Origin of the sequence: Polaromonas sp., from assembly GCF_029945895.1 — a bacterium.
GTDB lineage: Bacteria > Pseudomonadota > Gammaproteobacteria > Burkholderiales > Burkholderiaceae_C > Polaromonas.
This window is the reverse complement of record NZ_JAQSDL010000120.1, coordinates 1-57671: the sequence shown is the minus strand read 5'-3', so window position 1 is coordinate 57671 and position 57671 is coordinate 1. Positions and strand designations below refer to the sequence as shown.

General features: G+C 63.6%; 53 protein-coding genes (1 of these 53 running past the window's edge). 18 read left to right on the top strand and 35 right to left on the bottom strand.

What is annotated here, in order from left to right; translation table 11 throughout:
* The 9 genes from ltrA to PSV33_RS19110 all read left to right on the top strand — a co-directional run.
* Positions 1-901, top strand: partial view of a group II intron reverse transcriptase/maturase gene (gene ltrA, locus PSV33_RS19150; protein WP_300564248.1) — the 3' portion only. Its footprint begins 821 nt before the window's first position; only the last 901 of its 1722 coding nucleotides appear in the window; the start codon falls outside the window, past its left edge; it ends in the stop codon at positions 899-901.
* Between the two features lie 105 nt (positions 902-1006).
* Positions 1007-1822, top strand: a complete 816-nt coding sequence (gene ccsA, locus PSV33_RS19145; RefSeq protein ID WP_300564246.1) for a cytochrome c biogenesis protein CcsA — start codon at positions 1007-1009, stop codon at positions 1820-1822.
* Positions 1819-2055: a PP0621 family protein gene (locus PSV33_RS19140; protein ID WP_300564244.1), complete on the top strand. Its 237-nt coding sequence runs from the start codon at positions 1819-1821 to the stop codon at positions 2053-2055. Before ccsA ends, PSV33_RS19140 begins: the two co-directional genes overlap by 4 nt.
* Positions 2055-3800: an ATP-binding protein gene (locus PSV33_RS19135; protein WP_300564243.1), complete on the top strand. Its 1746-nt coding sequence runs from the start codon at positions 2055-2057 to the stop codon at positions 3798-3800. Before PSV33_RS19140 ends, PSV33_RS19135 begins: the two co-directional genes overlap by 1 nt.
* A complete protein-coding gene (locus tag PSV33_RS19130; protein WP_300564241.1) occupies positions 3797-5218 on the top strand; it encodes a sigma-54 dependent transcriptional regulator in 1422 nt (473 codons plus the stop codon). Before PSV33_RS19135 ends, PSV33_RS19130 begins: the two co-directional genes overlap by 4 nt.
* Complete coding sequence (gene ampD / locus PSV33_RS19125) at positions 5205-5792, top strand: 1,6-anhydro-N-acetylmuramyl-L-alanine amidase AmpD (RefSeq protein WP_300564239.1); 588 nt, start codon at positions 5205-5207, stop codon at positions 5790-5792. Before PSV33_RS19130 ends, ampD begins: the two co-directional genes overlap by 14 nt.
* 408 nt (positions 5793-6200) lie before the next feature.
* Positions 6201-9107, top strand: a complete 2907-nt coding sequence (locus tag PSV33_RS19120; RefSeq protein WP_300564237.1) for a ribonucleoside-diphosphate reductase subunit alpha — start codon at positions 6201-6203, stop codon at positions 9105-9107.
* 133 nt (positions 9108-9240) lie between these two features.
* Positions 9241-10446 carry a ribonucleotide-diphosphate reductase subunit beta gene (locus tag PSV33_RS19115; RefSeq protein WP_300564235.1) on the top strand — a complete coding sequence of 402 codons (1206 nt, stop codon included), beginning with the start codon at positions 9241-9243 and terminating at the stop codon, positions 10444-10446.
* A gap of 190 nt (positions 10447-10636) precedes the next feature.
* Positions 10637-11104, top strand: a complete 468-nt coding sequence (locus PSV33_RS19110) for a histone H1-like DNA-binding protein (RefSeq protein ID WP_096664495.1) — start codon at positions 10637-10639, stop codon at positions 11102-11104.
* Between the two features lie 198 nt (positions 11105-11302).
* On the opposite strand, the gene PSV33_RS19105 is transcribed toward PSV33_RS19110, so the two are convergent.
* The 8 genes from PSV33_RS19105 to PSV33_RS19070 form a co-directional block, all read right to left on the bottom strand.
* Positions 11303-12205 carry a carbohydrate kinase family protein gene (locus tag PSV33_RS19105; protein ID WP_300564233.1) on the bottom strand — a complete coding sequence of 301 codons (903 nt, stop codon included), beginning with the start codon at positions 12203-12205 and terminating at the stop codon, positions 11303-11305.
* A 16-nt stretch (positions 12206-12221) separates the two neighbouring features.
* Positions 12222-13289 (bottom strand): DUF3426 domain-containing protein, encoded by a 1068-nt coding sequence (locus tag PSV33_RS19100; RefSeq protein WP_300564231.1) that lies wholly within the window; start codon positions 13287-13289, stop codon positions 12222-12224.
* 53 nt (positions 13290-13342) lie between these two features.
* Positions 13343-14326 carry a 50S ribosomal protein L11 methyltransferase gene (locus PSV33_RS19095; RefSeq protein ID WP_300564321.1) on the bottom strand — a complete coding sequence of 328 codons (984 nt, stop codon included), beginning with the start codon at positions 14324-14326 and terminating at the stop codon, positions 13343-13345.
* 151 nt (positions 14327-14477) lie between these two features.
* Positions 14478-15827: an acetyl-CoA carboxylase biotin carboxylase subunit gene (accC, locus tag PSV33_RS19090; protein ID WP_293593761.1), complete on the bottom strand. Its 1350-nt coding sequence runs from the start codon at positions 15825-15827 to the stop codon at positions 14478-14480.
* Between the two features lie 7 nt (positions 15828-15834).
* Positions 15835-16287, bottom strand: a complete 453-nt coding sequence (gene accB / locus PSV33_RS19085; RefSeq protein ID WP_300564229.1) for an acetyl-CoA carboxylase biotin carboxyl carrier protein — start codon at positions 16285-16287, stop codon at positions 15835-15837.
* 148 nt (positions 16288-16435) lie between these two features.
* Positions 16436-16882, bottom strand: a complete 447-nt coding sequence (aroQ, locus tag PSV33_RS19080; protein ID WP_300564319.1) for a type II 3-dehydroquinate dehydratase — start codon at positions 16880-16882, stop codon at positions 16436-16438.
* Positions 16883-16977: 95 nt separating this feature from the next.
* Positions 16978-17514: a TlpA disulfide reductase family protein gene (locus PSV33_RS19075; protein WP_300564227.1), complete on the bottom strand. Its 537-nt coding sequence runs from the start codon at positions 17512-17514 to the stop codon at positions 16978-16980.
* Entirely contained in the window at positions 17511-18122 is a 612-nt protein-coding gene (locus PSV33_RS19070) for a hypothetical protein (RefSeq protein ID WP_300564225.1), read from the bottom strand. The genes PSV33_RS19075 and PSV33_RS19070 overlap by 4 nt, the downstream gene beginning before the upstream one ends.
* 283 nt (positions 18123-18405) lie before the next feature.
* Here PSV33_RS19070 and mpl point away from each other — a divergent pair, with 283 nt between their 5' ends.
* A complete protein-coding gene (gene mpl, locus PSV33_RS19065; protein WP_300564223.1) occupies positions 18406-19827 on the top strand; it encodes a UDP-N-acetylmuramate:L-alanyl-gamma-D-glutamyl-meso-diaminopimelate ligase in 1422 nt (473 codons plus the stop codon).
* A gap of 68 nt (positions 19828-19895) precedes the next feature.
* Here mpl and PSV33_RS19060 read toward each other — a convergent pair whose 3' ends face one another.
* The 8 genes from PSV33_RS19060 to rodA form a co-directional block, all read right to left on the bottom strand.
* Complete coding sequence (locus tag PSV33_RS19060; RefSeq protein ID WP_300564221.1) at positions 19896-20207, bottom strand: hypothetical protein; 312 nt, start codon at positions 20205-20207, stop codon at positions 19896-19898.
* Positions 20208-20313: 106 nt separating this feature from the next.
* Positions 20314-21339: a hypothetical protein gene (locus tag PSV33_RS19055; protein ID WP_300564219.1), complete on the bottom strand. Its 1026-nt coding sequence runs from the start codon at positions 21337-21339 to the stop codon at positions 20314-20316.
* A gap of 126 nt (positions 21340-21465) precedes the next feature.
* The gene (locus PSV33_RS19050) at positions 21466-22590 is read right to left on the bottom strand and encodes a 3-deoxy-7-phosphoheptulonate synthase (protein WP_300564217.1); all 1125 of its coding nucleotides are present in this window, start codon (positions 22588-22590) and stop codon (positions 21466-21468) included.
* Positions 22591-22973: 383 nt separating this feature from the next.
* A complete protein-coding gene (locus tag PSV33_RS19045; protein WP_300564215.1) occupies positions 22974-23549 on the bottom strand; it encodes a hypothetical protein in 576 nt (191 codons plus the stop codon).
* A gap of 18 nt (positions 23550-23567) precedes the next feature.
* The gene (gene tldD, locus PSV33_RS19040) at positions 23568-25106 is read right to left on the bottom strand and encodes a metalloprotease TldD (protein ID WP_300564213.1); all 1539 of its coding nucleotides are present in this window, start codon (positions 25104-25106) and stop codon (positions 23568-23570) included.
* A 98-nt stretch (positions 25107-25204) separates the two neighbouring features.
* Positions 25205-25540, bottom strand: coding sequence for a YegP family protein (locus PSV33_RS19035; protein ID WP_300564211.1), 336 nt, complete (start codon positions 25538-25540; stop codon positions 25205-25207).
* 138 nt (positions 25541-25678) lie between these two features.
* Positions 25679-26557: an NAD(P)-dependent oxidoreductase gene (locus tag PSV33_RS19030; RefSeq protein ID WP_300564208.1), complete on the bottom strand. Its 879-nt coding sequence runs from the start codon at positions 26555-26557 to the stop codon at positions 25679-25681.
* 11 nt (positions 26558-26568) lie between these two features.
* Positions 26569-27723, bottom strand: coding sequence for a rod shape-determining protein RodA (gene rodA, locus PSV33_RS19025; protein WP_300564206.1), 1155 nt, complete (start codon positions 27721-27723; stop codon positions 26569-26571).
* A 785-nt stretch (positions 27724-28508) separates the two neighbouring features.
* Between rodA and PSV33_RS19020 the strand changes: the two genes are divergently transcribed.
* From PSV33_RS19020 to ruvC, 8 genes are all read left to right on the top strand, one after another.
* Complete coding sequence (locus PSV33_RS19020) at positions 28509-29093, top strand: YqiA/YcfP family alpha/beta fold hydrolase (RefSeq protein WP_300564205.1); 585 nt, start codon at positions 28509-28511, stop codon at positions 29091-29093.
* 98 nt (positions 29094-29191) lie between these two features.
* Positions 29192-31267: an RNB domain-containing ribonuclease gene (locus tag PSV33_RS19015; protein ID WP_300564203.1), complete on the top strand. Its 2076-nt coding sequence runs from the start codon at positions 29192-29194 to the stop codon at positions 31265-31267.
* An 18-nt stretch (positions 31268-31285) separates the two neighbouring features.
* Positions 31286-32134: a TonB C-terminal domain-containing protein gene (locus PSV33_RS19010; protein WP_300564201.1), complete on the top strand. Its 849-nt coding sequence runs from the start codon at positions 31286-31288 to the stop codon at positions 32132-32134.
* Positions 32131-33000 (top strand): shikimate dehydrogenase, encoded by an 870-nt coding sequence (aroE, locus tag PSV33_RS19005; RefSeq protein WP_300564199.1) that lies wholly within the window; start codon positions 32131-32133, stop codon positions 32998-33000. The genes PSV33_RS19010 and aroE overlap by 4 nt, the downstream gene beginning before the upstream one ends.
* Positions 32997-33755 carry a transglycosylase domain-containing protein gene (locus PSV33_RS19000; protein WP_300564197.1) on the top strand — a complete coding sequence of 253 codons (759 nt, stop codon included), beginning with the start codon at positions 32997-32999 and terminating at the stop codon, positions 33753-33755. Before aroE ends, PSV33_RS19000 begins: the two co-directional genes overlap by 4 nt.
* 1 nt (position 33756) lies before the next feature.
* Positions 33757-34368: a 1-acyl-sn-glycerol-3-phosphate acyltransferase gene (locus tag PSV33_RS18995; RefSeq protein WP_300564195.1), complete on the top strand. Its 612-nt coding sequence runs from the start codon at positions 33757-33759 to the stop codon at positions 34366-34368.
* Positions 34368-35348, top strand: coding sequence for a phosphatidate cytidylyltransferase (locus tag PSV33_RS18990; RefSeq protein ID WP_300564194.1), 981 nt, complete (start codon positions 34368-34370; stop codon positions 35346-35348). Before PSV33_RS18995 ends, PSV33_RS18990 begins: the two co-directional genes overlap by 1 nt.
* A 42-nt stretch (positions 35349-35390) precedes the next feature.
* Positions 35391-35939 carry a crossover junction endodeoxyribonuclease RuvC gene (gene ruvC / locus PSV33_RS18985; protein ID WP_300518014.1) on the top strand — a complete coding sequence of 183 codons (549 nt, stop codon included), beginning with the start codon at positions 35391-35393 and terminating at the stop codon, positions 35937-35939.
* A gap of 10 nt (positions 35940-35949) precedes the next feature.
* Here ruvC and PSV33_RS18980 read toward each other — a convergent pair whose 3' ends face one another.
* From PSV33_RS18980 to PSV33_RS18890, 19 genes are all read right to left on the bottom strand, one after another.
* On the bottom strand, positions 35950-36126 hold the full coding sequence (locus PSV33_RS18980; RefSeq protein WP_300564193.1) for a hypothetical protein: 177 nt from the start codon (positions 36124-36126) through the stop codon (positions 35950-35952).
* Positions 36127-36147: 21 nt separating this feature from the next.
* Positions 36148-37071: a UDP-3-O-acyl-N-acetylglucosamine deacetylase gene (lpxC, locus tag PSV33_RS18975; RefSeq protein ID WP_300564191.1), complete on the bottom strand. Its 924-nt coding sequence runs from the start codon at positions 37069-37071 to the stop codon at positions 36148-36150.
* A 212-nt stretch (positions 37072-37283) separates the two neighbouring features.
* A complete protein-coding gene (gene ftsZ, locus PSV33_RS18970; protein WP_300564190.1) occupies positions 37284-38516 on the bottom strand; it encodes a cell division protein FtsZ in 1233 nt (410 codons plus the stop codon).
* A gap of 144 nt (positions 38517-38660) precedes the next feature.
* Positions 38661-39890, bottom strand: a complete 1230-nt coding sequence (ftsA, locus tag PSV33_RS18965; protein WP_300564189.1) for a cell division protein FtsA — start codon at positions 39888-39890, stop codon at positions 38661-38663.
* Positions 39891-39894: 4 nt separating this feature from the next.
* The gene (locus PSV33_RS18960) at positions 39895-40686 is read right to left on the bottom strand and encodes a cell division protein FtsQ/DivIB (protein ID WP_300564188.1); all 792 of its coding nucleotides are present in this window, start codon (positions 40684-40686) and stop codon (positions 39895-39897) included.
* A complete protein-coding gene (locus PSV33_RS18955) occupies positions 40683-41660 on the bottom strand; it encodes a D-alanine--D-alanine ligase (protein WP_300564187.1) in 978 nt (325 codons plus the stop codon). The genes PSV33_RS18960 and PSV33_RS18955 overlap by 4 nt, the downstream gene beginning before the upstream one ends.
* Positions 41657-43090: a UDP-N-acetylmuramate--L-alanine ligase gene (murC, locus tag PSV33_RS18950; RefSeq protein WP_300564185.1), complete on the bottom strand. Its 1434-nt coding sequence runs from the start codon at positions 43088-43090 to the stop codon at positions 41657-41659. Before murC ends, PSV33_RS18955 begins: the two co-directional genes overlap by 4 nt.
* Positions 43087-44163 (bottom strand): undecaprenyldiphospho-muramoylpentapeptide beta-N-acetylglucosaminyltransferase, encoded by a 1077-nt coding sequence (murG, locus tag PSV33_RS18945; protein ID WP_300564183.1) that lies wholly within the window; start codon positions 44161-44163, stop codon positions 43087-43089. Before murG ends, murC begins: the two co-directional genes overlap by 4 nt.
* Positions 44164-44272: 109 nt before the next feature.
* The gene (gene ftsW, locus PSV33_RS18940) at positions 44273-45526 is read right to left on the bottom strand and encodes a putative lipid II flippase FtsW (RefSeq protein WP_300564181.1); all 1254 of its coding nucleotides are present in this window, start codon (positions 45524-45526) and stop codon (positions 44273-44275) included.
* Positions 45523-47436, bottom strand: coding sequence for a UDP-N-acetylmuramoyl-L-alanine--D-glutamate ligase (gene murD, locus PSV33_RS18935; protein WP_300564180.1), 1914 nt, complete (start codon positions 47434-47436; stop codon positions 45523-45525). The genes ftsW and murD overlap by 4 nt, the downstream gene beginning before the upstream one ends.
* Positions 47433-48611: a phospho-N-acetylmuramoyl-pentapeptide-transferase gene (gene mraY, locus PSV33_RS18930; protein WP_300564178.1), complete on the bottom strand. Its 1179-nt coding sequence runs from the start codon at positions 48609-48611 to the stop codon at positions 47433-47435. Before mraY ends, murD begins: the two co-directional genes overlap by 4 nt.
* Before the next feature lie 117 nt (positions 48612-48728).
* Entirely contained in the window at positions 48729-50111 is a 1383-nt protein-coding gene (gene murF / locus PSV33_RS18925) for a UDP-N-acetylmuramoyl-tripeptide--D-alanyl-D-alanine ligase (RefSeq protein ID WP_300564176.1), read from the bottom strand.
* Entirely contained in the window at positions 50108-51604 is a 1497-nt protein-coding gene (locus tag PSV33_RS18920) for a UDP-N-acetylmuramoyl-L-alanyl-D-glutamate--2,6-diaminopimelate ligase (RefSeq protein WP_300564175.1), read from the bottom strand. The genes murF and PSV33_RS18920 overlap by 4 nt, the downstream gene beginning before the upstream one ends.
* Entirely contained in the window at positions 51604-53337 is a 1734-nt protein-coding gene (locus PSV33_RS18915) for a penicillin-binding protein 2 (RefSeq protein ID WP_300564174.1), read from the bottom strand. Before PSV33_RS18915 ends, PSV33_RS18920 begins: the two co-directional genes overlap by 1 nt.
* Positions 53330-53623 (bottom strand): cell division protein FtsL, encoded by a 294-nt coding sequence (gene ftsL / locus PSV33_RS18910; protein WP_300564172.1) that lies wholly within the window; start codon positions 53621-53623, stop codon positions 53330-53332. Before ftsL ends, PSV33_RS18915 begins: the two co-directional genes overlap by 8 nt.
* Positions 53624-53801: 178 nt before the next feature.
* Complete coding sequence (rsmH, locus tag PSV33_RS18905) at positions 53802-54755, bottom strand: 16S rRNA (cytosine(1402)-N(4))-methyltransferase RsmH (RefSeq protein WP_300564170.1); 954 nt, start codon at positions 54753-54755, stop codon at positions 53802-53804.
* Between the two features lie 9 nt (positions 54756-54764).
* The gene (gene mraZ / locus PSV33_RS18900; RefSeq protein ID WP_300564168.1) at positions 54765-55193 is read right to left on the bottom strand and encodes a division/cell wall cluster transcriptional repressor MraZ; all 429 of its coding nucleotides are present in this window, start codon (positions 55191-55193) and stop codon (positions 54765-54767) included.
* Positions 55194-55637: 444 nt separating this feature from the next.
* Positions 55638-57461: an STAS domain-containing protein gene (locus tag PSV33_RS18895; RefSeq protein WP_300564166.1), complete on the bottom strand. Its 1824-nt coding sequence runs from the start codon at positions 57459-57461 to the stop codon at positions 55638-55640.
* Positions 57462-57498: 37 nt separating this feature from the next.
* Positions 57499-57671, bottom strand: a 173-nt coding sequence (locus tag PSV33_RS18890) for a TraR/DksA C4-type zinc finger protein (protein WP_300564317.1), incomplete at its 5' end; no start/stop codon positions are given.

The following is a 57671-nucleotide window of genomic DNA, read 5'->3' as shown; positions in this document are numbered from 1 at the left end:
GCGATATGCAGACGATTTTGTAGTGACAGGTAGCTCGAAAGAGCTGCTTCAAACTGTGATCCAACCGTGGATAGTGAAGTTCCTGCGCGAGCGGGGACTGACGCTGTCCGAGGAAAAGACACGCATTGTGCATATTGACCAAGGTTTTGATTTTCTGGGGTGGAACTTCCGAAAATACGGAGGCAAGCTACTCATCAAACCGAGCCAGAAGAACGTGAAAACGTTTTATGGCAAGGTAAAGGAGATCATCGCCACGTCGCTATCGGTTCCAACGGAAACGCTCATACAGCGCTTGAATCCAGTCCTGAAAGGCTGGGCTCAGTATCACAAAGGGACGGTCGCAAAGCAGACCTTCAACGACGTTGACCACCTGATTTACTGGAGGTTAACGCGCTGGGGTTTGCGCAGACATCCCCGCAAATCCGGGAGTTGGGTGTATGCCCATTACTGGAAGCAGTGCGGCTCACGCCGTCGGTTCGCGGGGTTGCAAGATGACTTGGCCGGGAATAACGAACGAATACCGCTCCCGCTGTATTCCTTGGCGGACATGAAAATTGTTCGTCACGTCAAAGTGAAGGGGGATTACAACCCTTTCCACCCGGATTGGGTTGCCTATGGGGAGAAGCTACGGGTGCAAAGGATGGGTGACGCCATCTGGAGCATTCAACGGGCCTCCCTGTGGTTCGACCAAGGTGGTATTTGCGCTCTCTGTGGGCAGGAAATAGACATGGCTGATGAAAACATGCACGACCACCATATCGTGTATCGGCAGCTAGGAGGAAGTGATGCTCTCTCCAATCGGATGCTGTTACATCCGATCTGTCACAGGCGTGTCCACGCCCTAGGTTTGAAGGTTATCAAGCCGGTCTCCAGCACGGGAGACTTTAATCTGGCGAAGTAGTCGAAGGTTATGCAACCTGATGACGCTGTGTAGCCAGTGGTCGTGCGTGAGCCGTGTGCGGTGAAAGTCGCAAGCACGGTTCTTTGGGGGGGATATCATCGCAAGATGGTATCCCTACCCTCCATTTTAACTTTGAGTGCCGGGTGGGGTCTGGCCGCGGCCATAGGCGCAGCGCTGGCCTATGCCATCCTGGCGCTGGCCAGCGCGCGTTTGAGCGAAACCACCACGCGTGGCGTGCTGCTGCTGGCGTGGCTGCTGCACGCGCTCGCCCTGGCCGAGGGACTGCTTGGCGAACCGCCACGTTTCGGGTTTGCGCCCGCCCTGTCCATGACCGTCTGGCTGGTCCTGAGCGTGTACGCAGTGGAAAGCCGGCTGTTTCCGCAGCTCAAGGCACGCTGGACGCTGGCTGGCCTGGGCAGCGCCGCTGTCCTGCTGGCGCTGGTGTTTCCCGGCACCAGCTACCACGTGATTGCATCGCCCTGGCTGCCCTTGCACTGGGCACTGGGCATTGCCTCCTACGGCCTGTTTGCCGCCGCTGTGATCCATGGCTGGCTGATGAACCGCTCCGAACGCTCGATCCGCTCTGCCACCCAACCCGACACCGGCGTGCCCCTGCTGACGCTGGAAAGGCTGACCTTTCGTTTTGTGCAGGCCGGTTTTGTGCTGTTGACGGCCACGCTGCTGGTCGGCTGGCTGTTTGCCGAAACCCTGTACGGCCCGGGCCTGGCCGGACAATGGAACCACAAGACCATTTTTTCGGTGCTGGCCTGGATCACTTTTGCCGGTCTGCTGGTCGGCCGGGCACGCCTGGGCTGGCGCGGGCGGCAGGCGGTGCGGGTGCTGTATCTGGGCTCAGGCCTGCTGCTGCTCGGATATGTGGGCTCGCGTTTTGTCCTTGAAGTCATTTTGAAGCGCGTATGAAATACCTGTTGGTGATCGTCCTGGTGCTGGTGGTCCTCTGGCTCTGGCGCAGCAACCGGCGCGCCGAACGGCAGGACAAGCCACCCGCGCAGCCAGCCGGCCGGACCGGCCAGCCGCCTACGGAAGTGGTTGCCTGCGCCGTCTGCGCCGTGCATCTGCCCCGTTCCGACGCCCTGCCCGGTGGAAACGGGTTTTACTGCAGCGACGCGCATCGTCGCCAAGCCGAGGGCTGATGGCCAGGGCGGCTCCGGACTCCGGGAATTCCTGGTTTGGCCCGGTAGAGAAATCCGGCGCCTGGGAATCGGACGCCGGCAGCGAGTCCTTCGGCCGGCTGTGGCGGGCATTCATGGCGGCCCGCGTGACGCTGGCCACCGTGCTGCTTGCCCTGCAGGCCTCTATTTATGCCCTGGGCCAGCCCGTCGGCAAGGCCATGATCGCGCTGTGTGTGGCCTACTTTATTGCGGCGCTCGCCATCCGTGTCTGGGCCCATCCGAAACCACCAGGCAGCACCTTCGATGCCCAGTGGCTTTCGACGGTTGGTCTGGACGTGCTGGCGTTTTCGGCCCTCAATTTCCTGCAGTCAGGGGCGATCAACTACACCGCGCTGTTCGCGTTACCTGTGCTGCTGGCTTCCGTGCTGGGCCCCATCCTGCTGGCCCTGGGGACCGCCGCCAGCGTGGCGTTGCTGCTGCTGGCCGATGCCTGGTGGGCTTCCCTGCAATTGCCGGGCGATGCTGCAGCGCGCTTTCTGCAGGCGGGTCTGAGCGGGTCCGGTTTTTTCATCATTGCCCTGCTCGCCAACCAGCTGGCCCTGCGCCTGTCGAGGGAACAACAGCGCGCCGAACGCAGCCAGTCAGCCGCACGCATGCAGACCCAGGTCAATGAACTGGTGATCGACACGCTGGTCGACGGCGTGCTGGTGATCGACACCCACGGCGTCGCGCGGGCGGCCAACCCGGCCTCATTGCGTTTGCTGGCCACCCAGGACGCGGCCCGCGCGGCCCCCTTTGTGCTGGCTGCCGAGACGGCCTGGCAACCACTGGCGGCGCTGGCGCAACTGACGTTTGAGCAGCGCAGGCCGCAGCAGGCCGACGTGAGCCTGGAACATGCCTCACGCCATGCCCGTCGGCTGCAGGTGCGCACCCGGCTGGCCGCCTCGCGCGACGGCTCGCACGAGAGCCTGTGCGTGATGTTCCTGGAAGACCTGCGGGAAATGGAAGCCCGGGTGCGCACCGAAAAAATGGCCGCCATGGGACGCATGTCAGCCGCAGTTGCCCACGAAATCAGGAACCCGCTGGCAGCCATCACGCAGGCCAATGCCCTGCTGGAAGAAGACCTGCAGGATCCCGGGCAGCGACAGCTCACAGGCATGGTCCGGCAAAACGCTCAGCGGCTTGCCAGGATCGTCGAGGAAATTCTCAACATCTCCCGCGTTCAGGAGCAGGGTCCCCAAGTGCAGACCAGCGCCCTGCCGCTCGATGACATGCTGCAGCACATCTGCTCGGACTGGACACAGCAAACGGCCTCGGGCCAGCGCTTGCGCCTGCGTGCAGGTGCCGACCGGACTGCCGTGCTGTTCGAGGGCGAGCACCTGCGGCGCCTGATGGTCAACCTGCTGGACAACGCCCTGCGTTATGCCAGCACAGGCGGCGATGCGATACAGGTCACCACTGGAATCACCCCCACCGGGCAGCCCCGGCTGTCGGTCTGGAGCGACGGGAAACCGCTGGAAAAAACGGTGCAGTCGCATCTGTTTGAGCCGTTTTTTTCCTCGGAGAGCCGCTCCAGCGGGCTGGGGCTGTATATATGCAGGGAGCTCTGCGAACGTCATGGTGCACTCATAGGCTACCAGCGGAACGTCCGCAACACCGTGGAAGGTAACGAGTTTTTTGTCCTCTTCCGGCCCGTCGGGGCCGAGCAAGCTTTGTCCAGGGCGGGTTTTGACACAATGTGGTCTGACATCCAGGGAACACCATGACTCTCCCGACGCAAGCGCACATACTGGTGATTGACGATGAGCCCGACCTGCGCACCCTCTACGAGCTGACCCTGCTGCGCGAAGGCTACCGGGTCGAGGCGGCCGCCGACCTGGCGCAGGCGCGTGCCCAGCTGCAGCAAAGACGCTTTGATGCCGTGATCACCGACATGCGCCTGCCCGACGGGCTGGGCCTGGAACTGCTGCGGGAGATGGTCGCCCAGCAGCGCCCCGAACGCTGCGTGGTCATCACTGCCCACGGTTCCGCCGAAAATGCCGTGGAAGCGCTGAAGGCCGGCGCATTTGACTACCTGACCAAGCCGGTGGACCTCAAGCAGTTTCGCGGCGTGGTGGCGTCGGCCATCCAGGGTCCGCCAAGCACCACGGCCGTCCAGGAGCGCAGCAGGTCCGGCAGCGAGGACGGACCAGCGGCATCCAGAGCCGCACCACGGCCCGCGGATGCATCACTGACACTGCAGCGCCTGGTCGGCGAATCGGCCGTGATGCAGGCGGTCAAGGCCCGCATCGTCAAGGTCGCCAGCAGCATGGCACCGGTGCTGATTCAGGGTGAGTCCGGCACCGGCAAGGAACTGGTGGCGCGGGCCGTGCATGACTGCAGCCATCGCGCGGCAGGCCCCTTTGTCGCCGTCAACTGCGGCGCCATCCCGGAAAACCTGCTGGAAGCCGAATTTTTCGGGGCCCGCAAAGGCGCCTACACCGGCTCGGCTCAGGACCGGCTCGGTTATTTCCAGTCGGCCAAAGGGGGCACACTTTTTCTCGACGAGATTGGCGACCTGCCGCTGGCCATGCAGTCCAAGCTGCTGCGAGCCATCCAGGAGCGGGTCGTCCGCCCGCTGGGCTCCACCCAGGAGGACACGGTGGATGTGCGTGTCGTGAGCGCCACCCACAAGGATCTGGCCGCTGCAGTGGCGGCCGGCACGTTCCGCCAGGATTTGTACTACCGCCTCAACGTCATTGAAATCAGCGTTCCGCCGCTGCGTGAACGCCGCGAGGACCTGCCCGCCCTGTGTCGGGACCTGCTCGGAAGGATTTGCCGGGAGTCGGGTTTTCACATGCCGGACCTCTCGGGTCAGGTCCTGGCCACCTTGCAGCAGCACCCCTTCCACGGCAACGTCAGGGAACTCGAAAATATATTGCACCGGGCCATGGCTCTCGGCGAAGGCGGTGACCTGCATCTCGAGTCGCCACCGGCCGAATATGTCGCCGTTCCGGAAAACCTGCAGGATTTTCTTGACGCACAGGAGCGCAACATCCTGTGCAAGGTCCTGCATGAAACAGGTTTCAACCGCACGGCGGCGGCCGCCAAACTGGGCATCAGCCTGCGCCAGATCCGCTACCGGATCACCCGCCTGAACATCGTGACGCCTCAGGGCGATGAAGCAGCTGATGAGCCCTCCTGAGGCGGTGTCCGCGCTGTGGCAGGAAGGCTGGTACCGCTATGCCCGGGCGCAGGCCTCGCCGAACTTCGGTCAGCGCCCTGCGTCGGCCTGCATTGACCTGATCGTCATCCACTCCATCAGTCTGCCCCCGGGCGAATTTGGCAATGGCCAGGTGCAACGCCTGTTCACCAACCAGCTGGACTGGGACGCCCATCCCTATTTTCAGTCGATACGCGGCTTGCAGGTGTCTTCCCATTTTTTCATCAACCGGTCCGGGCAACTCTGGCAATTTGTCAGCTGCGATGCGCGCGCCTGGCATGCAGGCGAATCTGGCTACCGCGGCAAAAGCAACTGCAATGACGACTCGGTGGGCATCGAACTCGAAGGCGTGGAAGGCGGACTGTTCGAATCCGCCCAGTACGAAACCCTGGCCAGCGTCTGCGCGGCGCTGATGCGCCATTACCCGATCACGCACCTGGCCGGCCACGAACACATTGCACCCGGCCGCAAGCAGGACCCGGGGCCCGGCTTCGACTGGCCCCGATTGCAGGATTCCCTGGGCTTGCCGTCTAAGTGTTTTCCCGCAAGCGCCTGATGAGGCTGGCGCGGGCCTTGCGCGCCGCCCGCGAACATCCTGCCCATCGGAACACTGATCGCCTCGCAAGGCGCATGAACACCTGATCGGCGCGGATTCGGCCAGCGGATGCCCAGCTTCGGGGCACCCATGAGGACCCAGGCTTGTGCATTTTTTCCTGCAAAAAAAAGCCACAAAAAGTAAGCGGGACGTGACGCAGCGATTCAAGGCCGATACACTACCTGTAGTGCTTGAAATCACTCCAGACCCTAGGTATAGTGTCTTAGCCCTCTATCCGACGGATGAATTCAGGTACCCGACAGCCCCGAGGAACGCCCGCCACCCAGCCAGCCCACGGGCAACCGTCAGCCCTTCTTCCTGTCCTGAATCACATCGAACTCACCAACAACAACACACAACGAGGAAAACATGCAAACAGCCCAACACGCAGCCCCCAGCCCCGCCGGCATGCCTGCCGCACACCAGCCTGCAGCCAGCAGCGCCCACGCCAGTTCCCTGGCCCACTACCAGATCATCCGCCGCAACGGCGGAGTCGTTCCTTTCGAGCCGAACAAGATCGCCGTGGCGATGATGAAGGCATTCCTTGCGGTGCACGGCACCCAGGGCGCGGCTTCGGCCAGCGTGCGTGAAACCGTGGATGGCCTGACCCAGGCCGTGATGCGTGCCCTGATGCGTTCACGCCCGGGCGGCGGCACCTTCCATATAGAAGACGTGCAGGACCAGGTTGAGCTCGGCCTGATGCGCGGCGGCCACCATGAGATCGCCCGTGCCTATGTGCTGTACCGCGAAAAGCGCACCCAGGAACGCGCGCGCCAGCCGCAGGCGCCGGTGTCCCAGGCACCGCAGCTGCACGTACTCGACGGCGGAAAGAAAGTCACGCTGGACATCGCCAAGCTGCAAGCCCTGATTGAAGCGTCCTGCGCCGGTCTGGGCGCCGAGATCAAGCCCGACCCCATCGTTCTTGAGACCATGCGCAACCTCTACGACGGCGTGCCCATCGACGAGGTCTACAAGGCGTCCATCCTGGCGGCCCGCACCCTGATCGAAAAAGACCCTGATTACACCTACGCCACCGCCCGGTTGCTGCTGCATACCATCCGCCGCGAAGTGCTGGGCGAGGAAGTCACCCAGGAAGACATGGGCACCCGGTACGCCGAGTACTTTCCGCAGTTCATCGCCAAGGGTGTGCAAAACGAACTGCTCGACGAAAGACTTCAGCAGTTTGATCTGGAGCGCCTGGGCGCTGCACTCAAGCCCGAGCGCGACCTGAAATTCGACTATCTCGGCCTGCAGACCCTGTTTGACCGCTACTTTCTGCACGTGCGCAAGCAGCGCATCGAGCTGCCACAGGCATTCTTCATGCGTGTGGCCATGGGACTGTCGCTCGACGAGATCGACCGCGAAGCCCGCGCCATCGAGTTCTACGAAATCATGTCCTCCTTCGACTTCATGTCGAGCACACCCACGCTGTTCAATGCTGGCACGCTGCGCTCGCAGCTGTCGTCGTGCTACCTGACCACGGTGGCCGACGACCTCGGCGGCATTTACGATGCCATCAAGGAAAACGCGCTGCTGTCGAAGTTCGCCGGCGGCCTGGGCAACGACTGGACGCCGGTGCGCGCACTCGGCGCCCACATCAAGGGCACCAACGGCGAGTCGCAAGGCGTCGTGCCTTTCCTGAAGGTGGTCAATGACACCGCTGTGGCTGTCAACCAGGGCGGCAAGCGCAAGGGCGCGGTCTGCGCGTACCTGGAAACCTGGCACCTGGACATCGAGGAGTTCCTGGAGCTGCGCAAGAACACCGGCGACGACCGCCGCCGCACGCATGACATGAACACCGCCAACTGGATTCCCGACCTGTTCATGCGCCGCGTGATGGAAAAAGGCAGCTGGACGCTGTTCTCGCCCTCAGACACGCCGGACCTGCACGACAAGTTCGGCATCGAGTTCGAAAAAGCCTACACCGCTTACGAAGCCAAGGCGGAACGCGGCGAGATCAAACCGGCCCGCAAGCTGCAGGCCATCGACATGTGGCGCAAGATGCTGTCGATGCTGTTCGAGACCGGCCATCCCTGGATCACCTTCAAGGATGCCTGCAATGTGCGTTCGCCCCAGCAGCACGCTGGTGTCGTCCATTCGTCCAACCTGTGCACCGAAATCACGCTCAACACCAGCGACACCGAAACTGCGGTCTGCAACCTGGGCTCGGTCAACTTGGTCCAGCACCTGAAAGACGGCGCGGTTGACCATGAGAAGCTCAAGAAGACCATCACCACGGCCATGCGCATGCTGGACAACGTGATCGACATCAATTACTACGCCGTCAAGAAAGCCCGCGACTCCAACATGCGCCACCGCCCTGTCGGCCTGGGCATCATGGGTTTCCAGGACTGCCTGTACGAACTGCGCATTCCCTATGCTTCGGACGCCGCTGTCGAGTTTGCTGACAAGTCCATGGAAGCGGTCTGCTACCACGCCTACTGGGCTTCCACCGAACTGGCCAAAGAGCGCGGCAAATACACCAGCTACAAGGGCTCGCTCTGGGATCAGGGCATCCTGCCGCTGGACACGCTGGACCTGCTGGCCAAGCAGCGCGGCGGTTATCTGGAAGTCGACCGTTCGGCCACGCTGGACTGGGATGCGCTGCGCGAGAAAATCGCAACCGACGGCATGCGCAACTCCAACTGCGTGGCCATCGCACCGACCGCCACCATTTCCAACATCATCGGCGTGGATGCCTGCATCGAGCCCTGCTTCGGCAACCTCTCGGTCAAGTCCAACCTGTCGGGCGAGTTCACGGTCATCAACCACTACCTGGTGCGCGACCTCAAGCGCCTGGGGTTGTGGGACGACGTGATGGTGGTGGACCTCAAACACTTTGACGGCTCGTTGCGCCCCATCGACCGCGTGCCGCAGGACATCAAGGCCCTGTACGCCACGGCGTTCGAGGTCGATGCGACCTGGCTGGTCGAAGCCGCGTCACGCCGCCAGAAATGGATTGACCAGGCGCAGTCGCTCAACATCTACATGGCCGGCGCCTCGGGCAAGAAGCTTGACGACACCTATAAGCTTGCATGGCTGCGCGGCCTGAAGACCACCTACTACCTGCGCACCATGAGCGCGACCCATGCAGAAAAGTCCACGGTGAAAGCCGGCAAGATGAATGCCGTGGCTTCGGGCAACACCGATGACACTGGCAGCATGAACGCACTCGATGCGGCAGCGGCCACAGCGCAGGCGCAGATGAGCGCATCCCCTGCGACGGACATCAAGTTTTGCGCGATCGATGATCCAGGATGTGAGGCCTGCCAATAAAAAACGGAACACGGCGCCGGGAAAATCCGGCGCCTGATTCGATGTAATTGAGCAACACTAATTCAGAGCGATGTGAATGAACACTTTTCATTTTGTATCGCTGCTTTCATAATCCAACTTATTGGAAACATCTATGTTGACCTGGGACGAAGAAGCTAAACCATCGTTGCAAAAACCTCTTGTCAGCGCCCTTCCCGAAGGCCGCTCGATGGAACTTCCGCCTCTTTCTTTGCAGCCCCACGCTGCAGCCCGCATGCTCGACGACAGCGCCCTGACTTCTTCAGGCGTGCGCGCAGCACCGGCCACCGTCGCACCCACGGCCCATCGCGTCAAGGCCGCTGACAAACGCATCATCAACGGCCAGACCGATGTCAACCAGCTGGTCCCGTTCAAGTACAAATGGGCTTGGGAAAAATACCTGGCCAGCTGCGCCAATCACTGGATGCCGCAGGAAGTGAACATGACGCGCGACATCGCGCTCTGGAAAGATCCGAACGGCCTGACCGAAGACGAACGCCGTCTGGTCAAACGCAACCTCGGTTTTTTTGTGACAGCCGATTCGCTGGCCGCCAACAACATCGTGCTGGGTACCTACCGCCACATCACGGCACCCGAGTGCCGCCAGTTTTTGTTGCGCCAGGCCTTTGAAGAAGCCATTCACACCCACGCCTACCAGTACATCACCGAGTCGCTGGGTCTGGACGAAAGCGAGATCTTCAACGCCTACAACGAAGTGCAATCGATCCGGGACAAGGACCAGTTCCTGATCCCCTTCATCGACGCGATCTCGGACCCCAACTTCAAAACCGGCACCCAGGAAGCGGACCAGACCCTGTTGAAATCCCTGATCGTGTTTGCCTGCCTGATGGAAGGCCTGTTCTTCTACGTCGGCTTCACGCAAATCCTGGCGTTGGGCCGCCAGAACAAGATGACCGGTGCCGCCGAGCAATACCAGTACATCCTGCGCGACGAGTCCATGCACTGCAATTTCGGCATCGACCTGATCAACCAGCTCAAGCTCGAGAACCCGCTGCTGTGGACCGCCGAGTTCAAGGCCGAGATCAAGGCGTTGTTCATGAAGGCGGTCGAGCTCGAATACCGCTATGCCGAGGACACCATGCCGCGTGGCGTGCTGGGCCTGAATGCCTCCATGTTCAAGGGCTACCTGCGTTACATCGCCAACCGCCGCGCCACGCAGATCGGCCTGGAGACGCTGTTCCCGAACGAGGAAAACCCGTTCCCCTGGATGAGCGAGATGATTGACCTGAAAAAGGAACGCAACTTTTTCGAAACCCGTGTGATCGAGTACCAGTCCGGTGGCGCTCTCTCCTGGGACTGACAGACAAGCCGACACAACAATGATTTCCAGACTTGCATTGACCACTGACCGCACCCCAGAAGTGCGCGAGTTGGGCTTTGCTCCCGTGTTCGCGGCGCTGGGCCCGGTTCGCCGACAGCCCAACGCCGTGAATCGCTTCGCGTACTCCTAGACGTGAAGTGATCTTTGCAATGTGATCAAGGAGAAAACTATGGCAACTGCGAAAAAAACTGCGGCTAAAAAAGCTGCTCCAAAGAAAGCCCCTGCGAAAAAAGTAGCGGCTAAAAAAGCGCCCGCTAAAAAAGTAGCAGCGAAAAAAGCCCCGGCCAAAAAAGCGCCTGCGAAAAAAGTAGCAGCTAAAAAAGCTCCTGCGAAAAAAGCGCCAGCGAAAAAAGCCCCGGCCAAGAAAGTAGCGGCCAAAAAGCCAGCTGCAAAAAAAGCAGCAGCTAAAAAGCCTGCGGCGAAAAAAGTAGCGAAAAAAGCGCCAGCGAAGAAAGCTGCTGCGAAGAAACCCGCTGCCAAAAAGCCAGCAGCCAAGAAAGCAGCGAAAAAACCCGCTGCGAAGAAAGCCGCGAAAAAACCCGCTGCCAAAGCTCCTGCTGCTCCGGCTGCCCCTGCGGCTCAGACAACTCTGAACCCGCAAGCTGCCTGGCCGTTTCCTACAGCCAGCAAGCCGTAAGCAGTAAGGCACTTGGCCTGAAGCCCGACATCGCAAGATGCCGGGCTTTTTTACTTTCAGGGTGGTCGTGCAGCGCATCTGCCGCGCCTTTTCAGGGCAGCGGGTCACGCGAGAGCAATCTGTCTGCTACAAATTCAGTAGCTGATTGCGCACGCGTAGAAAGGGCTGGAAGCCTTTTTTTGCTTCCAACACCTGCGTTTAGAGGCCGGTCTGGGCGGTGGTGAGGGTGTAGTTCTGGCCGCCGCGGAAAGCAATCTTGTGGGCACCGACGCGGTTGCCCAGTTCGGCGCAGCGCAACAGCGACCAGCCCTTTTCAAGCCCGAACAGCAAGGCCCCACGAAAAGCGTCGCCGCAACCGGTGGGGTCCACCACTTCCCTGGCCGCCACCGGCGCGACGAGTGTCTTGTCGCCGTCCACCCAGACCTCGCAACCCTGCGCACCCAGCGTGACCACCAGGCCCTGCACCCGCTTCGAGATCTCGGCGCAGGACAGGCCGGTCCGGTCACACAGCAGTTTGGCTTCGTAGTCATTGACCGTGACCCAGCTCGCCAGCTCGACAAAATGCGCCAGGTCCTTGCCGTCAAACATGGGCAGACCCTGGCCGGGATCAAACACAAAAGGAATGCCGGCGGCCTGAAACTGCTCGGCATGCTGCAGCATGGCGTCGCGTCCGTCCGGCGAGATGATGCCGATGTTGATATCGGCGCGCGGTGCAATTTTTGTCGTGTGTGCCTGGCCCATCGCCCCTGGATGGAAAGCTGTGATCTGGTTGTTGTCGCGATCCGTCATGATCATGGCCTGGGCGGTGTAGGTGTCACCCACCTCCCTGACAAACTCGGTGCTGATACCCAGCGTGTTCAGACGCGCCACATATTCGGCGCCGTCGGTACCCACGGTGGCCATGGGCAATGGCGTTCCACCCAGCTGCTGCAGGCTGTAGGCGATGTTGCCGGCGCAGCCGCCAAACTCCCGGCGCAGGGCGGGCACCAGAAAGGACACATTGAGGATATGCAGCTGGTCGGGCAGGATCTGCTCGGCAAAGCGGCCCTCAAACGTCATGATGGTGTCAAAGGCCAGGGAACCACAAATTACAGCAGGCATGGAGATCTCGATTCAGTCAGGGATAAAAAGCAAGGACCCGGTAGCCGGCAATCCGCAAGGGAGCGAAAGGCCGCGCGGCAGACGCCGGGGAGGCGCTGGTGTCGGTCGGGGAATTCAGGATTCTGATGGCAAGAGCGCCTGAAAATTCGGCGCCTGCCGCCAGCGTGGGACTGGTGGCGCCCAGTTCGGCCGGGGTCAGCACACGCCGCAGCTGCGCCTGGTCCTGGGTGTCGGTCAGGGTCAGCTCCAGCGACGGCAGGGCCAACGGTATCGCACCTGCGTTCCGGATCACCACCTGGAGCCGGTAGGCGTCGGCGGCCAGCTTGTTGAAGGTCGAACTTTCGATCACCACCGATTCAATCTGCTGGGGCGGCTTGATCTCGCAACGCAGCGAGGCGCACAGGGTGGAAAGCGCCGGGCTCAACCAGGGCTGGGACACGGCCAGCGTGTTCCTCTGGAACAGGGCGACCTGCAGCACCAGGCCAGCCAGCAACACCACTGCCGTCAGTCCCAGCGCCACACGCAGTGCAGGCCGGCGCCAGAAGGCATCGCGCCTGGCATCGCGCACAAACGACACCTCTTGAACGTGCCCGGAGACAGGTGCTTCCGATTCACCGAAGGCACTTTCCGTGTAGCCCGCACGCGCGACGGGTTCCGCCGCCGCAGAAAAATCCGAGGGTTCCGGGCTCACCGAAAAGGCAAACACGTCGGCGGCGAGGTCTGGCGACGGCGACACCTGGACTTCGGGCATCGAGTAAGACTCGGCAACCAGTGCGGCTTCTTGCGCCGGCTCGGGATCAGACCACGCGGCTTCAGGCTCCGCTGAAGGCGCCACCAGCATGGGGGCCACGGATGCCGCATGGCCAGTGTTCTCCTGCATGTCAGGCCGCGCATCCCCCGGGGTGGAAACCGGCTCGTCGTTGGGGGACGCCGGGGACTGGGGCGCGTAGGGCTGCAGATTGGCTGCCGCGTCAAAAACTTCGGAGCAATGCCCGCAACGCACCCAGCCCTGGGAAATCTTGAGTTGGTCGGCCACGACTTTGAACATCGTGCCGCAGGCAGAACAGCGCGTAATCAGGCTCATTTAGCACCTTATTGTACGGGGCGTCTACGAGGCGTGATAAGGCGCGCGCCCGCTCAGAGCCGGGCGGTCATCAGTATCCAGCCGTCTTCCTGGTCTGCCACCTGCAGCTGACAGTAGGGCGCATAGGCGGCCTGGAGCTCGTCGGCCTGCCGATCGAGAATGCCGGCCAGCACCAATGCACCACCGGGAGCAACACGCGCGCACAGCAGCGGCGCCAGCACCTTGAGCGGCGTGGCCAGGATGTTGGCCAGCACGGTCTGGTACGTGCCTTCGGCCTTGTCGGGCAGGCCGGCGGAAAGGCTGACATGGTTCGCCTCGGCATTGGCCAGGGTGGACTGCACGGCTGCTTCATCAATATCAACCGCGTCAATGCTGGAGGCACCAAACTTGGCCGCACCAATGGCGAGAATGCCGGAGCCGCAGCCATAGTCGAGCACACGACCCAGAGGCATGCGCCGGGGAGCCACATCTGGCGCAGCAGAATTTCCCGACGGGCCGCCCCCAGGGAAATTAGCCCCCTCGGGGGGCAGCGAGGACACGCCAGTGCCGAGCGTGGGGGCACCAGCAATCCAGCGCAAACACATGCGCGTGGTCGGGTGTGTGCCCGTGCCAAAAGCCAGCCCCGGGTCCAGCCGGATCACCTGCCGGGCCTGCGCGGGCGGCTCGTGCCAGGTCGGGACAATCCAGAATTCGGGGGTGATCTCTACGGGTGTGAATTGCGATTGGGTAAGCCGCACCCAGTCCTGCTCGGGCACCGCCTGAATGGCCACCAGCTGGCAGCCAGCAAAAAAGTCCTGCACCGACAACACACGGGCCGCGTCGCGCGCGCCGGCTTCATCCGGAAAAAGCGACACCACGCGCGAACGCTCCCAGCCGGCCTTGGGCGGCGGCATGCCGGGCTCGCCAAACAGGGCCTGCTCGGCAGGCGTTTGTGCATCGGCATCTTCGACCGACACACTGAGTGCGTCGAGCGCATCCAGCGCCTCACTCAGCGTTTCGACTTGGGCGACGGGCGCCAGAAGAATCAGTTCAAACATCATTCGTTAGCCAGCAGAAAGTCTCGAGCGCGTCGTTACCAGCATCTCTTTCAAGCTGGGGCCGCGGATCTGGCTTTGCCAGTCCGCAGGCGCAGCGGCCCCCTCGAGGGGCAGCGCAGTACGCGAAGTGCCAAGCGTGGGGGCCATATGTTCACCTGTCACGTTGTGACAACCACTCTTCCAGGTAGTGGATGTTGGTGCCGCCGTCCATGAACTTGGCATCCACCATCAGTTCGCGGTGCAGCGCAATGTTGGTGTTGATGCCCTCGACCACGGTTTCGGCCAGCGCGGTGCGCATGCGGGCCAGGGCCTGCTCGCGGGTGTCGCCGTGGACGATGATCTTGCCGACCATCGAGTCGTAATTCGGCGGCACAAAGTAGTTCGTATAGATGTGCGAGTCCACCCGCACGCCCGGCCCGCCGGGCATGTGCCAGGTGGTGATGCGTCCCGGCGACGGAACAAACTTGTAGGGATCTTCGGCGTTGATGCGGCATTCGATCGCATGGCCCTTGATTTCGATCTGACGCTGCGTGAATGGCAGCTTTTCACCCGCCGCGATCTGGATCTGCGATCGGACGATGTCCACGCCGGTGACCCACTCGGTCACCGGGTGCTCGACCTGGACCCGGGTGTTCATCTCGATGAAGTAGAACTCGCCGTTTTCGTACAGGAACTCGAACGTCCCCGCACCGCGGTAGCCGATCTTCTTGACGGCCGCGACGCAGCGCTCGCCGATGCGCTCGATGATCTTGCGCGGAATGCCCGGGGCCGGCGCCTCTTCAATCACCTTCTGGTGGCGGCGCTGCATGGAGCAGTCACGCTCACCAAGCCAGACCGCATTTTTGTGTTGGTCGGCCAGGATCTGGATTTCGATATGGCGCGGGTTCTGCAGGAATTTTTCCATGTAGACCTCGGGGTTGCCAAAGGCCGCCCCCGCTTCGGCCTTGGTGGTCTGCACCGCATGCAGCAGCGCCGCCTCGGTGTGCACCACCCGCATGCCGCGCCCGCCGCCGCCACCGGCCGCCTTGATGATGACGGGGTAGCCGACCTGTTTGGCCGTGCGCTTGATGATCGCCGCATCGTCCGGCAAGGCGCCTTCGGAGCCCGGCACACAGGGCACACCGGCCTTGATCATGGTCTGCTTGGCCGAGACCTTGTCGCCCATGATGCGTATGGATTCGGGCGTCGGGCCAATGAACTTGAAGCCGCTTTTTTCAACCCGTTCGGCAAAGTCGGCGTTTTCGCTCAGAAAACCGTAGCCGGGGTGAATCGCCTCGGCGTCCGTCACCTCGGCGGCCGAGATGATGGCCGGCATGTTGAGGTAGCTCAGCGCCGAAGGGGCCGGGCCGATGCAGACCGACTCGTCGGCGAGCTTGATGTACTTGGCCTCGCGGTCGGCCTCGGAATACACCATCACGGCCTTGACGCCGAGTTCCCGGCAGGCGCGCTGGATGCGGAGCGCAATTTCGCCGCGGTTGGCGATCAGTATCTTTTTGAACATGCGGCGGTCACTCGATCATGAAGAGCGGCTGTCCGTACTCCACCGCCTGACCGTTCTCGCACAGGATGCGGGTGATGGTGCCGGATTTGTCCGCTTCAATCTCATTGAGGATTTTCATCGCCTCGATGATGCAGATGGTCTCGCCTTCCTTGACCTGGTTGCCCACTTCCACGTACGCCTTGGCGCCGGGGCTGGACGAGCGGTAAAAGGTGCCGACCATCGGGGACTTGACCGCATGGCCAGCCGGTGCGGCAGGCGCAGCCTCGACAGGCGCTGCCGGGACACCGGCCGCCGGAGCAGCCACCGGCGCCGGCATCATGGCCACGGGGGCCTGCATCACCATGGGCGCGCCGCCCGACTTCACAATACGGACCTTGCCTTCGGCCTCGGTGATTTCCAGTTCCGACACATTGGACTCGGAAACGAGGTCAATCAGTGTCTTGAGTTTTCTTAAATCCATGGTTTCTCCAACAACGGTGGGGGCCTGGCAACGGCAGCTCTGACATTCATGGAGCCGACGGCGTGACTGGCGGTCTTCCGGCGCCGCTTGCGCCTAAATTCCGCTTTCTACACCTTTCGGCGCCTAAAAATCAGCTAATTTTATTAATTCAGGCTATTTTAGCCAGACGCGAAAGAGCGAAGTCTACCGCATAGCGGTAACCGGCCGGCCCAAACCCCGCCATGACGGCTTCAGCCACATCCGAGAAATAGGAGTGGTGGCGAAAAGCTTCTCGCCGGTGGACATTGGAAAGATGCACCTCCACAAACGGAATGGCCACGCCCGCCAGGGCATCGCGCAGGGCCACGCTGGTGTGCGTGAAGGCTGCCGGGTTGATGACGATGAACTGCGTGCCGTCGGTACGCGCCTGCTGGATGCGGTCGACCAGGGCTCCCTCATGGTTGCTTTGGAAAGTTTGCAGCGATGTGCCGCGATCCGCGGCGAATTTAACCAAATCTTCGTTAATTTGATCCAACGTGGTCACGCCGTAAACCTGCGGCTCGCGGGTACCCAGCAGATTCAGGTTGGGGCCATGCAATACCAGGACGCTCATCAACTGTCTCCTTCCCGGCCAGTTGCCGGGCAAGACCGAACTTTACCCCATATCTGCCCTGTCTCCAGCCGCCGGCAAGGACTCCGCCCGGCCCGCCCTCAGCCCAGTTGCACCCATTGGGCCAGATCTTCGGGCGTCACCTTGCCGCTTTTGCGATGCAGCAGCTGACCCGACGCGCCAAACACCACCGTGAATGGCAATGCGCCCGACAGGTTGCCCAGCGACTTGCTCAGTTCGGTACCGGAAAAACCAGCCATGACCACCGGGAAAGCCAGGGGCTTGCGCTGCAGCCAGGTCCGCACGGCACTGGGTTGATCTACAGCCAATCCCAGTACTTGCCAGCTTTTAGCCTTGTTTTCCTGATAAAAGCGATCAAGAAGAGGTAATTCCTCGATGCATGGCGGGCACCAGGTGGCCCAGAAATTGACCAGCAGGGGTTTGCCGGCAAAACTGGCCAGCGCCAGGCTGGCACCGTCGGGCGTGTCAAAGGCCTGCGACCAGAACGGGTCCAGCGCGGCGCCCGGCCCGGCGGCAGCGGGTGCGCCATGGGGCTGAAACTGCCACCAGGCCACGCCTGCACCTGCGAGTGCGGCGGCGGCGGCGGCGCCGCCGAGCATCAGTTGGCGGCGTTTCATGATTGGGGCTCCTGGCTGGTCATCATCAGCAATTTTTGCACGTCGGCCAGGTCCCCACGCGGCTTGCGGCCTTTGGCGTCAGGCCGCAGCGCGCCGCGCAGGTGGTCATGGTCGTACACCATCAGGTGCACGCCCACCGTTTCCTGCAGGGGCTTGCACAGGCTGCGCACGCTCAGGGCCTCGACACTGTCGCCGGTGAACCCGGTCACGGTACGCGGTTCGTAATCCACGTTGTGGTCAATCAGCGCAATTTCGGCCGATTTCGGGTCGTCGCAGAAAAGCTGGATATAGATGTCGGACAGCCGCGTGGCCGTGCCGTGCCAGACAGCCCCGCCCAGGTAGGGGCGAAACTGCGCCATGCGTTGCATCCAGGTCAGGGCCAGCGCGCGCAGGGCGGCCAGTTCGGCCGGCTGGGTGTCCGCGCAGAACAGCGCGATGTATTCGCGCACCGCGTCCTCGACCTCGTCGTTGCCCGGCAGCTCGCTGCGGGTGGGCAGGTCCATCTGCTTGACGGCACGGCGTTTGGCCGGGCCGTACTCCAGGCCTTCTTCCACCACCAGCGCGGCGGCGGTGGCGGCAATTTCCAGTTTCAGGGGGTTGGGATTCACGGTGGGGTTCTCGGCGATGGGCCGCCAGCAAATCGGCGGCCATGGGTGCAGTGTTGCACTGGATTTTGCATGGGGTTGACCCGCCGGTCGGCGGTAAAGTTGCATGCGCGGGGGCAAGCAGCCCGCCGCCCGCCGCACGCACGCCTGCGAACGCTATGAAATAAATAGCTGCTTGCGCACGGCCTGTTTGGGCTGCAGGCATATTTCATCACAAGATCCGGCCAAAACGGCTGCCTGCGTGCCCGCCCGTCCCGACCAGCCGCCGGGCTCCTAGAATACCTGCATGCACATACATATTCTGGGAATCTGCGGCACCTTCATGGGGGGTCTGGCGGCGCTGGCCCGCGAGGCCGGGCACAAGGTCACGGGTTGCGACACGGGCGTCTATCCGCCCATGAGCGACCAGCTGCGCGGTCTGGGGATCGAACTGATCGAAGGTTACGGCGCCGACCAGATGGCCTTTGCGCCGGATGTGTTTGTGGTCGGCAATGTGGTGTCCCGCGCCCATGAGGCCAGCGGAAAACCCAAATTCCCCCTGATGGAAGCCATTCTGGACGCCGGCGTGCCCTACACCAGCGGCCCGCAGTGGCTGTCCGGCCATGTGCTGCACCACCCGACGCACCACCCCACCGGCCCACGCCATGTGCTGGCCGTGGCCGGCACCCACGGCAAAACCACGACGACCGCCATGCTGGCCTGGATTCTGGAGTGCGCCGGCCTGCAGCCGGGCTTTCTGGTCGGCGGCGTGCCGCTGAACTTCGGCGTGTCCGCCCGGCTGGGCACCGGCAACACCTTTGTGATCGAGGCCGACGAATACGACACGGCGTTTTTTGACAAACGCAGCAAGTTTGTTCATTACCGGCCGCGCACCGCCATCCTGAACAACCTCGAGTTCGACCACGCCGACATCTTCGACAACCTGGCGGCCATCGAGCGCCAGTTCCACCACCTGATGCGCACCGTGCCCGGCACCGGCCGGGTGGTCGTCAACGCCCGCGAAGAGAGCCTGGCCCGCGTGCTGGCCCAGGGCTGCTGGAGTGAGCGGGTACTTTTCGGCGGCTCCGCAGCAGAAGGCTTCTCGGCCCAGGGTGAACCAGCCGCTTTCGACGTGTGTCGGGACGGCCGCAAGGTCGCGCGCGTTGAATGGGCCATCAGCGGCGTGCACAACCAGCTTAACGCGCTGGCCGCCATCGCCGCGGCCGACCATGTGGGTGTGGCGCCACAGGCCGCCGCCGAGGCCCTGGCCAGCTTCGAGAACGTGCGGCGCCGCATGGAACTGCGCGGCACGGTGGTGCGCGCCGGCGGCAACATCACGGTTTACGACGACTTTGCGCACCACCCGACCGCCATCCACACCACCATCGATGGCCTGCGCCGCCAGCTCAACAACCAGGGTGGCGACCAGCGCATCCTGGCAATCTTCGAGCCGCGCAGCAACACCATGAAGCTGGGCACCATGACGGCGCAGCTGCCGTGGAGCTTGGAGCAGGCCGACCTGGCGTTTTGCCACGCTGGCGGACTCGACTGGGACGCCCGGGCCGCGCTGGCGCCCATGGGTGCGCGCGCGCAGGTGGCCGACAACCTCGACCAGTTGCTGGCGCAGGTCAAAGCCGCAGCGCGTCCCGGCGACCATTTGCTGTGCATGAGCAACGGCGGTTTTGGCGGCATCCACGCCAGGCTGCTGGAGGCGCTGGAAGCCGTTTGAAATGCTATCTTTACGATAGCTATCTGCGCTTTATCGTCAAGGGCTGCAGGCCAGAATGACCAACAAGCTCAGTAGCTGATGGCCATCGCCGGTACATCAATGTGAATCACCGGTTTGGCCAGCGAAGCGCTGGCCGCTCGTGCAAAGGCCTGGGCCCAGGCGCTGTCGGCAAACTGCTGCAGGCCCGCAGCCTGGGCCACCACCAGCACCTTGTCGGCCATCAGCAACTTGCCGGTGGGTCGCAGCGGCTCGCAACCCATCTGGGTGAACTGCTCGTCGAGCCACACCCTGGCCGCGTCGTGCGGCATGGGCTGGACCTCGTTGAGGTCTAAGCGGAGGGGTGGGCTGTTTTTGAAGGTGACGGTGACTTCGCTGTACATGGTTGCCTCGGTATCAAATCAGGGGGGCCTGCCAGCATGAACGCCGCCGCCGGGGCCGGCAATCGGCTAAAACCCGTGCTGGCGAGAGCGGGCGCCGCCCGCAGGTCTATTTGCGGCGCAGTTGGGCCGGAGCTGTCAGGTCATGCTTGCGCACGGGGGGCGGCGCCGGCCCTCCGGGCGCGCCGGGCTGGGCCTGGGTCAGACCGTTCCGTCTTCTGCCGGGAAGGCTGTCCTCCCCGCCCTCGAAGGAGGCGGTCCCGGCCTTGTCGGGGGTGGTGGTGATCGAACCGGCGAAATACAGGCTGGCAAGGTCCCGCGTCAGCTGGGCAGGCGTGAGCCCGGTGCGCTGCAGCAGGGCGTCAAAGTGTCCCGCAGCCTGCGACAGTTCACGCAGCAGGATCAGCTGCGTGTCCCTGATCCAGCGCATGGGCACAGCCGGCGCATGGCGAAAATAGACCGGCTTGCTGCGGTAGCGCGGCGGCAACACGTCGCGCTCTGTGCGCTGCGCGTAAATCCAGCGCAAATGGGTCAGGCTGCTGCGCTGAAAATGGCTCGGGATGTCGTGCGCCTGCAAGGGGCGCCGGTCCCACTGGGCGAGTTCGAAGTCGACCGGGTCGGCCTTTCGCAAAATGCCGATCCGCCATTCGTGAAAATCCATCACGGCCAGCAGCTGGCCCTTGTGACTGACGTGGTAAATCCCGGGCAGCAACTCGTTTTCACGCGCGATCAGTTGCCCGCCCAAAACAAACTGGGACCGCAAAGGCCGCAACCAGCCCTCGAAATGCTTCAACACTGCGGCCAGGCTGGCAGGCACACTCAGGTCGAAGGTGTGCTTGGGATCAAAATCGTCAGAGCACAGCGGCAGCGAGAAAGCGATCGGGCGGTCGACCTCCTCGAGATCAAGCTGCACGGCACGCTCGGTGGGCAGGCCGGCTAGAATTTTCAGGGTGTCCGCCGCCACAAGACGGCTTTTTTCACCACTGACCAGCCAGGCGTCGGCCTCCGCAAACAGGCCGACGCGCCATACCCCGCCACCGAGTGGCAACTGGCCGAGCAGCAGATGGAGCCGCTCGCGTTGCTCTGGCGTGAAACCAGCCAGACCCAGGCTGAGAAGGGGTTGCTCGGAGGACATGACGCTTTCGTGAACGACCGGTTCTTCTAGGACAACCCCATCGTGGGGCAGCGCGAAAGTGTAACCAGAAGTTCTAAATTTACCACCGAATCGTTAGCACGCCATCCCCCAATTGGGGGAGGCGCGTCAACGCGCGCGTCTGGCCTCGACGGCTTCGGACAATACATCCAGCAAACTGAGCGAATCTTCCCAACTCAGGCAGGCATCAGTAATACTTTTGCCGTACTCCAAATTCTGGGCATTGTCCTTGCCGGGTGTGAATTTCTGGGCACCGGGCTGCAAATGGCTCTCGACCATCAGGCCGAAGACCTGGTGCGAGCCCCCCGCGACTTGGGTGGCGATCTCACGCGCCACTTCCAGCTGTTTTTCATGCTGCTTGGAACTGTTGGCATGGCTGCAGTCGACCATCAGCGTGGCCGGCAGTTTGGCCGCCTCCAGCTCCTTGCAGGCCGCGCCCACGCTGGCCGCGTCGTAATTGGGCGCCTTGCCGCCGCGCAGGATCACATGGCAGTCCTTGTTCCCGCTGGTCTGCACGATCGCCACCTGGCCATTTTTGTGCACCGACAGGAAATGGTGGCCACGCGCGGCCGCCTGGATCGCGTCGGTGGCGATGCGGATGTTGCCATCGGTACCGTTCTTGAAGCCGATGGGCGCCGACAGTCCCGAGGCCAGTTCGCGGTGCACCTGGCTTTCGGTGGTGCGCGCACCGATCGCGCCCCAGGCGATCAGATCCCCGATGTACTGCGGCGAAATCACATCAAGGAACTCGCTGCCGGCCGGCAGGCCCAGGCGGTTGATGTCGATCAGCAGCTGGCGTGCGATACGCAGGCCTTCGTCGATGCGGTAGGTTTCGTCCAGGTAGGGGTCGTTGATCAGCCCTTTCCAGCCGACCGTGGTGCGTGGCTTTTCAAAATACACACGCATCACGATCTCCAGCGTACCAGCGTACTTTTTGCGCTGCTCGGCCAGGCGGCGCGCGTACTCGAGCGCAGCGGCCGGGTCGTGGATGGAGCAGGGGCCGATCACCACCAGCAGGCGGTCGTCCTTGCCGGCCATGATGTTATGGATGCTTTTGCGTGTCTGGGTGATGAGCGACTCCACAGGGGTGCCGCTGATCGGAAAGAAGCGGATCAAATGCTCGGGCGGGGGTAACACGGTGATGTCCTTGATGCGTTCGTCGTCGGTCTGGCTGGTTTTGTCGACAGGACTCGCATACCAGGCATCGCTGGTTTGGCTGGCTTTGGCATTCATGGCTGGTTTCCTTCTAGAACGTTCAAGAATCGATTCGGCAAATGGCAAATTCATGAGACAAAAAAAAACCGCCGGGGGCCCGGCGGTTTTCAAGAATCTGTTGCGTCTTTGTCTGCTTACGCGAGGATCTCTCTACCGCCGAAGGCGCTTGAGAACCAAAAGTAAGCAAAAAAAGATTTCGCGAAGGTCATGGGTGGAATGTAGCACAAGCGCGCAGCGCGGGCGAAACAACAAGCGCGCCGGCCTTCTCCACTCCTTCCGGGATCGCGGGAAGGTACCTCCTTTCAAGCAGGGGCCGCGGAACCGGCTTCGCCGGGCCGCAGGCGCAGCGGCCCCCTCGGGGGGCAGGAAGCGACACGCAGTGCGCGGCGGTGGGGGCCAGTCTAGCCGCGCAAGCGTTCCCACCAGGTCCGGGCCCGCTCCACCCGGGCCTCGTCGATTGCCGCGGAACCGGACTCACCGGTCTCCCGGCCGCCCAGCTGTTCGTACATATCGATCAGCAGCATGCCTTCACCCAAGGTCCGCCATCCAACCAGTTCGAAGTCCTCAAAACGGATGCCCTGCGGCTGCGGCGTGCCGGGCTTGTCCTGGGGGCTGGCAGCCAGCAGCCACTGGCCAATCAACACGCGAAAGTTGTTCAGCGCAGCCAGGTAGGTCGCGTATTCATAGAGACCCCGCCAGGCCGGTGACAGTGCAATCACCAGCGCGCGATGCTCGCGCAGGATGGTCATCAGGTCCATCAGCGGGGCCGCCAGAGCATGCAGATCGGGTTCACGCTTCAGGCCCGACAGCACCGCTTCAATGCCCACCGCCAGGCCGCCCATGCCGTCCGCAAGCTGCAGCGACTCCTCGTCGGCCATCGCCGAACGCAGGAAATGGCTGAGTTCACCAAAACTCTGGATGCTGGGCAGCAGCGTGGTCGGGTCAATCGGCAGGCGTGCGCTGGATCGCTCGCTCATGGTTGGCTCGCGGTCAGGTCAGGCGGTGCCGCCCACCGTCAGGCCGTCAATGCGCAGGGTCGGCTGACCCACGCCCACCGGCACGCTCTGGCCTTCCTTGCCGCAGGTGCCAACGCCGCTGTCGAGTTGCATGTCATTGCCCATCATGGTGACGCGGGTCAGCGCATCGGGACCGTTGCCGACAATCGTCGCGCCCTTGACGGGATACAGGATCTTGCCGTTTTCGACCCAGAAGGCTTCGCTCGCGGAGAACACAAACTTGCCGGAGGTGATGTCGACCTGGCCGCCGCCGAAATTGGTGGCGTACAGGCCCTTCTTGATGCTGGCGACGATTTCTTCGGGCGCCTTGTCGCCGCCCAGCATGTAGGTGTTAGTCATGCGCGGCATGGGCACGTGGGCATAACTCTCGCGGCGGCCGTTGCCGGTGGGTTTGACGCCGGACAGGCGCGCATTGAGCGAGTCCTGGATGTAGCCCTTGAGGATGCCGTCCTCGATCAGCACGTTGCGCTGGCTGGCGTTGCCTTCGTCATCGACGTTGAGCGAGCCGCGCCGGTCGGCAATTGTGCCGTCATCGAGCACAGTGACGCCTTTGGCGGCCACACGCTCGCCGATACGGCCCGAAAACGCGCTGGAACCCTTGCGGTTGAAGTCGCCTTCCAGCCCGTGGCCAATCGCCTCATGCAGCAGGATGCCGGGCCAGCCGGGGCCAAGCACCACAGTCATTTCGCCGGCCGGGGCCGGACGCGCTTCCAGGTTGGACAGGGCCGCCTTCACCGCGTCATTGACATATTCGTTGATCTGCGCCTCGTCGAAGTAGGCCAGGCCGAAACGCCCGCCGCCGCCGCCCGAACCCATCTCGCGGCGGCTCACGCCGGCGACTTTTTTCTCGGCAATCACGGTGACCGACAGCCGCACCAGCGGCCGCACGTCAGCGGCCAGCGTACCGTCGGCGCGCGCGACCATCACCACGTCGTATTCGCTGGCCAGGCCAGCCATCACCTGCACGATGCGCGGGTCTTTCGCCTTGGCGAGTTTTTCCACGCGTTCGAGCAGCTTGACCTTGGCCGTGCTGCCCAGCGTGGCGATCGGGTCCATGTCGCGGTACAGCGAGCGACCGGGCGCGACCTTGCGTGCCGGCACCTTAACGCGGCCGGCACGGGTGGCCGCCGAGATGGTGCGCACGGTACGCGCCGCGTCGAGCAGCGACGCCTCGGAGATATCGTCGGAGTAGGCAAACGCGGTTTTTTCACCGCTGACCGCACGCACGCCCACGCCCTGGTCGATGCTGAAGGAGCCGGTCTTGACGATGCCTTCTTCCAGGCTCCAGCCTTCGCTGCGGGTGTACTGGAAATACAGGTCGGCGTCGTCGACGCCGTGCGAGGTGATTTCTCCGAGCGCCCGGCTCAAATGCGCCTCGGTCAGCCCGAAAGGTGCGAGCAGCAGCTTTTGCGCAATCGCCAGCCGTTCCGACGTCGCGTCGGCGCTGGGACGGGCGGCCCGCGCACCGGTGAAAGCTGTCTTGCGGGCAGAGGCCGGCGAGGATTTGAGTGAGGTCATGCTGTCATTGTAGGCAGTCTGACCCGGCCCCGTCCCTGCAAGGCTTCTGTCGCCCGGGGCGGGAAGACGCCCGGAACAACGATCGTCTCTGGCGACGATCAGGCACTCAGGTCGCTGGTCGCCGCACCCGGGCCGTTGGTTTTGCACGATTCGATGCCGTTGTCGCGCGCAGCCGCGCTGGCGTACATCTGGCTCTGGCCGATCACCTGGTTGTTGCCGGCACGCAGGGTGAAATAGGGCGATCCGTCCTTGCCGTCAAGACGCACATACCGGGCGTCGTCACCGGCATTTTTCTTGACCGATTCGATGCCTGCCAGGGCGCTGGCCTTGGCGTCGTACATCTCGCTGGCCAGAATGGTCTGCCCATTGCCTGCCAGCAATGAGAAGAAATACTTGTCGTTTTTGGACTTCTTGAGTTCGAATTTACCGGCCATGGCGAAGCTCCTTTAATTGAAAGCAGGGATGAACAAACAGGCATCCCGCTTGTACCCTGCCACAGGCGTTCTGGCAACCCTGGTTGCGTGACGTGCAACCGGACGCCGGCAACGCAGCAGCGACGCGGGAGACAGTGCTTACTGGTCAGCCAGGTATCTGAAAATCGCCGCGTCATCAAGCCCGGCCAGCCCCGCCCGATGGGCTGCAGCAAACACTTCGCTGGCATGTGCGCCAAGCGGCCCCTCGAAGCCGGCGGCCCGGGCCGCCTCCACCGCCAGGCGGGTGTCCTTTTCGAGCAGCGTCACATGCGCGCGCGGCGCATAGTCGCCGGCAAGAGCCCGGCGCATGCGGTCGGAGCCTATCCAGCTCTGGCCGCTGGACTGTTCGATGACGTCCAGCGTCCGCGCTGGATCCAGCCCCAGCCGCCCGGCCAGGGCCAGCACTTCGGCCGCCCCGACCAGGTTGATGCCGGCCAGCAGGTTGTTGACCAGCTTGGTACGGGCGCCATCGCCAGGGTGGTCGCTGATGCGAAAGACCTTGCCCGACAGGGCCTGCAGCAAGCCCGCCTGCTGTTCATACACGGCCGGTGCGCAGGCGACCATGAGGCTCATGGAGCCATCACGCGCCCGCGCGGGGCCGCCCGACATGGGCGCGTCCAGCGTGTGCACACCCAGCGCCGCCAGCCGCACCGCAAAAGCCTCGACATCCTGCGGTGAGATCGTCGGGCACAGCATCACGGTGTGCCCCGGCTGCAACATGCGGGCCAGGCCGTGCGGCCCGAACAACACGACGTCGGTCTGAGCGGCATCCACCACACAAACAATAAATGCTACTGAATTAATAGCTGCCTGCGCAGGTACAGCAAGGGCTGAAGCCCCTTTTTCTTTCAAATCGGCGACTTTGGCAGGATCGATGTCGCAGACCTCTACGGCCCAGCCCCGCGTCAGGAGGTTGGCCGCCATGGCGCCACCCATGTTGCCGATCCCGATGATTGCAACGGCTGGTCGTGCACTCAATGGTCGTGCACTCAAGATTGCACAAGCCGTTTGGCTTTTGAAATCGACATCAATATCCCGACCGCCAGCCCCAGCGTGACCATGGCCGTGCCGCCGTAACTGATGAAGGGCAGCGGCACACCGACCACCGGCAGGATGCCGCTGACCATGCCCATGTTGACGAAAGCGTAGGTGAAAAAAATCATGGTGACCGCACCGGCCAGCAGGCGGGAAAACAGCGTGGGGGCCTCCAGCGCAACGATCAGGCCGCGAAAGATCAGGAAAATGAAGCCGGCAATCAGCAGCAGGTTGCCGACCAGCCCGAACTCCTCGGAGTAGGCGGCAAAAATGAAGTCGGTGGTGCGTTCAGGAATGAACTCCAGGTGGGTCTGCGTGCCCTGCATGAAGCCCTTGCCGAACATTCCCCCCGAGCCGATGGCGATCATGCCCTGAATGATGTGAAAGCCCTTGCCGAGCGGGTCCCGCGTCGGGTCAAGCAGCGTGCAGATGCGCTGCTGCTGGTAGTCGTGCAGCACCGGCCAACGCACGCCGTCGGCGCACAGTTGCGGCTCGAACCAGACCACCAGGAAAATGCCGGCCAGCACCAGCAGCACCGGCGGCGCAATCAGCTTCCAGCTCAGTCCCGCAAAAAAAATCACCGCCAGGCCGGCCGCCAGCACCAGCAGCGAGGTGCCCAGGTCGGGCTGCTTCATGATCAGCCCCACCGGCGCCAGCAGCAGCAGGCCGGCGACCAGATAGTCGAGCGGACGCAACTGCCCTTCACGTTTCTGGAACCACCAGGCCAGCATCAGCGGCATGGCGATTTTCAGGATCTCGCTGGGCTGGATCACGATGCCCAGGTTGATCCAGCGTTTGGCGCCTTTTTTGGTGATGCCAAAAATCGCCACGGCCACCAGCAGGGCCACGCCCAGCACATACAGGGGCACGGCAAACGCCATGAGGCGCTGCGGCGGGATCTGCGCCACCACAAACATGATGCCCCCGGCGATGAGCATGTTGCGGCCATGGTCCACAAAACGCGTGCCGTGGTCGAAGCCGGACGAATACATGATCATCAGGCCGGCGCTGGCCAGCAGGAAAACGGCAAACGCCAACGGCCCGTCAAAACCCTGGAACATCGGGGCGGCGCGCTGGAAAAGGGAGGGTTTGTCGAAAACGGCGGACATGAGGGGGGATTATCTGCCAGCCTTGCGCTGGCGGTTTGTGAATTGAAGTTAATCCGGCATCACGCTGCGCCTTGGGTTTGCACTGGACAGTAGGTCCAACTCCCCACTCCCTCCCCCGCCCCTCCCTCGCCCCGCTGGGCGATGGCGGGGAGCTTCATCTGGCCGCGTGTGCTGCGCTCGCGTGCAAACATGACGGCCGCGTGCCCCGATATGACGCGCTTTGCGCGTCATGTCTCCCCGCACCCGAACCCGCATTTGTTCCCCCCACCCGTCGGGCTGGGCCGAGCAGCGCAGACGGAGGCGGGATCAGGGCGGCAGTTGTCCGAGGCGCTAGCCGAGTTCTGCCGACCCCCGCCGGAGTCGAGCAGCGCAGGTTGCCCCGGAGCGAAGCGCAGGGGACCCAGACCATCGGGTCGCCTTTCTTTTCCTTAGGTGTGGTGTTCGCCTAACTTCGCTTCGCGAAGTGAGCGAACCCCGCGCGTGCAACGCGCCTTTGGCGAGCAAAGAAAACCCGCTTTGCGGGTTTCGCCAAAAGTAAGTCGCCCGCCGGGGCGAGACCCGGGCTGTTGGCGAGCCCCAGCGCAGGAGGAAAAGGCGGCTTCAACCCTGCGACAGGCTCAGGACAGGCCAAGCCCAGCCCGAACGACACGCCACAACGCTATCAATTCAATAGCTACTTGCGCTTACGGGACAAGGGCTGCAGCCACTTTTTATTCAAATAATCCACAACAGCCGGCCGCCACAAAGGGACTCAAAGGAACACAGAGGGATTTACCATACGCCCCATGCCCACCACCCACCTCCTCTACCTCCACGGCTTCCGCTCCTCCCCCCAGTCCGCCAAAGCCCGGCAGGTCACCGCCTGGATGCAAGCCCACCACCCCGAGGTGGTCTGGTGGTGTCCGCAACTGCCGCCTTCACCGCGGGAAGCAATGGAGCTGGTAAGCCAGGGTATCGCCGGCGGGCCGCGTGACACCATGGCGGTGATGGGTTCGTCGCTGGGCGGCTTCTACGCCACGCAGGTGGCCGAAACCTGCAGCTGCAAGGCCGTGTTGCTCAACCCGGCGGTGAATCCGGCGCGCGACCTGGCGAAGTACATCGGCGAGCAGACCGCGTGGCACGACCCGAATGAACACTTTTTCTTCGAGCCAGGATTTGTCGATGAGCTGCGCCTGCTGGCACACGGCCCCCTCGCGCGGCCGCAAGACTATTTTGCGGTGATCGCCAAGGGCGACGAGGTGCTGGACTGGCGCGAAATGACCGGCCGCTACGCCGGCGCCCGCATCAGGCTGCTGGAAGGCGGCGACCACGCCATCAGCGACTTCGAGCGCCACCTGCCGGAGGTGATGGACTTCCTGGAACTCGCCTGAGGCTGGCCGGGGGGCGGCTGATTACACTAGCTGGTACTGCAGCCCGGACGTAGCAACGGCGTCGGATTGTCGGTCCAGAGTAACCAAAGGATGACGTTTTGTTTGTATTGTTTGAAGAGGCCGGCAAGTTTCTGGCCGGCCGCATCTTGTCCGAAGCGGACACCTCGCTGCAGGTGGAGCTCGACTCGGGCAAACGGGTCAAGGTCAAGGCGGCCAATGCGCTGCTGAAATTTGAAAAACCGGCGCCTGCCGAGCTGGTCGCTGCCGGCCAGAAGTTGAGTACGGAGATCGAGCTGGACCTGGCCTGGGAATTTGCGAGCGACGAGGAATTCGGCTTTGCCGACCTGGCGCGTGACTATTTCAGCGCCGACCCGGCCAAACCGGCCTCCACCGAGCAGCAGGCCGCCGCCCTGTTCCGCCTGTTCGAGGCGCCGCATTACTTCCGCCGCGCCGGCAAGGGACGCTTTCGCAAGGCGCCGGCCGAGATCCTGCAGCAGGCGCTGGTGGCCATCGAGAAGAAAAAACAGGTCATCGCGCAAATCAGCGCCTGGGCCGAAGAACTGACGCAGGGCCAGTGCCCGGTGCCAGTGCGCGAGCAGCTCTACAAGATCCTGTTCAAGCCCGACAAGAACAGCCCCGAATACAAGGCCGTGGTGGAGGCCTCGCGCTCGGCGCACAAGGCGCCGCTGGACCTGCTGCAGCAATCAGGCGCGATTGCCTCGCCCTACCAGTTTCACTGGAAACGCTTCCTGTTTGAAAACTTCCCGAAAGGCACGGGTTTTCCGGCCGTGCAGGCCCCTGCCATCAGCGACGAGCTGCCCCTGGCGGACGTCCGGGCGTTTTCCATCGACGACTCCAGCACCACCGAGATTGACGACGCGCTGTCGGTGCAGGGCCTCGTGAGTCAGGGAGGCAATGGCACGGTCACGCTGGGCATTCACATTGCCGCGCCGGGGCTGGCCGTGCTGCCGGGCAGCCCGGTGGACGCGTTGGGACGCGCACGCCTGTCCACGGTGTACATGCCGGGTTACAAGCTGACCATGCTGCCCGACGAGGTGGTGCAAAGCTACACGCTGCAGGAAGGGCGCAACTGCCCGGCCCTGTCGCTGTATGTCACCTTCGACGAAGCCACGCTGGCGATCGGGGAGACGGTGACGCGGCTGGAGCAGGTGCCCATTGTGAGCAACCTGCGCCACGACAAGCTGGACGGCACTTTCAACGAAGCTTTTTTCGAAGCGGCGCAGGCCGCACCGCCCACCGCCATCCCCTGGGGGGTGGAGCTGACCTTTTTGCACCGGCTGGCCATGTACCTGAAGGCCCAGCGCGAAGTGGTGCGCGGCAAGCCGGAAAACTTCAACCGGCCTGACTACAACTTCTCGCTCGACATTGCCCCGGGCAAGGAGCCGGAAGGCAACGAGACGGTCAGCATCGGCATCCGCAAACGCGGTGCGCCGCTGGACCTGATCGTCGCCGAGGCCATGATCCTGGCCAACAGCACCTGGGGCGAGTGGCTGGCAACGCATGGCGTACCCGGCATTTACCGCAGCCAGGCCAGCCTGCTGCCGGGCGTCAAGGTCCGCATGGGCACCAAGGCCTTGCCGCATGCCGGCATAGGCGTCAAAAGTTACGCCTGGGCCACCTCGCCGCTGCGCCGCTACACCGACCTGGTCAACCAGTGGCAGATCATCGCCTGCGTCAAACACGGCCGCACGGCCGCGCTGGCCGCACCGTTCAAGCCGAAAGACGCGGAGCTGTTTTCCATCATCTCCGGCTTTGATGGCGCCTACAGCGCCTACAACGGTTTTCAGGCCGGCATCGAGCGTTACTGGACGCTCAAATACCTGCAGCAGAACAAGATCACCGAGCTCACGGCGACGGCCTTCAAGGACAATCTGGTGCGCGCCGACGACCTGCCGCTGGTATTGCCGGCCGCTGGTGCCCAGGGGCTGCCGCGCGGCGCGAAGGTGCGCATCCGGCTGGGCGACATCGACGAGATCACGCTCGACATCCACAGCACGGTGCTTGAGCGCCTGGACGCCGTGCTGGACGACGCCGGTGCCGAGCAGGTGGCCGAGGAAGACAACGAATCGGAAATCGCCGCGGGTCCGATCTCGATCGCCGTCGATCTGAACGAGCCGGCCGACGACGCCGCCGCTGCGGCAGGCACGGCTTAGCACCCATAATCCAGTCCTGTGAAGTCTCCCAGCACCCTGCACATCGCCCTGGGCGTATCGCTCGCCGTCCATGCGGTCCTGCTGACCGTGCGTTTTGTCGATCCGGAACGTTTCAACCGGATTTTCCAGGACACGCCGCTGGAGGTGATCCTCGTCAACGCGAAGTCCAGCGAACGCCCGGACCAGGCCAAGGCCATTGCCCAGGCCTCGCTGGCCGGCGGTGGCGAGGCCGAAAAAGGCCGCGCCACCAGCCCGCTGCCGCCTTCGGCGCTGACCGAACTGGGTGACGCCAGCGAAGATGCGCAGCGCAAGGTCGAGACCATGCAGGAGCAGCAGACCATGCTGCTGGCACAGATCAAGAAGCAGCTCGCAGCCATGCCGCCGCCTGACCCCAAAGTGGCATCCGCCGACCCGGCCCAGGTCGAGCGCGAGGAAAAACGCAAGCAGCTGATCAAGATCCTGGCGGAAATCGAACGGCGCATCAACGAAGAAAATGCGCGGCCCAAAAAGCGTTACATCAGCCCTGCGACCCGCGAGGAGGTGTATGCCGTGTACTACGACACGCTGCGCCGCAAGATCGAGGAAAAGGGCACGGTGAACTTTCCCGAGCAGGCCGGCAAGAAGTTGTACGGCGAACTCACCATGGTGCTCACGGTGAACCACGACGGTCGCATCCTGTCCACCGAGGTGGCCGAAACCTCGGGCAACCTGACGCTGGACCGGCGCGCGCAGAGCATTGCGCGCAGCACCGGCCCGTTTGACCGTTTCAGCGAGGCCATGCGCCGCAAGGCCGACCAGATCGTGGTGGTCTCGCGTTTCAGGTTCACGCGCGACGAGACGCTTGAAACCAAACTCACCGATCGATGAGCGCCCGCATGGATCACTATGGCGTCGTCGGCAACCCGGTGGAACACAGCAAGTCGCCCGCCATCCATGCGCGTTTTGCCGAGCTGACCGGCCAGGCCATGGACTACTGCAAGCTGCTGGCGCCGCTGGACCATTTCGCCGCGACGCTGCAGCAATGGATAAACAGTGGTGGACGCGGCTGCAACGTCACCGTGCCCTTCAAGTTCGAGGCGTTCCGGCTGGCCGGTACCGCCACAGACCGCGCCCAGCTGGCGCAGGCCGCCAACACGCTGAAGTTCGACGCCGGCCGCATTGAAGCCGACAACACCGACGGCATCGGCCTGGTCAACGACATCCAGAACAATGCAGGCGTCCCGCTGGCCGGGCGGGACCTGCTGCTGCTGGGCGCCGGTGGTGCCGCGGCCGGCGTGCTGGGGCCGCTGCTGGCGGCCGGCCCGCGCCGCCTGGTTGTTGCCAACCGCACGCACGCGCGCGCGGCCCTGCTGGTGGCGCACCACGCCAGCCATCCTTCGCTGCAGCAGTTGCTACAAAAAACAGAGCTGGTGGCGCAGGACCTGCAAGGGCTGGAGGCCGATTTTGATGTGATTGTCAATGCCACGGCAAGCAGCCTCGGCGGTGCGGCCATCACGCTGGACCCCAGCGTGCTCAAACCCGGCGCACTGGCCTACGACATGATGTATGGGCCGGCCGCTCAGGGCTTTGCCGACTGGGCGCGGGCCCACGGCGCCGTGCCGCGCGATGGTCTGGGCATGCTGGTGGAGCAAGCGGCCGAGTCCTTCCTGTTCTGGCGTGGCGTGCGCCCGCCGTCTGCCCAGGTGCTCATGGAAATGCAACAACAACAACAACAGCCGAAGGCGCCCGCATGAAGGCCCTGCTGCGCTGGATGCTGCTGGTGCTGCTGGCCGCCGTGGCGCTGCAGCTTTATTTTGTCGGTCGCATCGCCCTGATGGCCGTGGTGGACCCGCAGTCCACGGCCTTCCAGCGTTCGGAAGCCTATCGCCTGGCGACGGAAAAGGACGAGCTCAAATGGCGCCAGCAGTGGGTGCCCTATGCCGAGCTGTCAGCCAACCTCAAACGTGCAGTCATCGCTTCCGAAGATGCGACCTTTGTCGAGCACGAAGGCGTGGACCTGGAAGCCCTCGAAAAGGCCTGGGAGAAAAACACCCAGGCCGAGCAGCGCGCCGAAAAGGCCAACGGAAAGCTGTCCAGCCGCGCCGCGCCCGCAGGTGCAGCCAAAGCCGCCAAACCACCGAAAATTGTGGGCGGGTCTACCATCACCCAGCAACTGGCCAAAAACCTGTTTCTCTCGGGCGAACGCACCCTGATGCGCAAGGGGCAGGAACTGGTGCTGACCCTGCTGCTCGAAGCCCTGTTGAGCAAGCAGCGCATCCTGGAAATCTACCTCAACAATGTCGAATGGGGCGAAGGCGTGTTCGGCGCCGAAGCCGCGGCCCAGCATTATTTCCGAAAGCCTGCCGCCAGACTCAGCGCCTACGAGGCCGCGCGCCTGGCCGTCATGCTGCCGCGCCCCAAGTACTTCGAGACCCGCCCGGGTTCGGGCTACCTGGCCTCGCGCGCCTCCACCATCGCCGCGCGCATGGGCGGCGTGGAGGTGCCCTGACATGTTGGCGAAATGGATGAGTTTCTTCCTGCTCGGATTGATCCGGGCACTGACCGGTGCGCAGGCGCGCTGGCAGGGTTGCCCGCCCAAGGCCGAGCAACGCATCTATTTCGCCAACCACCAGAGCCATGCCGACCTGGTGCTGATCTGGGCCGCCCTGCCCAGTGAGCTGCGCAGCATCACCCGGCCCATCGCGGCCAGGGACTACTGGACCAAAACGCCGTTCAAGCAGTGGCTCACCACGGCGGTGTTCAACGCGATCTACGTGGACCGCGCAAAAACCAGCGACCAGGATCCGCTGGAGCCCTTGATCGATGCCCTCGAAAGCGGCGACTCCATCATCCTGTTTCCCGAGGGCACGCGCGGCAACCAGGAGGAGCCTCAGGCCTTCAAGTCGGGCCTGTACAACCTGGCGCAGAAATTTCCGCAGGTGGTGCTGGTGCCGGCGTGGATCAACAACGTGCAGCGCGTCATGCCCAAGGGGGAAGTGGTGCCGGTGCCCATCCTGTGTTCGGTCACCTTCGGCGTGCCCATGGCGCTGCAGGAAGGTGAGGACCGCAGCGCCTTCCTGGCGCGTGCGCGGGACGCTGTGCTGGCACTGAGGGAAAGCTGATGAGCAGTTTTCTGCGCAACCTGAGCCCTTCCAGCCAAGTCGGCCTGCTGTTTGTCATGGTGTTCGGCCTGCTGATTGCTGCCAGCATCGCGGCGCTCGTCATGTCACTGCGCGACAACGGCGAGGACGAGATCCGCACGCAGGACATCAAGGAGTTCAGCAGCCTGCTCAACACCTCGTGGCTCATGTGTACCGTGTTCTGGATCGGCTGGGCCCTGGGCGAGACGGTGGCCACCCTGCTGTTTGCACTGGTGGCATTTTTCGCGCTGCGCGAATTCATCACGCTGTCGCCGACCCGCCGCGGCGACCACCGCAGCCTGGTGCTGGCTTTTTTTGGGGTGCTGCCGGTCCAGTTCTGGCTGGTCATGACCGAGCGCTTTGACCTGGTGACTGTGTTCATCCCGGTGTATGTGTTCCTGGCGATCCCGGTGGTCAGCGCCCTGGCCAACGACCCCCAGCGCTTTCTGGAGCGCAATGCCAAGCTGCAGTGGGGCATCATGGTCTGTGTTTATGGCATCAGCCATGTGCCGGCCCTGTTGCTGCTGGATTTTCCGGGCTACGGCGGCAAAAACGCCTTCCTCGTCTTTTTTCTGGTGTTTGTCGTGCAGACCGGCATGCTGGTGCAGCACCTCGCCGCGCGCAAGTGGCCGCGCCCGCCCACGGCGCCGCAGGTGAGCCAGAGTTTCCACTGGAGCAGCTGGCTGATCGGGCTGGCGGTCGGGGGGTTTGTCGGCGGCTTGATGTCGGGCCTGACACCCTTCAAGCCGGGTCAGGCCGTGGCCATGGCGCTGACCGCCTGCGTGGCCGGCTCGCTCGGCCACCTGGTGATGAAAGCGCTCAAGCGCGACCGCGGCATTACCAATTGGGGCAGCGAAGGCCGGTCGGTCACCGGCGCCAGCGGCCTGCTGGACCGGGTCGATGCCCTGTGTTTTGCAGCGCCTGTGTTCTTTCATTCGGTCCGATGGTATTTCGGGCTCTAGCCCAATACCGGCGGACTGAAACAGCTATTAAAAACAGAGCAGATGCGTATTCTTGGAATCGACCCCGGATTGCAGATCACTGGCTTCGGCGTGATTGATGTGGAGGGCCATGCGCTGAGTTATGTGGCCAGCGGCACCATCAAGACAACACACCTGGACCGGGGCAACCTGCCAGCGCGGCTGAAGGTGCTGTTCGACGGCATCTGCGAAATCACGGCCCGCTACAGTCCCGACAGCTCGGCGTGCGAGATCGTGTTTGTCAACGTCAACCCGCAGGCCACGCTGATGCTGGGCCAGGCGCGCGGCGCCTGTGTCACGGCGCTGGTCAGTTGCAACATCGAAGTGGCCGAGTACACACCGCTGCAGATGAAAAAGGCGGTCGCCGGTTATGGCAAGGCCGGCAAGCCCGAGGTCCAGGAGATGGTGATGCGCCTGTTGAAGTTGCCGTCGCTGCCAGGCAAGGACGCGGCTGACGCGCTCGGCCTGGCGATCACCCATGCCCATGTGGGCGGTTCGGCGGCGATTCTGGCGCGGGCCACCACGCTGGGCCGCACTTCCACCGCCTCCTTCAAGGACGGCCGGCACCACTGAGGCGCCCGCCTCAGATCAGCCGGTCCGCAATCAGCACGGCAAAAAAGACGAAGGCAGCCAGCAGGGTCCATTTGAGGATGGCGAGCCCGGTGTGTTTGTAGCGGACCTGGGAAGTGATCGCGTACAGCGCGAACGATGCGCCGGCCGCAAACAGCAACAGGAAGATGGCGACACGGAAAACAGCCATGTCAGGTCTCGCGCGAAGGCATTACCAGGCCCGCGCCAGTTGCGCAAAACCCCGGGGTGCGTTTTTTTCATCGTCGAACGTGACGACTTCCCAGGCATCTTCGTGCGAGAGCAGTTCGCGCAGCAGCTTGTTGTTCAGCGCATGGCCCGAACGGAAGGCCGTGTAGGCAGCCAGCAGCGGTTTGCCCAGCAGGTACAGATCGCCCATCGCATCGAGGATCTTGTGTTTGACGAATTCATCGTTGTAACGCAGGCCGTCGGTGTTGAGCACGCGGTAATCGTCCATCACGATGGCATTGTCCAGGCCCCCGCCCAGCGCCAGCCCGTTGGCGCGCATCATCTCGACGTCCTTGGTAAAACCGAAGGTGCGGGCGCGGGCGATGTCGCGGCTGTAGGAGCCGCTGCCCATGTCGAACTCCACACGCTGACCGGTGGAATCCACCGCGGGATGGTCGAAGTCGATTTCAAACCCCAGCTTGTAGCCGTTGTAGGGCGACAGGCGTGCCCATTTCTCGCCGGCGCCCTGCCCTTCACGCACCTCGACCGGCCTGAGAACGCGGATGAAACGCTTGGGCGCAGCCTGCAGTTCAATGCCGGCCGACTGCAGCAAAAACACAAACGAGGAAGCCGAGCCGTCGAGAATCGGCACCTCTTCGGCGGTGATGTCCACGTACAGGTTGTCGATCCCCAGGCCGGCACAGGCCGACATCAGGTGTTCGACCGTGTGCACCTTGGCGCTGCCGCTGGAAATGGTGGAGGCCAGGCGCGTGTCGGTCACCGCCTGCGCAGAGATGGGAATGTCCACCGGCTGCGGAAGATCCACGCGCCTGAACACAATGCCGGTGTCCGGCGCCGCCGGCCGCAAGGTCAGCTCGACCCGCTGACCGCTGTGCAGGCCCACACCGACCGCCTTGGTCAGGGATTTGAGGGTTCTTTGCGCCAGCATGACATCATTTTAGTTTGGGGCCGGACCAAACGCACCGGGCCATGCGCAATGACGCACATAGCCTGTGTGATTAGCGGTCAGCGATCAAAACACTGATTGATCCAATGGAAAGCGTAGCGAGCAGCCCGAGCTTGCGTTGAGGAGCGGATACGTACCCAGGTACGGTGAGCACCGCAGACGCGAGATCGGGTTGCGCAGTAGCTTTACATCGATCAATCCGCCTGCTTGCGCAGGAAAGCCGGAATCTCGAAGTCGTCCATGCCGCCCGAAGCCAGCGCATCGACTTTGGCCGCCGCCTGCGTGCGGTTGGTGCGCCAGACGCTGGGGACAGCCATGTTGCCGTAATCGGTCTGTGCCGAACCCATGCTGCTGCCACCCGGGTGGGCACCGCTGACGGTGGCGCCGCCAACCGCCATATTGAGCACCGGCATGTTGTCCGTGCCGGTACGCAGCACCTGCAGCGGAGGCGCCGTGCGGCGCATGCCCTGGCGGCTCAGGCCGGTGGCCACCACGGTGACGCGGATGTCCTCGCCCAGGTCGTCGTCGTAGGCCGTGCCGTAGATCACATGCGCATCCGGCGAGGCGTAGGCGCGGATGGTGTTCATCGCGAGCTTGGACTCGTTGAGCTTGAGCGAACCCTTGGCGGCGCTGATCAGCACCAGCACACCCTTGGCGCCCGACAGGTCGATGCCTTCGAGCAGGGGGCAGGCGACGGCCTGTTCGGCCGCGATGCGCGCGCGGTCCGGACCGTTGGCGCGAGCCGTGCCCATCATGGCCTTGCCGGGCTCACCCATCACGGTGCGCACGTCTTCGAAGTCAACGTTCACATGGCCGGGCACATTGATGATCTCGGCAATGCCGCCGACCGCGTTTTTCAGCACGTCGTTGGCATGCGCAAAGGCCTCGTCCTGCGTCACGTCGTCGCCCAGTACCTCGAGGAGTTTCTCGTTGAGCACCACGATCAGCGAATCCACGTTGGCTTCGAGTTCGGCCAGGCCGAGGTCGGCATTGGTCATGCGGCGTCCACCCTCGAACTCGAAAGGCTTGGTCACCACCCCGACGGTGAGGATGCCCATTTCTTTCGCAATGCGCGCAATCACCGGCGCTGCGCCGGTACCGGTGCCGCCGCCCATGCCGGCGGTGATGAACAGCATGTGTGCACCGGCGATGGCGGCACGGATGTCGTCCACTGCCATCTCGGCCGCTTCACGGCCCTTCTCGGGCTTGCTGCCTGCACCCAGGCCGCTGCCGCCGAGCTGGATCTGCTTGTGCGCACTGCCGCGGCCGAGCGCCTGTGCGTCGGTGTTGGCGCAGATGAACTCCACGCCCTGGACATTGCGTTCAATCATGTGTTCGACCGCGTTGCCACCGCCGCCGCCCACGCCAATCACCTTGATCTGCGTGCCCTGGTTGAACTCTTCGATTTCAATCATTTCGATGCTCATGTGAGCCTCCTATCCATATGTTGCAGTTGCCAAAAATTTTTTATTCGTTTCTTTTCAGGAGCAAGAGCCCTCACGCAGGGGGATCGGCGCCCCCCGAGTGGCTGCAACGCGGACTCCGCCAGATAAAAGCCGTAAATTTTTTCATCAGAAGTTCCCCACCAGCCAGTCCTTGACCCGGCCAAAAGCGTTGTGAACACTGCCCGCCTTCTGCGCGACCCGGTGCCCGCGCATGCGTGCCAGCCGGGCTTCCTCAAGCAGCCCCATGACGGTGGCGGCACGCGGCTGGGCCACCATGTCCGCCAGCGCGCTGGAATAGCGCGGGATGCCGCGCCGCACCGGCTTGAGAAAAATGTCTTCACCGAGTTCGACCATGCCTGGCATGACCGCGCTGCCGCCGGTGATGACGATGCCGGACGACAGCACCTCCTCGTAACCCGACTCGCGGATGACCTGCTGCACCAGCGAGAAAATTTCCTCGATGCGCGGCTCGATCACGCCGGCCAGCGCCTGTTTGGACAGCATGCGCGGACCGCGGTCGCCCAGGCCCGGCACCTCCACCTGCTGGTCCGGGTCGGCCAGCAGCTGTTTGGCGAAGCCGCTTTCGACCTTGATGTCTTCCGCGTCCTTGGTCGGGGTGCGCAGCGCCATGGCGATGTCACTGGTGATCAGGTCGCCGGCAATCGGAATCACCGCCGTGTGGCGGATCGCGCCACCGGTGAAAATCGCCACGTCGGTGGTGCCCGCGCCGATGTCGACCAGCGCCACGCCGAGCTCCTGCTCATCACGGCTGAGCACCGACAAGCTGGAGGCCAGCGGGTTGAGCATCAGCTGGTCCACTTCGAGGCCGCAGCGCCGCACACACTTGATGATGTTTTCAGCCGCGCTTTGCGCGCCCGTGACGATGTGCACCTTGGCCTCCAGCCGGATGCCGCTCATGCCGATAGGTTCACGCACGTCCTGACCGTCGATGACAAACTCCTGCGGCTCGACCAGCAGCAGGCGCTGGTCGGTGGAGATGTTGATGGCCTTCGCGGTCTCGATGACGCGGGCCACGTCAGCCTGCGTCACTTCCTTGTCCTTGACCGCCACCATGCCGCTGGAGTTGATGCCGCGGATGTGGCTGCCGGTGATGCCGGTGTAAACCCGCGCGATCTTGCAGTCGGCCATCAGTTCGGCTTCCTTGAGCGCCTGCTGGATGCTCTGCACCGTGGCGTCGATGTTGACCACCACGCCGCGTTTGAGTCCGTTGCTGTAGGCGATGCCCAGCCCGGCGAGCTTGAGCTCGCCGCCGGGCAGGACCTCGGCCACCACCGCCATGACCTTGCTGGTCCCGATGTCCAGCCCCACCACGAGATCTTTGTATTCTTTCGCCATATCTTTACCTTTTTGCTTTCCTGTCCTCTTTGCCGCCCAACACCGTGGTGGTGACGCCTCGGAGCTTGAGTGCATACCCGTTGCTGTAACGCAGGTCGGCCGACTCGAGGTTGCGGCCGAACCTGCTGGACACCTGTGTCAGCGTGGCGGCGAATCGCTCGGCACGGCTGTGGATCTCGTCGGGGGAGCCCAGCCCCAGCTCGATGACCACGCCGTCCTCGAGCCTGGCCCGCCAGCTGCCGCGGGCCGTCAGCTCCAGCAGCTCCAGCCGGGCGTCCATTTTTTTGAACACCGGGGCCAACCGGCGGTAACCCGCCAGAACCAGCGCAGCCTGGCCCTGCGGTCCGCTGAGCAGCGGCAGATCCTCGGCCTCGACGTCGCCCTGGTTGGCCTCGAACACCTCGCCGTAGCTGTTGACCAGGCGGGCATCACCCTCCAGGCCCCAGAAGGCAATCGCCTGGTGTTCTTGCAACACCACCCGCAGCCGGTTGGGAAACTCGCGTTGCACCACCGCCTTGCGCACCCAGGGGACACTCTCGAACGCCGCTTGCGTGCGGACCAGATCGGCGGTGAAAAAATTTCCCGTCAGCTTGGGCACGACATTGGCGCGCAGCGTGACTGCATTGTTGTGACCGAGGTCACCGCCGACCCGGATGGCGGTGAGGCGAAACAGGTTCTGCTGCAGCAGCCACGACACCCCGAAGGTCACCAGCATGCCCGCAAACGCCAGCCCCAGCACCAGCGAAGTGGTGTTCATGAGCTTGACGTCCAGCGGGACAGGCAGGGTTTGGCTCACGCAGCGCCTCCCTGCGTTCTCGGGTTGTCCAGGCTGGCCGTACGCAGCACGTCCAGGCAGAGGTCTTCATAACTGATGCCCGCGGCGCGCGCCGACATCGGCACCAGCGAATGGCCGGTCATGCCGGGCGAGGTGTTGATCTCCAGCAGGTAGGGCTGGCGGGTTTTGCCGTCGATCATCACATCAAGGCGGCCCCAGCCGCGGCAGCCCAGCAGGCGGTAGGCCTTGAGCACCAGCGCCTGGATCGCCGCTTCCTCGCCCGCCGGCAGCCCGCAGGGCACCAGGTACTGCGTGGTGTCGGTGAAGTACTTGTTCTGGTAGTCGTAGTTGCCCTCGGGCGCCACAATGCGGATCACCGGCAGGGCCCGCGCATTGTCCCCGGTGCCCAGCACCGGACAAGTCACCTCATCACCACTGATGAACTGCTCGCACAACACGTCGGCATCCATTTGCGCCGCCTGTTCCACCGCATCGACCATGCCGGAATAACCGGCCACCTTGACCACGCCGATGGAAGAACCCTCGCGCGCCGGCTTGACGATCAGCGGCAAACCCAGGTCGTCGGGGACCGCAATCACCTGCCGACGCTCAAAGGCGCCCCGCCGCAGCAACAGGTATTTCGGGGTTGCCAGGCCCTCGGCCAGCCAGATGCGCTTGGTCATGACCTTGTCGATGGCGATGCTCGACGCCATCACGCCTGAGCCGGTGTAGGGGATTCCCATCAGTTCAAGCGCGCCCTGAACCGTGCCGTCTTCGCCAAACCGCCCATGCAAGGCAATGAAGCAGCGGTCAAAGTTCTCGCGTTTGAGCTCGCCGAGCTCGCGCTCTGCCGGGTCGAAGGCGTGCGCATCCACGCCGCGCGAACGCAGCGCCTCCATCACTCCGCGGCCCGACATCAGCGACACCTCGCGCTCGGCCGAGTGCCCGCCCAGCAGCACCGCCACCTTGCCAAATGAAGAGTCTTTCAGGCTCACAGCCCTTGTCCTTCCTGCGCAGAACGCTCTTTTTTCTGTAGCAAATCGACCACCTTGCCGGGCACCGCGCCAATCGTGCCGGCCCCCATACACAGCACCACGTCGCCATCCAGGGCGTTGTCGGCAATCGCCTGCGGCATGGCCTCGATGTCGTCAACAAACACCGGCTCGACCTTGCCGGCCACCCGCAGTGCGCGCGCCAGCGAACGGCCATCGGCCGCCACAATCGGCGCCTCGCCGGCGGCGTAGACCTCGGACAGCAGCACACTGTCGGCCTGGGCGATGACTTTCACAAAGTCTTCGAAGCAGTCACGCGTGCGGGTGAAGCGGTGCGGCTGGAAAGCCAGCACCAGGCGCCGGCCCGGGTAGGCGCCGCGTGCTGCCGCCAGCGTGGCGGCCATCTCGACCGGGTGGTGGCCGTAGTCATCAATCACGGTGAAACTGCCGCCGGCAGGTGCCGGCACATCGCCGTAATGCTGGAAGCGCCGGCCCACGCCCTTGAATTCGGCCAGTGCCTTCTGCACTGCGGCGTCGGGGATGTTGAGTTCCACCGCGATGGCGATGGCCGACAGGGCATTGAGCACGTTGTGCTCGCCGGGAAGGTTGAGCACCACCGGCAGGTCGGGCAGCGTCACGCCGTTGCGCCGCTGCACCGTGAAGTGCATCTGCCCGCCGACGGCTTTCACGTTCACCGCGCGCACCTGGGCGTCTTCACCAAAGCCGTAGCTGGTGATCGGGCAGGACATCTGCGGCACGATCTCTCGCACGGCCGCATCGTCGGTGCACAGGATCGCCGTGCCGTAAAACGGCATGCGGTGCAGAAAATCGATGAAGGCCTTCTTCAGGTTGCCGAAGTCGTGGCCATAGGTCTCCATGTGGTCGGCATCGATGTTGGTCACCACCGCCATCACGGGCAACAGGTTCAGAAAGGAGGCGTCCGATTCGTCGGCCTCGACCACGATGTAGTCGCCCGAACCCAGCCGGGCATTGGCACCGGCGCTGTTGAGCCGGCCGCCGATCACAAAGGTCGGATCCAGCCCGCCTTCGGCCAGCACGCTGGCGACCAGGCTGGTGGTGGTGGTCTTGCCATGTGTGCCGGCGATCGCAATGCCCTGCTTCAGGCGCATCAGCTCGGCCAGCATCAGCGCACGCGGCACCACCGGAATGCGTTTTTCGCGCGCCGCCAGCACCTCCGGGTTGTCGGGCTTCACCGCCGTGGAGGTGACCACCGCATCCACGCTGGCCAGGTTTTCTGCGGCATGCCCGACAAAGGTCTGGATGCCTAGCCCGGCCAGACGTCGCAAGGTGGCACTGTCCGACAGGTCGGAGCCGGAGATCACGTAACCGAGGTTGTGCAGAACCTCGGCAATGCCGGACATGCCGGAGCCACCCAGGCCGATGAAGTGAATGTGTTTGATCGCGTGTTTCATGTCGCCAGCTCCTCGCAGGCGGCCACCACGTTGGCGGTGGCATCTGTTTTTTGCATCTTTTTGGCCTGTAGCGCCCGCTGCAAAAGCGCTGGCCGCTCTGTTTTTTGTAGCATGTCTGCCAGAAATCCGGGTGTCAGGTCACGCTGCTGCACCAGCCAGCCGCCGCCGTTGTCCACGAGAAAGGCGGCGTTGCTGGTCTGGTGATCGTCCACCGCAGCCGGAAACGGCACGAACAGTGCCGCGGCGCCGATGGCCGCAATTTCAGTGACGGTGCTGGCACCGGCGCGGCAGACCACCAGGTCGGCCTCGGCGAAAGCACGGGCCGTGTCGTTGATGAAGGGGGTGAGTTCGGCCTGCACGCCGGCGGCGCGGTAGTTGTCGCGCAGCGCCTCGATTTGCCTGGCGCCGCTCTGGTGAATGACCTGGGGACGCTGCGCCTCGGGAATCAGGGCCAGGGCTTGCGGAACGATGCGGTTCAGCGCTTGCGCGCCCAGACTGCCGCCGACCACCAGCAATCTCAAAGGCCCGCTGCGGCCGGCAAACCGGGCCGCCGGGTCGGGCTGCTGGGTGAAGGCCGGGCGCAGGGGGTTGCCGACCCAGGTCGCTTTTTTCAGCACGCCCGGGAAAGCGGTGAAGACCCGGTCGGCCACACCCGCCAGCACCTTGTTGACGAGCCCGGCGACCGAGTTTTGCTCATGCAGCACCAACGGTTTGCCCAGCAGCACACTCATCAGGCCTGCCGGAAAGGCGATGTAGCCGCCCAGCCCCACGACCACGTCGGGTCTGACGCGGCGCACGACGGCCATGCTTTGCCAGAAGGCCTTGAGCAGGCGCAGCGGCAGCAAGGCCAGCGTGGCCACGCCCTTGCCGCGCACACCCGAAAACTCAATGCTCTCAAAGGGAAAACCGCGCGGCGGCACGAGCTGGCTCTCCATGCTGGGATGGTCGGCTGTACCCCTGCCGCCCAGCCAGTGCACACGCCAGCCACGCTCACGCAGCGCCTCGGCCACGGCCAGGCCCGGGAAGATGTGGCCACCGGTGCCACCAGCCATGACGAGCGCGCATTTGCTCATGCCGGTTGCCTCCGACAAAGTTGCGAAACCCGCGCGGACAGGCGTCGGCAACGCATCCCATTCGCTTTACTGTCGATCCCCATCAAGATGGGGCCCCTCGTCAGGTAGCTCATGGTCGCCCTCCGCGCATCAGCAGTCGATTTTCGTAGTCGATCCGTAACACCACGGCGAGGGAGATGAGGTTCATCAGGATCGCCGAGCCGCCGTAACTCATCAGCGGCAGGGTCAGGCCCTTGGTCGGCAAGGCGCCGAGGTTCACGCCCATGTTGATGAAGGCCTGGAAGCCGATCCAGATGCCCACACCCTGCGCGACCAGTCCGGCAAACAGGCGGTCCAGCGCAATCGACTGGCGGCCGATGTGCATGATGCGGCGAGTCATCCACATGAAGGCGCCGATGACACACAAGACGCCGAGGAAGCCGAACTCCTCGCCGATCACGGCCAGCAGGAAGTCGGTATGCGCTTCCGGCAGCCAGTGCAGTTTCTCGATGCTGCCGCCCAGGCCCACGCCAAAAATCTCACCGCGCCCAAAGGCGATCAGCGAGTGCGAGAGCTGGTAACCCTTGCCCATCGAATACTTGTCGCTCCAGGGATCGAGATAGGCAAAAATCCGCTCACGTCGCCAGTCGCTGAGCATCACCATCAGGGCAAAGGCGATCACCACCACGGTGGCAATGACAAAAAACATGCGGGCATTGACACCACCCAGGAAAAGAATGCCCATGGCGATCACGGAGATGACCATGAAGGCGCCCATGTCCGGTTCGGCCAGCAACAACAGTCCCACAATGCCAATGGCAACGGCCATCGGCATGACGGCGCGGAAAAAGCGCTCCTTGACCTCCATCTTGCGCACCATGTAGTCGGCGGCGTACAGCAGCACGGCAAACTTCGCGAGCTCCGAGGGCTGGAAGTTCATGAAACCCAGCGAGATCCAGCGGCGTGCGCCATTGACACCCTTGCCGATGAACGGAATCAGCACCAGCATCAGCAGCACCAGCGAGGCCACAAACAGCCAGGGAGCGATTTTTTCCCAGGTCGAGACCGGCACCTGGAAGGTCAGCAGGGCAACCGCAAAAGCCACCCCCAGCGACAGCGCATGGCGCAGCAGGAAGTGGGTGTGGGCATAACGCGCGAACTTCGGGTTGTCCGGCATGGCGATGGACGCGGAGTACACCATGACCAGGCCCCAGACCAGCAGCGCCACCGTGACCCAGATCAGCGCCTGGTCCACCCCCGACATGCGTACCGGCGCCGACTCGGAACGCGAGCGGCGCTGGCCGCCCAGCCGGACTGGCAAGCCCTCGGGCGCGGCCCCGCCGAGGCTGGAGAACCAGCCGGAAAGACGGGCGGCCACCGTCATGACAGCACCCCCGCGTCCTGGGCGAGCGCCTGCACGGCGTCGCAGAACACCTGGGCGCGGTGCCCATAGTTGTCGAACATGTCAAAACTCGCGCAGGCCGGCGACATCAGCACCGCATCACCGGTTTGCGCCTGCCGCGCCGCCAGTTCCACGGCGGTCTGCATGGAATCGGCATCGAGCAGCGGAACACCCGCGCCCTCCAGCGCGGCACGGATCAGTGGCGCATCGCGCCCGATCAGCACGACCGCCCTGGCATGCTGGCGCACGGGTGCGGCCAGCGGAGAAAAATCCTGCCCCTTGCCTTCCCCGCCGGCGATCAGGACCAGCTTGCGTTCGGCGCCCAGGCCGGTCAGCGCCGCCACGGTGGCACCAACGTTGGTGCCTTTGCTGTCGTCAAAATATTCGACGTCGCGCACCACCGCAACCGGCGTCACGCGGTGCGGCTCGCCGGTGTATTCACGCAAGCCGTGCAGCATGGACGCCATGGTGCAGCCCGCCGTGCCGGCCAGCGCCAGCGCGGCCAGCGCGTTGGTGGCGTTGTGGCGGCCGCGCAGGCGCATGGCCTCGACCGGCATCAGGCGCTGGATGTACAACACCACTTCTTCGTCCTTGCGGCGCTTGACGGTTTCGTCGGCCTCGGCAGCACGCACCAGCCAGGCCATGCCATTGACGGTTTCGATGCCATAGTCACCCGGCCGCTGCGGGGCCTCCAGCCCAAAGCTCGCATACTCGCGCCACTTCGGCTTCTGCAGCTTGAGGCGCACCGGTTCTGGCAACATGGCCATCACCGCCGGATCATCACGGTTGAGCACCAGTTGGCCCCGGCTGCCAAAGATGCGCGCCTTGGCCGCGCCGTAGGCCTGCATGCTGCCGTGCCAGTCCAGATGATCCTGCGTCAGGTTCAACACCGCGGCCGCGGTGGGCTCAAACCCCTGCACGCCGGCGAGCTGGAAGCTCGACAGCTCCAGCACCCAGACCTCGGGCAGGCTGCCCGCCTCGAGGTGCCCGGCCAGCATGTCCAGCAGGTTGGGACCGATGTTTCCCGCCACCGCCACGGTCTTGCCGCCATGGGCCACCAGCTGGCCGGTCAGCGCGGTCGTGGTGGTCTTGCCGTTCGTCCCCGTGATCGCCAGCACCTTGGGGGCATAGCCGCGTTCGGCCTGCAGCTCATGCAAGGCGCGGGCGAACAAGTCCAGTTCCCCGCCAGTCCACAGGCCGGTGGCCTGGGCCACCTGCCAAACCGGCTCGACGACCGCAGGCGACAGGCCCGGGCTTTTGAAGACCGCACGGATGTCAGTGCCCTCTACCAGACCGGACCCGAAAGCGCCGGCGCGGAAATCGACCTGGGGCAGATCGGCCAGCAAGCTGGCCAGTTGGGGCGGTGTCTCGCGGGTATCGGCCACCGTGACACGCGCACCCTGGCGCACGCACCAGCGCGCCATGGCCAGCCCCGAAGCACCCAGGCCCAGAATGAGGACATGCAGGTCGCGCAGCGCCGACACCGGCGCCTGGCCAGATGACCCGGTGGCGGCAGCGTCGCCTTCCGCACCTTCCTGCACGGTTTCGCCAGCCGGCTGCGGGACGTGGGCCTCGGGAGCGATTGGCGCGGCCTGATCGGGCGTACTCACATCGGCGAACAATTGCGCTACAAACTCAGCCGCATCGCGCGCGGCCGTCAGGGTCTCGGGCAGGGGCCGTGCAGCCGCTTTGCCAGACGCCTTGGTACCGCCCGGACCCGCGTCTTCCAGCGCGGCCTGGAGCACCGGCTCCTCCAGGGGCGTCTCCGCTGGCAACGCCGGCGCCGCATCCTGCGCCGGCACAGGCTCAGCCGCCGGTCCATGCGCCGGCGTCACCTCCGCTGGAGGCTGTGCGGGCGCATCGCCGGGACGCGGGGATTCGTTCGTGTTCATCGCAGTTTCAAGGTCGACAGGCCGACCAGGCACAGCAGCATGGTGATGATCCAGAAGCGCACGACCACCTGCGTTTCCTTCCAGCCGCTCTTTTCAAAATGATGGTGCAACGGAGCCATACGGAACAGGCGCCGGCCTTCGCCAAACCGCATGCGGCTGTACTTGAAATACATCACCTGCAGCATCACCGACAGGGCTTCGACAACAAAGATGCCGCCCATGATGGCCAGCACGATTTCCTGGCGCACGATGACCGCAATCGTTCCCAGCGCGGCGCCCAGCGCCAGCGCGCCCACGTCGCCCATGAAAACCTGCGCGGGATGGGTGTTGAACCACAAAAAAGCCAGGCCGGCGCCGGCCATGGCCGAGCAGAAAATCAGCAACTCCCCCGAACCCGGGATGTGCGGAAAAAACAGGTACTTTGAGTAGACGGCACTGCCCGTCACATAGGCAAACACACCGAGCGCCGAGCCGACCATCACGACCGGCATGATCGCCAGCCCGTCCAGACCGTCGGTCAGGTTCACGGCATTGCTGGAGCCGACAATCACGAGGTAGGTGAGCAGCACAAAACCAAACACGCCGAGCGGGTAACTGATTTCCTTGAAGAAAGGCAGCTGCAACCCGGCTTTGGGCGGCAGGTTGACGTCAAAACCGGACTGCACCCAGCTCATGAACAGTTCCAGCACCCGCAGGTTGGAACTTTCCGAAATGCTGAACACCAGGTACAGGGCGGCAAGCAGCCCAATCACCGACTGCCAGAAGTATTTCTCCCGCGAGCGCATGCCTTCGGGGTCCTTGTGCACCACCTTGCGCCAGTCGTCGGCCCAGCCGATGGCGCCAAACCCGAGCGTGACGATCAGCACAATCCAGACAAAACGGTTGCTCAGGTCAAACCAGAGCAGCGTGGAAATGCCGATGGCCAGCAGGATCAGGACGCCGCCCATGGTCGGAGTGCCGCTCTTGCTCAGGTGGGTCTGCATCGCATATTCGCGAATAGGCTGGCCGATTTTGAGGCTGATCAGACGGCGAATCACATAAGGGCCGGCGATCAGGCCGATCAGCAAGGCAGTCAAGGCGGCCATGACCGCGCGAAACGTCAGGTACTGGAACACCCGGAAGTAGCCGAATTCCGGCGAGATGGTCTGCAACCACTGGGCCAGGCTAAGCAGCATGGGGTGCCTCCTGCCGAGCCGCATCAAAGGAGGCATAGTCTTGCAGACCGCACTGCTGCGAGACGCAGCGGAACTCAGCCCCCTCGGGGGGCAGTGAACGCAGGTGAACGTGGGGGCTCATGCCTTCTCCTCTTTTTGTTGTTGGGTGTCGGCCGCGATGGCCTGGACCACGCGCTCCATCTTCATGAAGCGGGAACCCTTGACCAGTACGCTGGCCATGCCTGGCAAAGCAGCCATCACGGCAGCCTTCAGGGCGTTGATGTCGTCGCCAAAATGCCGGCCGTTGCCGAAGGCCCTGGCAGCGTCGGCAGACTGCGCGCCCAGCGTGAACACCTGCTCGATGCCGCGCGCACGCGCATGGGCCCCAACCTCGATATGGAAGGCAGGTCCCTGATCACCGACCTCGCCCATGTCGCCCAGCACCAGCAGGCGCGGCCCCGGCAGTTCGGCCAGGACGTCGATGGCGGCGCGCACGGAATCCGGGTTGGCGTTGTAGCTGTCGTCGATCAGCGTGAGGGCCTGGCCCGCCGCCTGGAGCTGAAGGGCGCGCGAGCGACCCTTGACCGGAACAAAGGCCGACAAGCCGGCAGCAATGGCCGCCAGCGGCGCACCGGCCGCCAGGGCGCAGGCCGTGGCAGCCAGCGCATTTTTGACGTTGTGCCGACCGGCAACCTGCAGGGAAAAACCGAAAGCGCCCTGCGGCGTGGCGGCCTGCACCTGCCAGGCGCCACCCAGCCATTGCGCGCTGCCGGTGACCTCGGCCCCGCCCGACTCGGCAAAGGTCAGCACCGCGCGGGAGCCGGCGAGTTCCCGCCACAGCGGTGTGTATGTCTCGTCGGCCGGAAACACCGCGACGCCAGAGGCCGGCAGTGCCGCGATGACGGCGCCGTTCTCGCGGGCGACGGCTTCTACCGTGGCCATGAATTCCAGGTGTTCGCGCTGCGCATTGTTGACCAGGGCCACGGTGGGCCGCGCCATGGCTGCAAGACTGGCAATTTCGCCAGGGTGGTTCATGCCCAGTTCGACCACGCCGGCCTGGTGGGTGGCACGCAGACGCAGCAACGTCAAAGGCACGCCAATGTCGTTGTTGAAGTTGCCTTCGGTCGCAAAAGCACCGTCCTGCTTCCAGGCGCGCAGGATGGACGCCAGCATTTGCGTGACCGTGGTCTTGCCATTGCTGCCGGTCACGGCAATCAGCGGCAGGCTGAACTGCGAGCGCCAGCCGGCGGCAAGCTGGCCCAGCGCCTGTTTGGAATCGGCCACCAGCAGGCCGGGGAGTTCAGCACTCAAGCCGTGCTCCGCCAGGGCCGCCACCGCGCCGGCACTTTTCGCCTGTGCCAGGAAATCATGGGCGTCAAAGCGTTCGCCCTTGAGCGCTACAAACAGGTCGCCTGTTTGGAGGCTGCGCGTGTCCGTGTGCACACGCTGGAACCGCAGCGCACCGTCGCCCACCAGCCGGGCTGACGGCAACCACCGCAGGGCTTGTTGCAGGGTCATCATGCGAGGCCTCCCGGCGCAGCATGACGGCTCGCACCCTGGTCCAGTGCCGCCTCGGCCTGGGCCTTGTCGGAAAACGGTCGTTTGACACCGGCGGTTTCCTGGTAACTCTCGTGGCCCTTGCCCGCAATCAGCACCACATCGCCAGCCTGCGCCTGGCTCACCGCATGGGCAATCGCCTGGGCACGGTCGGCTTGAACGTACACCGTATCGCGGCGGGCAAATCCCTGCAGGATCTGGCTGATGATGGCGTCGGGGTTCTCGCTGCGCGGGTTGTCACTGGTCACCACCGTGCGGTCCGCCCCTTTTTCCGCCGCTGCCGCCATCAGCGGCCGCTTGCTGGCATCACGCTCGCCGCCGCAGCCAAAAACGCACCAGAGTTGTCCGGAACGACCGGCGGCCAGCGGCCGCAGAGCGCCCAGCACCTTCTCGAGTGCGTCGGGGGTGTGGGCATAGTCCACGACCACCAGCGGCCGGCCCGGCACCGCAATGGCGTCCATGCGCCCGGGCACCGGCGACAGGTGGGCGCAGGCTTTGACCACGTCCTTCAAAGGCAGGCCCAGCGCGCGCAAGGCTGCCATCACTCCCAGCAGGTTGGAAACGTTGTACTGCCCGACCAGCGCGGTCGAAAGGCGGTGCCGTTCATCGCCCTCGACCACATCAAAACCCAGAAACTCCAGGCCGTGATGGATGGCCTGAGCCTGCAGGCGAGCGGGCGCCAGGCAGGACACGGTCCAGACGTCGAGAGCCGCCTCGCGCAGCGACACCGCCAGCGCAGCCCCATGCGTGTCATCAATGTTGACCACCGCCGCTTTCAGGCCAGACCAGCCAAACAGCCGGGCCTTGGCGTCCCAGTAGGCCTGCATGGTCTGGTGGTAGTCGAGGTGGTCCTGTGTGAAATTGGTGAAAATCGCCACGCGTATGTCGGTGGCATCCAGCCGGTGCTCGGCAATGCCGATCGACGAGGCCTCCAGCGCACATGCTGAAAAGCCCTCGTCGACCCAGCGCCTGAGCTGCTGCTGCAGCAACACCGGATCGGGTGTGGTCAGGCCGTTGAAGACCATGGCTTCGGGTTGCCCGATGCCGAGCGTGCCGACCACGCCGCAGCGCCGGCCCAGCTTGCCCAGGGCCTGGGCCAGCCACCAGGCGGTCGAGGTCTTGCCGTTGGTGCCAGTCACGGCCAGCACGTCCAGCTTTTTGCTTGGCTGCTCGAAATAAGCCGCAGCTATCGGTGCCGTCGCCGTTTTCAGGCCGCTGTAGGCTGCGACACGGCTGTCGCTGAAGGCAAAGGCCTCCGCCCCGGCCTGCTCCACCAGGCAGGCCTGGGCGCCGGCGGCCAGAACGTCGGCCACGTACTTGCGTGCATCGGTGGCAGCACCCGGCCAGGCGATGAAGCCGTCACCGGCACCCACCTTGCGGCTGTCTGTCCAGAGACTGCCGCTTACGCGCTGGCGCAACCAGCGCGCAGCCTGCTCGGGGGTGTGCAGCCGCTCCATCAGAACGACTCCTCCACCGGGTTGGTGACGATCTGTGGCTTGACGGCCATATCGGGCTGCACGCCCATCATGCGCAATGTCTGCTGCACAACCTCGCTGAATACAGGGGCAGCCGCCAGCCCGCCATAATATTTTCCGTCGCTGGGCTCATCAATCATCACGGCGACAATGATGCGGGGAGCTTCAATCGGTGCCATGCCGGTAAACCATGCACGGTATTTGTTGCTCGCATATCCCTTGCCGACCTGCTTGTGCGCGGTGCCGGACTTGCCTCCCACCGAGTAACCGACGGTCTGCGCCAGCTGACCGGTGCCGCCGGGCGCCGCCGCCATCTGCAACATTTTCCTGATCGCGTGTGCGTTCTCTGACGAAAACACCCGCACGCCGGTTGCAGGCTCACTGCTCTTGAGCATGGTCACCGGGATGATCCGGCCGTCATGCGCAAAAGAGGTGTAGGAATGCGCCATCTGGAACAGCGAGGCGGACAGGCCATAGCCATAAGACATGGTGGCTTGCTCGACGGGCCGCCAGGACTTCCACGGACGCAAGCGGCCTGTGACCGCTCCCGGAAATTCGATTTGCGGCTTCTGCCCGTAGCCAAGCGCGACGTAGGTGTCCCACATCTCATGCGGGGTCATCTTCTGGGCTATCTTGAGGGCGCCGACATTGCTGGACTTCTGGATGACCCCTTCCACGGTGAGCGTACCGTAATTGTGGGTATCGCTGATGGTGAATCCGCCGATGCTGATCCGCCCCGGGCCGGTTTCGATGAGGGTGCCTGGTTTGATCCGGCCCGCCTCGAGCGCCATGGCCACCGTGATGGGCTTCATGGTCGAGCCCGGCTCAAAAGTATCTGTCACCGCACGATTGCGCAACTGCTCGCCCGTGAGATTCTGCCGTTTATCAGGCACATAACTCGGATAGTTGGCCAGTGCGAGCACTTCACCCGTGATCGTATCGAGTACGACCACACTGCCGGCCTTGGCCTTGCGTTCGATCACCGCATCACGCAGCTTCTGGTAGGCAAAAAACTGCACCTTGCTGTCAACGCTGAGCTGGATGTCCTTGCCTTCAACAGGCGGCACCTGCTCACCGACGCTTTCGACCACGCGCCCCAGACGGTCCTTGATCACGCGCCGGGAACCAGGCTTGCCCGCCAGCTCCTTGTTGAAAGTCAGTTCGATGCCTTCCTGTCCGCGGTCTTCCACATTCGTGAAGCCGACCACATGCGCAACGGTTTCACCTTCCGGGTACTTGCGCTTGTATTCCTTGCGCTGGTAAATGCCCTTGATGCCCAGGCTGTGAATCTGGTGGGCGACAGGCTCGTCGACCTGCCGCTTGATCCATACGAAAGTCTTGTCCTCGTCAGCCAGCTTCTTGTTGAGGTCGGCCACGGGCATTTCCAGGAGTTTGGCCAGCTCGGCAAGCTGCGCTTTGCTCGCTTCGACATCCTCGGGAATCGCCCAGATGCTCGACGCCGGAACGCTGGACGCCAGAATGAGCCCATTGCGATCCAGAATACGGCCGCGATTGGCAGGCAGCTCCAGCGTACGGGCAAAACGGACTTCACCCTGTCGTTGAAAGAACTCGTTGCCAACCACCTGCACGTACGCCGCCCGGCCGGCCAGGCCGGCAAAAGCCAGGGCGATACCCGCGACGATCAGCTTGCTGCGCCAGACCGGCGTCTTGCTGGCCAGCAGCGGACTGGAGGTGTAACGCACGCTTCTACTCATGGGCGTTACCTGCAGCAGACGGATTCTTGTAAGTGACGTATTGCGTGATGGCAGGCGTTGCCGAACGCATCTGCAGCCGGTCCCTTGAAAGCTGCTCCACCCGCAACGGCGTGGCCTGGGCGCGCTTTTCCACCTGCAGGCGCTCCTTGTCGGACTCGATCTGACGGCTGAGTGCCATGGCTTTTTCCAGCTCGACAAACAGCCTGCGCGATTCGTACTGCGTGTGCACCAGGTACAGCGCACTGACCAGCACAGCCACCAGCAGGACAAGGTTCAGGCGTGTCATGTGGACATGGCCCCCACGCTTTTCACTGCGTGTAATGCGCTGCCCCCCAAGGGGGCGAATTTCCCTTGGGGCGGCCCGGCGGAAAATCTGGCCCCCACGCTTTTCACTGCGTGTAATGCGCTGCCCCCCAGGGGGGCGAATTTCCCTTGGGGCGGCCCGGCGGAAAATTGCTGCCGCCTCATGCTGCGGCTCCCGGGTAACGCTGAGTGGTCACCTGAACGGGCACCTCGGTCCGTTCGGCCACACGCATGACGGCGCTGCGCGAGCGCGGGTTGGCCGCCACTTCGTCGGCGCCAGGCTTGACGCGCTCCAGCGCCTTGAGCCGCATGGCCTTGGGGGCGGCAAACGGCGCGCGGCGGTCGAACACCTCGCGCGAGTGTTCGGCGATGAATTGCTTGACGATGCGGTCTTCCAGCGAATGGAAACTGATCACCACCAAACGTCCTCCCGGTTGCAGTACTTTGAGCGAAGCCTCTAGCGCCTGTTGCAGCTCTTCAAGCTCGGCGTTGATGAAAATCCGAAAAGCCTGAAATGTGCGCGTTGCAGGGTCCTTGCCCGGCTCGCGGGTTTTGACCGCGCCAGCCACGACCTCGGCCAGTTCAGCGGTGGTTGCAATAACGCCCCGCTCCTGTCGGCGACGATCAATCGCCTTTGCGATCTGGACAGCAAACCGTTCTTCGCCATATTCACGAATGACCTCCGCAATGGTGTCTGTTTCTGCATCTGCCAGCCACTCGGCCACGCTCTGGCCGCGTGTGCTGTCCATGCGCATGTCCAGTGGCCCGTCGCCGCGGAAGGAAAAACCCCGCGCCGGGTTGTCGATCTGGGGTGAACTGATGCCCAGGTCCAGCAGGATGCCCGCCGCACTGCCCGCCGGCATCTCGCCCAGATGGCTGAAAGCCTGGTGACGAATGGCAAGGCGCGGGTCGGCGATGGTGCGGGCCTCGGCAATGGCTTCCGGATCCTTGTCGAAAGCGGTAAGGCGCCCCTGGGTGGACAGCTGCGAAAGAATGAGTCGCGAGTGGCCACCGCGCCCGAAGGTCGCGTCGATGTAATGCCCGTCCGGATTGACCTGAAGCGCTGCGACTGCTTCGTTCAACAAGACGGTGCGGTGTGTCCATGTGTCTTGCACCGTCGTCTTTCAGAATGAAAAATCTCTGAAGACATCGGGCATTTCGCCCTTCATCTGCTCGGCCTCCTGGGCCGCATACGTCGCCGCATCCCAGAGCTCGAAGTAGCTGCCCATGCCAAGCAGCACCGTGTCCCGGCTGATGCCTGCCGCGTTACGCAATTCGGGAGAGACCAGAACGCGCCCGGTGGCGTCCATGTCAACGTCCATCGCATTGCCGAGGAAAATCCGTTTCCACCACTGTGCCTGCATCGGCAGCGACGCAATGCGTTCGCGGAATTTCTCCCACTCGTTGCGCGGGAATATCATGAGGCAGCCGTGCGGGTGTTTGGTGATGGTCAGCTGGCTCGATGCAGTGGCGCTGAGCACGTCACGATGCCGGGTTGGCACAGAGAGCCGACCCTTGGTATCGAGAGCTAGAGAAGACGCGCCTTGAAACACCGTTAAAAACCTTTAGAGAACACTTTTCACCACTAAATTGCACTTTTTCCCACTTTAGCAGGAAAGTTTTGCCATGCAAGTGGTTTGCTACAAATTTTTTCAATGAAATCAAGCACTTAGAAACACTTTTGCAAGCAGTCACCGATTAAAAATCGTTCTAAATTAAGCACTTAGAAGATCCAGTGAAAGTGTTGCTTTAAGCGGGGCGCAAACCGGACTCAGGTCGGTACCCGTGCCATTCGGAAAAGGGGATGAAAAAGCAGACGCTTGAGGGCGTGCGGCCCCTTATGGTCATTGCCACGCCTGCAGCTACCCGCCGGTGCCCGGCGCAGACAGTGGGTGTGCTGCGCAGGGCAGCCATGACTCTTTTTTGGCGCCCCGTGGTCGGGGACAAGGCCCCAGCAGCCTGTCGGACCTGGGAATCGTCGAAAGCCCGACAGGCTCCTAGTCGACGCGCGTCAGGACCCGGGCGTGTTCGGTGATGCCGATCACGTTGAAGAACGCGGCCACCAGACGGTTGACATCGGTGAACTGCACGGCGCGATTCTCGGCTTCCCGGGCGGAAACCCAGTTGAGCAAGGTTCCGGCTGCAGAAAAATCAACACGAATCAGCTTGGCGCATGAAATCACCATGATGTCTGCGCCCATCAGTTTGGCCTCGAGTTTGTCGAGGACGGCAATGGCATCACCCTCGATCTGGCCCGACAGTTCAACCGCATACAGGTGGCTCATCTGGGAGTTGCCCCCCATCTCGGTGTCGCCCTCCAGCGCACTGCTGAGGCTGGACGGCACCGAATCGCGGTAGACATCGCCAATGATGGCCTGGCCTGCCACAGCGTTGCCGCGAGGCTCCAGCGGCTTGTAGTCGCAACGCGCACTCTCCCAAGCGGGGGGCGACACCTCGTAGGTGACGCAAAAATCGAGGGCCGTCAGTTCAAACTCGTCGGGCTGTTGGGTTACCCGCAGCGTCTCCATGCGCAACTGCCACCATCCCTGGGCTGTATCGCGCACCCCGGAGGGGGTGGCATCCTGCAGCACCCGCTGCAATTCACCCTCCCCCATAAACCGCAGCTGCACCGGTTGTGCAGCCCAGCCGCTGAACACCTTGCAGAGGGGATCAACCGCGTTGTCATCAATCGTTTTGAGGTTTTTCCAGTCCAGCCGCCAGGGCATGGGGGCACGGGCCAGGGCAGCGCTGAGCGCCGCCACGGTCTGGATGCCCAGTTTTGACGGGCAGACCCAGTCCGCAGCCGGTCCATTGGCAGCAACCGGGCTGGCCGAACCAGCGGGATTGGACAACTGCTGCACCATCTCGGGCATGGAAAACCACTGCGGCGCCGACCGATCGAAACGTCCAACGAACTCAACGGCCAGGTTTTCAAACTTGTCATGCTGACCCGTGGCCCGGTACAGGTCAAACAGCGCGAGCCAGGTGTCTGCATGTCTGGCCCGGCTTCCCTGGGGACCCAGCGTCTCGAGCAGCCCGGCTTCAGCACCTGCATCGTCGCCGTTGGCAAAACGGATGGAGGCCTCCTCCAGTTCCGGGTCGTGCGCCACTTCCGAGGCCTCCACCACGGAAAATTTTGATGCCGAAAAACCCGACGACTCGCCGTCGCGGGAGACTGCAGAAATAACCGGTCTGGGTACAACTGGCTTGGGCGGTGCTGCGGGCGGCGTGACGGCAATACCTGGAGACAGGTCCATCATGGGCGCTGGCGCTGGCTGCGGCGCCATGGCCGCAGACCTGGTTTTGGCCAGGGCCGCGGTCAGGGCGCTGGGCGCCGTAGCCTCGTAGTTGGCCGGTAAAGCGTTGTCCAGGAGCGGGGCATGGGTGCTGAGGTTGGACGAACCGGCCATCGTCCCCGCAGAAAGTGAAGAAGGTTCGCTGGCCCCGGCGGCCGCACTTCCATGCTTGGTTTTCCACCATTGCATCGACATCTGGGCTTCGATCTCGTCGATTTTCTTCAGGGTGACGGCGCGGTCGTCGGGCTTGGACGGCATGCTGCTCTGGAAGAACGAAGGCCGCGCGCCGGGGTCCTGGCCGGTCATGGCCTCCCGCTTGCGCATTTTCCGGAGCATGTCGAATTCACGCTTGCGCACGAAATCGTTGCGCCGTTTTCGCTCAATCATTTCCTTGAGCATCTGCTTGCTCAGGGCCTCCTCCCGGTCCGATTCCTTGCCATCAAGCTCGGACCAGTTCGTCGCCGGGTTACGGACGAACTTCACGACTTTTGAAAGCAAGCCTGGTGTGGTGTCTTCTTTGGCCATCAACAGCGGTTCAGGAGGAAGTGTGCAACGGGAAAGGTCAGTCTCCGAACATTTTCTGCTTGAGTTCACGCCGCTGCTGTGCTTCCAGCGACAGGTTCGCCGTTGGACGGGCTATCAGGCGTCCCACGCCGATGGCCTCACCGGTTTCGTCGCAGTAACCGTAGTCACCGGAGTCAATGCGGGCGATCGACTGCTCGATTTTCTTGAGCA

Bases quoted from the DNA above. Each gene is read 5' to 3' on its own strand.
- ccsA (WP_300564246.1), top strand. From the start codon at position 1,007: ATGGTATCCCTACCCTCCATTTTAACTTTGAGTGCCGGGTGGGGTCTG.
- PSV33_RS19140 (WP_300564244.1), top strand. From the start codon at position 1,819: ATGAAATACCTGTTGGTGATCGTCCTGGTGCTGGTGGTCCTCTGGCTC.
- PSV33_RS19135 (WP_300564243.1), top strand. From the start codon at position 2,055: ATGGCCAGGGCGGCTCCGGACTCCGGGAATTCCTGGTTTGGCCCGGTA.
- PSV33_RS19130 (WP_300564241.1), top strand. From the start codon at position 3,797: ATGACTCTCCCGACGCAAGCGCACATACTGGTGATTGACGATGAGCCC.
- ampD (WP_300564239.1), top strand. From the start codon at position 5,205: ATGAGCCCTCCTGAGGCGGTGTCCGCGCTGTGGCAGGAAGGCTGGTAC.
- PSV33_RS19120 (WP_300564237.1), top strand. From the start codon at position 6,201: ATGCAAACAGCCCAACACGCAGCCCCCAGCCCCGCCGGCATGCCTGCC.
- PSV33_RS19115 (WP_300564235.1), top strand. From the start codon at position 9,241: ATGTTGACCTGGGACGAAGAAGCTAAACCATCGTTGCAAAAACCTCTT.
- PSV33_RS19110 (WP_096664495.1), top strand. From the start codon at position 10,637: ATGGCAACTGCGAAAAAAACTGCGGCTAAAAAAGCTGCTCCAAAGAAA.
- PSV33_RS19105 (WP_300564233.1), bottom strand. From the start codon at position 12,205: ATGCCTGCTGTAATTTGTGGTTCCCTGGCCTTTGACACCATCATGACG.
- PSV33_RS19100 (WP_300564231.1), bottom strand. From the start codon at position 13,289: ATGAGCCTGATTACGCGCTGTTCTGCCTGCGGCACGATGTTCAAAGTC.
- PSV33_RS19095 (WP_300564321.1), bottom strand. From the start codon at position 14,326: ATGTTTGAACTGATTCTTCTGGCGCCCGTCGCCCAAGTCGAAACGCTG.
- accC (WP_293593761.1), bottom strand. From the start codon at position 15,827: ATGTTCAAAAAGATACTGATCGCCAACCGCGGCGAAATTGCGCTCCGC.
- accB (WP_300564229.1), bottom strand. From the start codon at position 16,287: ATGGATTTAAGAAAACTCAAGACACTGATTGACCTCGTTTCCGAGTCC.
- PSV33_RS19075 (WP_300564227.1), bottom strand. From the start codon at position 17,514: ATGAAACGCCGCCAACTGATGCTCGGCGGCGCCGCCGCCGCCGCCGCA.
- mpl (WP_300564223.1), top strand. From the start codon at position 18,406: ATGCACATACATATTCTGGGAATCTGCGGCACCTTCATGGGGGGTCTG.
- PSV33_RS19060 (WP_300564221.1), bottom strand. From the start codon at position 20,207: ATGTACAGCGAAGTCACCGTCACCTTCAAAAACAGCCCACCCCTCCGC.
- PSV33_RS19055 (WP_300564219.1), bottom strand. From the start codon at position 21,339: ATGTCCTCCGAGCAACCCCTTCTCAGCCTGGGTCTGGCTGGTTTCACG.
- PSV33_RS19050 (WP_300564217.1), bottom strand. From the start codon at position 22,590: ATGAATGCCAAAGCCAGCCAAACCAGCGATGCCTGGTATGCGAGTCCT.
- PSV33_RS19045 (WP_300564215.1), bottom strand. From the start codon at position 23,549: ATGAGCGAGCGATCCAGCGCACGCCTGCCGATTGACCCGACCACGCTG.
- tldD (WP_300564213.1), bottom strand. From the start codon at position 25,106: ATGACCTCACTCAAATCCTCGCCGGCCTCTGCCCGCAAGACAGCTTTC.
- PSV33_RS19035 (WP_300564211.1), bottom strand. From the start codon at position 25,540: ATGGCCGGTAAATTCGAACTCAAGAAGTCCAAAAACGACAAGTATTTC.
- rodA (WP_300564206.1), bottom strand. From the start codon at position 27,723: ATGTCCGCCGTTTTCGACAAACCCTCCCTTTTCCAGCGCGCCGCCCCG.
- PSV33_RS19020 (WP_300564205.1), top strand. From the start codon at position 28,509: ATGCCCACCACCCACCTCCTCTACCTCCACGGCTTCCGCTCCTCCCCC.
- aroE (WP_300564199.1), top strand. From the start codon at position 32,131: ATGAGCGCCCGCATGGATCACTATGGCGTCGTCGGCAACCCGGTGGAA.
- PSV33_RS19000 (WP_300564197.1), top strand. From the start codon at position 32,997: ATGAAGGCCCTGCTGCGCTGGATGCTGCTGGTGCTGCTGGCCGCCGTG.
- PSV33_RS18995 (WP_300564195.1), top strand. From the start codon at position 33,757: ATGTTGGCGAAATGGATGAGTTTCTTCCTGCTCGGATTGATCCGGGCA.
- PSV33_RS18990 (WP_300564194.1), top strand. From the start codon at position 34,368: ATGAGCAGTTTTCTGCGCAACCTGAGCCCTTCCAGCCAAGTCGGCCTG.
- ruvC (WP_300518014.1), top strand. From the start codon at position 35,391: ATGCGTATTCTTGGAATCGACCCCGGATTGCAGATCACTGGCTTCGGC.
- PSV33_RS18980 (WP_300564193.1), bottom strand. From the start codon at position 36,126: ATGGCTGTTTTCCGTGTCGCCATCTTCCTGTTGCTGTTTGCGGCCGGC.
- lpxC (WP_300564191.1), bottom strand. From the start codon at position 37,071: ATGCTGGCGCAAAGAACCCTCAAATCCCTGACCAAGGCGGTCGGTGTG.
- ftsZ (WP_300564190.1), bottom strand. From the start codon at position 38,516: ATGAGCATCGAAATGATTGAAATCGAAGAGTTCAACCAGGGCACGCAG.
- ftsA (WP_300564189.1), bottom strand. From the start codon at position 39,890: ATGGCGAAAGAATACAAAGATCTCGTGGTGGGGCTGGACATCGGGACC.
- murC (WP_300564185.1), bottom strand. From the start codon at position 43,090: ATGAAACACGCGATCAAACACATTCACTTCATCGGCCTGGGTGGCTCC.
- murG (WP_300564183.1), bottom strand. From the start codon at position 44,163: ATGAGCAAATGCGCGCTCGTCATGGCTGGTGGCACCGGTGGCCACATC.
- ftsW (WP_300564181.1), bottom strand. From the start codon at position 45,526: ATGACGGTGGCCGCCCGTCTTTCCGGCTGGTTCTCCAGCCTCGGCGGG.
- murD (WP_300564180.1), bottom strand. From the start codon at position 47,436: ATGAACACGAACGAATCCCCGCGTCCCGGCGATGCGCCCGCACAGCCT.
- mraY (WP_300564178.1), bottom strand. From the start codon at position 48,611: ATGCTGCTTAGCCTGGCCCAGTGGTTGCAGACCATCTCGCCGGAATTC.
- murF (WP_300564176.1), bottom strand. From the start codon at position 50,111: ATGATGACCCTGCAACAAGCCCTGCGGTGGTTGCCGTCAGCCCGGCTG.
- PSV33_RS18920 (WP_300564175.1), bottom strand. From the start codon at position 51,604: ATGGAGCGGCTGCACACCCCCGAGCAGGCTGCGCGCTGGTTGCGCCAG.
- PSV33_RS18915 (WP_300564174.1), bottom strand. From the start codon at position 53,337: ATGAGTAGAAGCGTGCGTTACACCTCCAGTCCGCTGCTGGCCAGCAAG.
- ftsL (WP_300564172.1), bottom strand. From the start codon at position 53,623: ATGACACGCCTGAACCTTGTCCTGCTGGTGGCTGTGCTGGTCAGTGCG.
- PSV33_RS18895 (WP_300564166.1), bottom strand. From the start codon at position 57,461: ATGGCCAAAGAAGACACCACACCAGGCTTGCTTTCAAAAGTCGTGAAG.